42 protein-coding genes and 1 tRNA gene are annotated in these 57,671 nt (G+C 68.5%); 26 read left to right on the forward strand and 17 right to left on the reverse strand.

Annotated elements, in window-relative coordinates; all coding sequences use genetic code 11:
* The first annotated feature begins 280 nt into the window (after nucleotides 1-280).
* From S2M10_RS17680 to S2M10_RS17725, 10 genes are all read left to right on the forward strand, one after another.
* Complete coding sequence (locus tag S2M10_RS17680) at nucleotides 281-1,060, forward strand: helix-turn-helix domain-containing protein (protein ID WP_168847197.1); 780 nt, start codon at nucleotides 281-283, stop codon at nucleotides 1,058-1,060.
* A 378-nt stretch (nucleotides 1,061-1,438) separates the two neighbouring features.
* Nucleotides 1,439-3,046 (forward strand): ShlB/FhaC/HecB family hemolysin secretion/activation protein, encoded by a 1,608-nt coding sequence (locus tag S2M10_RS17685; RefSeq protein WP_168847198.1) that lies wholly within the window; start codon nucleotides 1,439-1,441, stop codon nucleotides 3,044-3,046.
* On the forward strand, nucleotides 3,046-4,791 hold the full coding sequence (locus S2M10_RS17690) for a DUF2341 domain-containing protein (RefSeq protein WP_168847199.1): 1,746 nt from the start codon (nucleotides 3,046-3,048) through the stop codon (nucleotides 4,789-4,791). Before S2M10_RS17685 ends, S2M10_RS17690 begins: the two co-directional genes overlap by 1 nt.
* A 13-nt stretch (nucleotides 4,792-4,804) precedes the next feature.
* The gene (locus S2M10_RS17695; RefSeq protein WP_168847200.1) at nucleotides 4,805-5,224 is read left to right on the forward strand and encodes a biopolymer transporter ExbD; all 420 of its coding nucleotides are present in this window, start codon (nucleotides 4,805-4,807) and stop codon (nucleotides 5,222-5,224) included.
* Nucleotides 5,224-5,937: a TonB-dependent receptor gene (locus S2M10_RS17700; RefSeq protein WP_168847201.1), complete on the forward strand. Its 714-nt coding sequence runs from the start codon at nucleotides 5,224-5,226 to the stop codon at nucleotides 5,935-5,937. Before S2M10_RS17695 ends, S2M10_RS17700 begins: the two co-directional genes overlap by 1 nt.
* A 49-nt stretch (nucleotides 5,938-5,986) precedes the next feature.
* A complete protein-coding gene (locus tag S2M10_RS17705; protein WP_168847202.1) occupies nucleotides 5,987-7,834 on the forward strand; it encodes a putative porin in 1,848 nt (615 codons plus the stop codon).
* A 4-nt stretch (nucleotides 7,835-7,838) separates the two neighbouring features.
* Complete coding sequence (locus S2M10_RS17710) at nucleotides 7,839-8,189, forward strand: hypothetical protein (RefSeq protein WP_168847203.1); 351 nt, start codon at nucleotides 7,839-7,841, stop codon at nucleotides 8,187-8,189.
* Nucleotides 8,190-8,250: 61 nt separating this feature from the next.
* Nucleotides 8,251-21,294, forward strand: a complete 13,044-nt coding sequence (locus S2M10_RS17715) for a filamentous haemagglutinin family protein (RefSeq protein WP_168847204.1) — start codon at nucleotides 8,251-8,253, stop codon at nucleotides 21,292-21,294.
* 116 nt (nucleotides 21,295-21,410) lie between these two features.
* On the forward strand, nucleotides 21,411-22,007 hold the full coding sequence (locus S2M10_RS17720) for an OmpH family outer membrane protein (RefSeq protein ID WP_168847205.1): 597 nt from the start codon (nucleotides 21,411-21,413) through the stop codon (nucleotides 22,005-22,007).
* 20 nt (nucleotides 22,008-22,027) lie between these two features.
* A complete protein-coding gene (locus tag S2M10_RS17725; protein WP_168847206.1) occupies nucleotides 22,028-22,471 on the forward strand; it encodes a hypothetical protein in 444 nt (147 codons plus the stop codon).
* A gap of 233 nt (nucleotides 22,472-22,704) precedes the next feature.
* Here S2M10_RS17725 and S2M10_RS17730 read toward each other — a convergent pair whose 3' ends face one another.
* Together S2M10_RS17730 and rtcR are read right to left on the reverse strand one after the other, a co-directional pair.
* The gene (locus tag S2M10_RS17730; protein ID WP_168847207.1) at nucleotides 22,705-24,642 is read right to left on the reverse strand and encodes an AAA family ATPase; all 1,938 of its coding nucleotides are present in this window, start codon (nucleotides 24,640-24,642) and stop codon (nucleotides 22,705-22,707) included.
* Nucleotides 24,643-24,930: 288 nt separating this feature from the next.
* Nucleotides 24,931-26,532: an RNA repair transcriptional activator RtcR gene (gene rtcR, locus S2M10_RS17735; RefSeq protein WP_168847208.1), complete on the reverse strand. Its 1,602-nt coding sequence runs from the start codon at nucleotides 26,530-26,532 to the stop codon at nucleotides 24,931-24,933.
* A 270-nt stretch (nucleotides 26,533-26,802) separates the two neighbouring features.
* Here rtcR and S2M10_RS17740 point away from each other — a divergent pair, with 270 nt between their 5' ends.
* From S2M10_RS17740 to rtcA, 4 genes are all read left to right on the forward strand, one after another.
* The gene (locus tag S2M10_RS17740) at nucleotides 26,803-28,350 is read left to right on the forward strand and encodes an RNA-binding protein (RefSeq protein WP_168847209.1); all 1,548 of its coding nucleotides are present in this window, start codon (nucleotides 26,803-26,805) and stop codon (nucleotides 28,348-28,350) included.
* A gap of 569 nt (nucleotides 28,351-28,919) precedes the next feature.
* Nucleotides 28,920-30,143 (forward strand): RtcB family protein, encoded by a 1,224-nt coding sequence (locus S2M10_RS17745; RefSeq protein ID WP_168847210.1) that lies wholly within the window; start codon nucleotides 28,920-28,922, stop codon nucleotides 30,141-30,143.
* A gap of 42 nt (nucleotides 30,144-30,185) precedes the next feature.
* Nucleotides 30,186-30,977 (forward strand): nucleotidyltransferase domain-containing protein, encoded by a 792-nt coding sequence (locus tag S2M10_RS17750; protein ID WP_168847211.1) that lies wholly within the window; start codon nucleotides 30,186-30,188, stop codon nucleotides 30,975-30,977.
* Nucleotides 30,974-31,990, forward strand: a complete 1,017-nt coding sequence (rtcA, locus tag S2M10_RS17755; RefSeq protein WP_168847212.1) for an RNA 3'-terminal phosphate cyclase — start codon at nucleotides 30,974-30,976, stop codon at nucleotides 31,988-31,990. The genes S2M10_RS17750 and rtcA overlap by 4 nt, the downstream gene beginning before the upstream one ends.
* Before the next feature lie 45 nt (nucleotides 31,991-32,035).
* Here the strand turns inward: rtcA and S2M10_RS17760 are convergent, their stop codons facing one another.
* The 6 genes from S2M10_RS17760 to S2M10_RS17785 all read right to left on the reverse strand — a co-directional run bounded on the left by S2M10_RS17760 (nucleotide 32,036) and on the right by S2M10_RS17785 (nucleotide 39,644).
* Nucleotides 32,036-33,208: a VWA domain-containing protein gene (locus S2M10_RS17760; RefSeq protein WP_168847213.1), complete on the reverse strand. Its 1,173-nt coding sequence runs from the start codon at nucleotides 33,206-33,208 to the stop codon at nucleotides 32,036-32,038.
* Entirely contained in the window at nucleotides 33,205-35,430 is a 2,226-nt protein-coding gene (locus S2M10_RS17765; RefSeq protein ID WP_168847214.1) for a DUF5682 family protein, read from the reverse strand. The genes S2M10_RS17760 and S2M10_RS17765 overlap by 4 nt, the downstream gene beginning before the upstream one ends.
* Nucleotides 35,431-35,434: 4 nt before the next feature.
* Entirely contained in the window at nucleotides 35,435-36,514 is a 1,080-nt protein-coding gene (locus S2M10_RS17770; protein WP_168847215.1) for an AAA family ATPase, read from the reverse strand.
* The gene (locus S2M10_RS17775) at nucleotides 36,511-37,920 is read right to left on the reverse strand and encodes a DUF5691 domain-containing protein (RefSeq protein ID WP_168847216.1); all 1,410 of its coding nucleotides are present in this window, start codon (nucleotides 37,918-37,920) and stop codon (nucleotides 36,511-36,513) included. Before S2M10_RS17775 ends, S2M10_RS17770 begins: the two co-directional genes overlap by 4 nt.
* Nucleotides 37,913-39,292 carry an SWIM zinc finger family protein gene (locus tag S2M10_RS17780; protein ID WP_168847217.1) on the reverse strand — a complete coding sequence of 460 codons (1,380 nt, stop codon included), beginning with the start codon at nucleotides 39,290-39,292 and terminating at the stop codon, nucleotides 37,913-37,915. The genes S2M10_RS17775 and S2M10_RS17780 overlap by 8 nt, the downstream gene beginning before the upstream one ends.
* 275 nt (nucleotides 39,293-39,567) lie before the next feature.
* A tRNA-Arg gene (locus tag S2M10_RS17785) sits at nucleotides 39,568-39,644 on the reverse strand.
* 62 nt (nucleotides 39,645-39,706) lie between these two features.
* Here S2M10_RS17785 and S2M10_RS17790 point away from each other — a divergent pair.
* Nucleotides 39,707-40,450, forward strand: a complete 744-nt coding sequence (locus S2M10_RS17790) for a queuosine precursor transporter (RefSeq protein WP_168847218.1) — start codon at nucleotides 39,707-39,709, stop codon at nucleotides 40,448-40,450.
* A gap of 110 nt (nucleotides 40,451-40,560) precedes the next feature.
* Nucleotides 40,561-41,340: a sulfite exporter TauE/SafE family protein gene (locus tag S2M10_RS17795; RefSeq protein WP_348770633.1), complete on the forward strand. Its 780-nt coding sequence runs from the start codon at nucleotides 40,561-40,563 to the stop codon at nucleotides 41,338-41,340.
* A gap of 56 nt (nucleotides 41,341-41,396) precedes the next feature.
* Here S2M10_RS17795 and purQ read toward each other — a convergent pair whose 3' ends face one another.
* The 4 genes from purQ to S2M10_RS17815 form a co-directional block, all read right to left on the reverse strand.
* Nucleotides 41,397-42,062: a phosphoribosylformylglycinamidine synthase subunit PurQ gene (gene purQ / locus S2M10_RS17800; RefSeq protein ID WP_168847220.1), complete on the reverse strand. Its 666-nt coding sequence runs from the start codon at nucleotides 42,060-42,062 to the stop codon at nucleotides 41,397-41,399.
* A complete protein-coding gene (purS, locus tag S2M10_RS17805) occupies nucleotides 42,059-42,289 on the reverse strand; it encodes a phosphoribosylformylglycinamidine synthase subunit PurS (protein ID WP_168847221.1) in 231 nt (76 codons plus the stop codon). The genes purQ and purS overlap by 4 nt, the downstream gene beginning before the upstream one ends.
* Before the next feature lie 200 nt (nucleotides 42,290-42,489).
* Nucleotides 42,490-43,269: a phosphoribosylaminoimidazolesuccinocarboxamide synthase gene (purC, locus tag S2M10_RS17810; RefSeq protein ID WP_168847222.1), complete on the reverse strand. Its 780-nt coding sequence runs from the start codon at nucleotides 43,267-43,269 to the stop codon at nucleotides 42,490-42,492.
* A gap of 142 nt (nucleotides 43,270-43,411) precedes the next feature.
* Nucleotides 43,412-44,242: a DUF4349 domain-containing protein gene (locus S2M10_RS17815; protein WP_168847223.1), complete on the reverse strand. Its 831-nt coding sequence runs from the start codon at nucleotides 44,240-44,242 to the stop codon at nucleotides 43,412-43,414.
* A 187-nt stretch (nucleotides 44,243-44,429) separates the two neighbouring features.
* Here S2M10_RS17815 and S2M10_RS22805 point away from each other — a divergent pair, with 187 nt between their 5' ends.
* The 4 genes from S2M10_RS22805 (at nucleotide 44,430) to S2M10_RS17830 (ending at nucleotide 49,529) form a co-directional block, all read left to right on the forward strand.
* Entirely contained in the window at nucleotides 44,430-44,918 is a 489-nt protein-coding gene (locus S2M10_RS22805) for a hypothetical protein (RefSeq protein WP_247650892.1), read from the forward strand.
* Nucleotides 44,855-45,424: a hypothetical protein gene (locus S2M10_RS22810; protein ID WP_247650893.1), complete on the forward strand. Its 570-nt coding sequence runs from the start codon at nucleotides 44,855-44,857 to the stop codon at nucleotides 45,422-45,424. Before S2M10_RS22805 ends, S2M10_RS22810 begins: the two co-directional genes overlap by 64 nt.
* An 84-nt stretch (nucleotides 45,425-45,508) precedes the next feature.
* A complete protein-coding gene (parC, locus tag S2M10_RS17825) occupies nucleotides 45,509-47,749 on the forward strand; it encodes a DNA topoisomerase IV subunit A (RefSeq protein ID WP_168847224.1) in 2,241 nt (746 codons plus the stop codon).
* 181 nt (nucleotides 47,750-47,930) lie between these two features.
* Entirely contained in the window at nucleotides 47,931-49,529 is a 1,599-nt protein-coding gene (locus S2M10_RS17830; protein ID WP_211091127.1) for a bifunctional diguanylate cyclase/phosphodiesterase, read from the forward strand.
* Here the strand turns inward: S2M10_RS17830 and S2M10_RS17835 are convergent.
* From S2M10_RS17835 to S2M10_RS17850, 4 genes are read right to left on the reverse strand one after another with little or no spacing between them, the layout of a single operon-like run.
* Nucleotides 49,469-50,716 (reverse strand): CCA tRNA nucleotidyltransferase, encoded by a 1,248-nt coding sequence (locus tag S2M10_RS17835; protein ID WP_168847226.1) that lies wholly within the window; start codon nucleotides 50,714-50,716, stop codon nucleotides 49,469-49,471. The two genes, S2M10_RS17830 and S2M10_RS17835, sit on opposite strands and share 61 nt — an antisense overlap.
* A complete protein-coding gene (locus S2M10_RS17840; RefSeq protein ID WP_168847227.1) occupies nucleotides 50,704-51,300 on the reverse strand; it encodes a CoA pyrophosphatase in 597 nt (198 codons plus the stop codon). The genes S2M10_RS17835 and S2M10_RS17840 overlap by 13 nt, the downstream gene beginning before the upstream one ends.
* Nucleotides 51,297-51,863 (reverse strand): DUF1285 domain-containing protein, encoded by a 567-nt coding sequence (locus tag S2M10_RS17845; RefSeq protein WP_168847228.1) that lies wholly within the window; start codon nucleotides 51,861-51,863, stop codon nucleotides 51,297-51,299. The genes S2M10_RS17840 and S2M10_RS17845 overlap by 4 nt, the downstream gene beginning before the upstream one ends.
* A 47-nt stretch (nucleotides 51,864-51,910) precedes the next feature.
* The gene (locus tag S2M10_RS17850; protein WP_348770634.1) at nucleotides 51,911-52,432 is read right to left on the reverse strand and encodes an N-acetyltransferase; all 522 of its coding nucleotides are present in this window, start codon (nucleotides 52,430-52,432) and stop codon (nucleotides 51,911-51,913) included.
* A 182-nt stretch (nucleotides 52,433-52,614) separates the two neighbouring features.
* On the opposite strand from S2M10_RS17850, the gene S2M10_RS17855 reads away from it, so the two are divergent.
* Nucleotides 52,615-52,986 (forward strand): dihydroneopterin aldolase, encoded by a 372-nt coding sequence (locus S2M10_RS17855; RefSeq protein ID WP_168847229.1) that lies wholly within the window; start codon nucleotides 52,615-52,617, stop codon nucleotides 52,984-52,986.
* A 22-nt stretch (nucleotides 52,987-53,008) separates the two neighbouring features.
* Here S2M10_RS17855 and S2M10_RS17860 read toward each other — a convergent pair whose 3' ends face one another.
* Complete coding sequence (locus tag S2M10_RS17860; RefSeq protein ID WP_247650894.1) at nucleotides 53,009-53,845, reverse strand: hypothetical protein; 837 nt, start codon at nucleotides 53,843-53,845, stop codon at nucleotides 53,009-53,011.
* A gap of 227 nt (nucleotides 53,846-54,072) precedes the next feature.
* Between S2M10_RS17860 and S2M10_RS17865 the strand changes: the two genes are divergently transcribed.
* The 5 genes from S2M10_RS17865 to S2M10_RS17885 all read left to right on the forward strand — a co-directional run bounded on the left by S2M10_RS17865 (nucleotide 54,073) and on the right by S2M10_RS17885 (nucleotide 57,450).
* On the forward strand, nucleotides 54,073-54,747 hold the full coding sequence (locus tag S2M10_RS17865) for an energy transducer TonB (RefSeq protein ID WP_168847230.1): 675 nt from the start codon (nucleotides 54,073-54,075) through the stop codon (nucleotides 54,745-54,747).
* Nucleotides 54,748-54,819: 72 nt separating this feature from the next.
* Complete coding sequence (locus tag S2M10_RS17870) at nucleotides 54,820-55,623, forward strand: MotA/TolQ/ExbB proton channel family protein (protein ID WP_168847231.1); 804 nt, start codon at nucleotides 54,820-54,822, stop codon at nucleotides 55,621-55,623.
* 83 nt (nucleotides 55,624-55,706) lie between these two features.
* Complete coding sequence (locus tag S2M10_RS17875; RefSeq protein WP_168847232.1) at nucleotides 55,707-56,186, forward strand: biopolymer transporter ExbD; 480 nt, start codon at nucleotides 55,707-55,709, stop codon at nucleotides 56,184-56,186.
* Nucleotides 56,187-56,212: 26 nt separating this feature from the next.
* Nucleotides 56,213-56,638 carry a biopolymer transporter ExbD gene (locus tag S2M10_RS17880; protein WP_168847233.1) on the forward strand — a complete coding sequence of 142 codons (426 nt, stop codon included), beginning with the start codon at nucleotides 56,213-56,215 and terminating at the stop codon, nucleotides 56,636-56,638.
* Between the two features lie 455 nt (nucleotides 56,639-57,093).
* Entirely contained in the window at nucleotides 57,094-57,450 is a 357-nt protein-coding gene (locus S2M10_RS17885) for a tetratricopeptide repeat protein (protein WP_168847234.1), read from the forward strand.
* Nucleotides 57,451-57,671 lie beyond the last annotated feature (221 nt).

Consider the following 57,671-nt stretch of genomic DNA (forward strand, 5'->3'; position numbering starts at 1 on the left):
TGCGCGCTCCGCCCCGCCTCGCCGCTGCGCAACGCGACGAACAGCGCCACGCCGAGCGCGACGTGAATCGCCAGCGATCCGGCGAAGCCATAGCAGCGCGAGGACAAGGAGGAGCGGGCGGCAAAGGTCATCGGTGGCATCGCGATGCACCAGCGAAATGAAACTTCCGCGTCAGCTCCGTGACGCAGGCGCCTGCGCCGTTTCGCGAAAAAGTTCCGGTCTGCGAAAATACCGTTTCGCGATTGCGCGCCGGATCCCTCTCGTAAGGCGGAGGGACGCAATGAACGATCAAGCACTGGGACGGATGCGGGGCGTCGCGCCCTGTGCGTTGACGATCGGGGACCTGATCCTGCGATCGCCCGAGGATGCCGGCGCGCTGCCCGCGCGGCAGCCGATGCTGCTCGTGCCGCTGAGCGGCGCGGCGGCGGGCACGCCGCTGCTCCATGTCGGCGCGCCCGCCACGCTGCCGCCCGCGACCGGCCTGATCGTCCAGTTCCGCACGCACCGCCTCAACGCCGAGGCGAGCCGCCTGCTCGGTGACGGGCGTCGGCTGGCGACCGTACTCGACCATGTCGTGCTCGCCGGCGACGATCGCCTGCTCGAGCGCGCGGTCGAGGATCTGCTGTTCGGCAGCGCCCGGCATTGCGCGCTGGAAGCCGGCTTCTACCGCGCACTGGCGCAACGAATCGTTGCGCGCCAGGATCGCGACAGCCTCGTGGTGCGCATGCGGGCGGTGAGCGAGGCGATCCGCCTCGTCCGCGCCGAGCACCGGCAGGCCTTCGACGTCGAACGGCTCGCATCGATGGTGGGGGTCACCGCGGACACGCTGCGCAAGGGCTTTCGCGCCTGCCTCGGCATGACGGTGGGCGCCTTCATCCAGTCCGTCCGCCTCGACTGGGCATTCGCCCGACTTTCCGACCTGCGCGAATGCCGCAGCATCGCCGAGCTGGCGGTCGCCGCGGGCTTCAGCGGCGGGCAGAATTTCTCGCGCCACTATGTCCGGCGTTTCGCCGAGACGCCGACCCAGACTCGTTTCCGGGCAGTACGCATGGCGAACTGATCCGGCAAGCTGCAGGGGATTGCCACGTTGTATGGCCCTTCGGCACCAAAAGGTGCCGGAGAGATTTGTCGTGCGTAATATAACCAAAGTCATGGCATCTTTGATGCTGCGTTGCGATTTTGCATCTATCAAATACCTGTCTCAGTTGCAAATATTCATTGTCACAAATTCGAAATGAGATCTGCAGAAATCCGGCAAAAGAGCTTTGGCTCTCTCATTTTGTACAATATCGCTATTGATGGAAGGCCGCCCGCACTGCCAAAGGCGCGGCGTCGAAGGAGCGCTGCGGCGCAACGAAACCTAGGCGTAGCAACCAGGCCGCAGAGAAGCGGCACGCCCGATCGCGGCAGGGGCCGTGGCGGGACGGGGGGATAGAGAATGGGGTCAGTACCGGGGGCTCGAACCGCTTCGAGCCTGTCGATCATCGCCGTGCTGCTGGGCTGCGCCGCGCCGCGTGCGGCGGCGCAGGACGCTGCCGTGCAGGACGCGGCGCCCGCGCAAGCCGCGGCGCGGTTCGACATCCTTGCCTTCAGGGTCAAGGGTAACACGCTGCTGTCGGCCGACGCGGTCGAGCGCGCGATCTACCCGTTCACCGGCCCCGGCAAGACCGAGGCCGATGTCGAGGAAGCACGCGCCGCGCTGCAAAAGGCGTTCGAGAACGCCGGCTATGTCGCGGTGGCGGTGACGATCCCCGAACAGGCGGTGGCCGGCGGGGTACTGCTGCTCGAGGTCCAGCCCCAGCCGATCGGCAAGGTGGAAGTGACGGGCGACACACGGCATGCCGACAAGGTGCGCGCGCAGGCGCCGTCGCTCACCCCCGGCCAGACGCCCAACCTGCCGCAGTTCCAGCGCGACGTGATCGCGATGAACGGCAAGTCGACCCGCCGCGTCACGCCCGAGTTGCGCGCCGGCGTCGCGCCCGGCACGCTCGACGTGGTGCTGACGGTGGACGAAAGCTCGCCTTTCCACGCCTCGGCCGAACTCAACAATTTCAGCTCGGCGGCGACCAGCGACCTGCGCGCCGCCGCGACGATCCGCTATGACGACATGTGGGGGCGGGGCGACAGCCTCTCGCTCTCCGCACAGACCGCGCCGAGGCGCAGCGACGATGCGCTGGTCTTCTCGGGGAACTACCTGCTGCGGCTGGGCACCGGCACCCAGTTGATGGTGTACGGCGTCCATTCGGACAGCGACATCGCGGTCGTCGGCGGCACCAGCGTGATCGGCAAGGGCGACGTCGTCGGCGTGCGGCTGATCCGCTCGCTCGGATCGGCCGAGGGCTTCTACCATTCGCTCACGCTGGGCTTCGACTGGAAGCATTTCCGCGAGGACGTAAAGCTCGGGTCGGACCGCGCGGCGACGCCGATCGAATATTATCCGGTGGTGGCGAGCTGGCGCGGTGACTGGCACGGCGACCATCACGATACCGACCTCACCTTCGGCACGACCTTCGGCTTTCGCGGGCTGGGCGACGGATGGGAACGGTTCGATGCCAAGCGCTACATGGCGCGGCCGAGCTTCCTCATCGCCAAGCTCGACGCGGGCCATACCCGCGACCTGTTCGGCGATTTCCAGCTCGCCGAACGGCTGACCGGCCAGTGGAGCGGCGACCCGCTGATCTCCAACGAGCAGTTCAGCCTGGGCGGCATGTCGTCGGTCCGCGGCTATTTCGAATCCGAGGCGCTGGGCGACTGGGGCGTGGCGAGCCAGACCGAGTTCCGCACGCCCAACCTGGCAAGCGTGATCGGCAAGCCGCTCGGCGAGCTGCGCTTCCGCGTCTTTTACGACGTCGGCATCGCCGGCATTCACAAAAGGCTGCCCGGCCAGTTCCGCTACTATCGCGCGATGAGCACCGGCATCGGGGCGAACATCCGCATCCTCAAGATCCTGGGCGGCGCCGTCGATGTCGGCACGCCGCTGATCACCACCTCCGAGAGCCGCTCGGGGGACATTTTCGCTCGCTTCCGCATCTGGGGGGAATTCTGATGATCCAATCGCCTCGTCTGAAGAGGGGCGTGGTCGCCGGCCTGGTCGCCGCGATCACACTCACCGCCGCCTCGCCCGCCGCCGCCTGGTGGCAGACCGACTTCACCTATCGCACCAAGCTTGCCCTCAACCTGCAGGCCGCGGGCGTCACCGGTGAGATCGCGCGCGCGCCAGTGCTGGTGCGGCTGCACCAGGGCAATTTCAACTTCGCCGATGCCAAGCCCGACGGCTCGGATCTGCGCTTCGTCGCGGGTGACGATCGCACGCCGTTGAAGTTCCATGTCGAGAAATGGGACGCCAAGGCGCAGCAGGCGCTGATCTGGGTCGACGTCCAGTCGCTCCAGCCCGGCCAGCCCGCGGCGATCTACGCCTATTACGGCAACAAGAACGGTGCGGCGGGACAGGACGTTGCGGGTAGCTACGGCCCCGACTATCGCGCCGTCTATCATTTCAGCGACATTGGCGCGCCGCAGGACGCGACCGCCAACGGCGCGCACGCCCAGAGTGCCCAGACCCGCAACGCCGCCGGCCTGATCGGCGCCGACCTGGTGCTCGACGGCACGACGCCGCTGACGCTGCCGGCCGGCGCATTCGCGGCCGGGCCGGTCTCGGTCAGCTTCTGGGTGAAGCCCGGCCGCGACGGCACGCTGTTCACGCTGCCCGGCGCGGTCAGCCTCGTCACCCAGGGCGGCGAGCTGGTGGTCGAGCAGGGTGCGGGCCGCTCGGCCGGGGCGGCGCTGCCGGCCGGCAGCTGGGCGCATGTCGCGCTGGTCAACGACGGCAAGAAGAGCCGCCTGTTCGTCAACGGCCAGCCGGCCGGCGAGGTCGACGGCGCGCTCGCGACCGCGGCCGGTCCGGCGCAGCTCGGCATCGGCTTCGCGGGCGAGATCGACGAACTGCGCGTCGCCGGCACCGCGCTGCCCCAGGCGGCGTTCCAGCTTGCCGCGGCCAGCGAAGGCCAGACCTCGAAGCTGGTGCTCGCCGAGACCGCCGAACAGGTCGAGACCGGCGGCGGCCATGGCTATCTCGGCATTCTGTTCGGCGCGCTGACGCTCGACGCCTGGATCGTCATCGGCCTGCTCGGCATCATGTTCGCGCTGGCGATGGGAACGCTCGTCTCCAAATATCTGCTGTTCAGCCGGATCGAGCGCGCCAACGACATCTTCCTTAACGCCTATCGCGGCCAGGCCCGCGGCGCCGGGGACCATGACGGGTTGCCGCGCATCGATCCGAGTGCCGGCGCCGATGCCTCGACGCTCGGCCGGCTGTACATACTTGGCCGGCGTGAACTGGCGGACCGGCTCAGGGAAGGCCGCGAGACCGACAGCCGCCATGCGATCCGCGCCCAGTCGATCGCGGCGATCCGTTCGGCGCTCGATGCCGAGCAGGTGCTGCTGGGCCAGAAGCTGCAGGAGCGGATGGGCCTGCTGACCAACGCGATCTCGGGCGGCCCCTTCATCGGGCTGGCGGGCACCGTGCTCGGCGTGATGATTACCTTCGCCAGCGTCGCGGCGGCGGGCGAGGTGAACATCAACGCGATCGCCCCCGGCATCGCGGCGGCGCTGCTCGCCACCGTGGCGGGCCTGATCGTCGCGATCCCGGCGATGTTCGGCTACAATGCGCTGCTGACGCGCTCGAAGAAGATCACCGCGCGCAACCAGATCTTCGCCGACGAACTGGAAAAGCGCATCGCGGAGACCTGGCAGGACAATCCCGCCCCCACCCACGCCGTCGCGGCGGAATAAGGGGGCGCAGGCGATGGCGATCCAGCTCGGCGACGAGGACAAGCCGTACAACGAAATCAACGTCACGCCGATGATCGACGTGATGCTAGTGCTCCTCATCATCTTCATCCTGCTCACCACCGCGGCGGTGCAGGGCATCAAGGTCGACCTGCCCAGCGCTTCGTCCGCGAAGCCGCTGGAGGCGCAGAAATCGCGGGTGATCGCGGTGGCCGACGACGGCACCGTCTCGATCGACGCGATCCCGGTGTCGATGAGCGAGCTCGAGGCGCAGCTGCGCGGCTCGATCGCCAGCACGCCGGACCTCGCGGTGATCCTGCGCGGCGACCGGGCGGTGCAGTATGACAAGGTGATGCAGGTGCTCGACCTGTGCTCCAAGGTCGGCGTGCCGAGCCTGGGCATGGCCTCGACCCGCCCGCCCGGCGGAGGCCAGTAATGTCGGCGCTCGCCCTGAACGGCGGCGGCGCCGGCGGGCCCGGGCGCGGTGGCCCCGCGATCACGCTCGGGCGGGTGCTGGCGGTCGGCGCGGTGGCGCTGGTCGGGTTCGTGCTCTGGTCGCTGATCAGCGCCCAGATCGTGACCAAGCGGCCCAACGAGATGAAGACGACGCAGGTCGTCCTCCCACCGCCGCCGCCCCCGCCGCCGCCCGAACCCAAGCCGCAGGAAAAGCCGCCCGAGCCGACCGACGCGCCGCCGATCGAGCAGCCGCAGGACACGCCGCCGCCGTCGACTCCGCAGCCGCAACAGGCATCGCAGCCGAGCCCCGGCGACAATGCGCTCACCGCGCGCGAAGGGGCGGGGCCGAGCAATTACGGCCTCGCCGCGGGCGACGGCAGCGGCGGCCGTATCGGCGGCCGTCCGGGCGGGGCCGGGGGCGACGGGTTCGTCGCCTATGCCAGCGTCGCCCGCGTCTGCGTACAGACCGCGCTCCAGGCGGATCGCGAGCTGTCGCGCGCCCGCTACACCGCGCAGCTCAGCGTGCGGATGGCGGAGGACGGCCGGATCGCCGCGGTGGTGCTGCCGGGCGGCGGCGACGCCAAGCGCGAGGCCCGCGTCCGCGACGTGCTGGTCGGCACCCAATGCGCGCAGAAGCCGCCCGCCGGGCTGCCCCTGATGCGCCTCTCGATCGCAACCCGGCCGGCGACCTGATCCCGGGACCGCCGCTCCCTTCTCGCGACCCCATTCCAAGGAAGAAACGATGCACGCCCTGTTCTCCTCCAAGCGCCGCCTGCACGCCGCGCTGCTCGCCTGCGCCGCCGGCGGCACGCTGCTCGCCTCGCCCGTCCTCGCGCAGGAGGCCGGCACCCGCCGCGTCGACGGCGAGAAGATCCTCGAGCTGCTCGTCAAGCGCGGCGTGATCAGCCGCGAAGACGCCGACGGCATCCTCGCCCAGGCCGAGGTGGTGACGCCCGCGCCGGCGCCGTTGCAGCAGGCCCAGGCGCCGATCCAGGGCGGCATCGCCGCCGACGGCTCGCAGGTGGTGCCCTATGTCCCCCAGGTGGTGCGCGACCAGATCACCGAGCAGGTCAAGCGCCAACTCGCCAGCCAGGCGCAGGCCGAAGGCTGGGCGAAGCCCGGCGAGACGCCCGAATGGACCCGCCGCGTATCGCTCTACGGCGATGTCCGCGCGCGGTTCGAGCGGCGCTTCTTCGACAAGGGCAATGCGGACTCGTTCCCCAACTATGCCGCGATCAACGAAGGCCAGCCGCAGAACATCAACGATCGCACCGCGGGCTATGTGCCGCCGGCCTTCCTCAACACGCTGGCGAACCGAAATCGCGGCCAGCTGCGCGCCCGGCTGGGCGTGAAGGCCAATATCGACAGCTGGATCTCTGCCAATGTCCGCCTCGCCACCGGCAATGATCGCAACCCGGTCTCGACCAACCAGACGCTCGGCGCGTTCGGCGGCGGCGGCTATCAGGTGTGGCTCGACCGCGCCTCGGTGCGGCTGACCCCGCTCAAGGACGTGAACGTCGATTTTGGTCGCTTCGGCAATCCGTTCTTCACCACCGACCTGATGTTCGACCTCGACATGGGCTTCGACGGCGTCGCGGTCTCGGCGCGCCAGCCGGTGACGCGCGGTGTCGCCTTCTTCGGCTCGGCCGGCGCCTTCCCGGTGTTCAATACCGATCTCAACTTCGGCTCGCGCAACGCGCCTACCGCCGATGTCGACGGGGCGAACAGCTATCCGGGCGTGCGTGGGCCGTACAAGAGCCAGGACAAATATCTGTTCGCGGCGCAGGCCGGTGCCGAGCTCGATCTCGGCGATCGCTGGAAGGTCCGCCTCGCCGGGGCCTATTTCCACTACGACAACGTCCAGGGCAAGCTGTCCGCCCCCTGCCAATATTACGAGCTGACCTGCTCGACCGACGCGACGCGGCCCGCCTTCCAGCAGCTGGGCAACACGCTGTTCCCGATCCGCGACGTGATTGCCAATCCGCTCGATCCGGTGGGCAGCCCCGAGAACCAGTATTTCGGGCTCGCCTCCAAGTTCCGCGTGCTCAACGTCCATGGCGCGGTCGACTACAACCCGTCGTCGCGCTTCGGCATGCGGCTCGAAGGCGATTTCGTGAAGAATCTGGGCTGGGATCGCAACCTGCTGCGCGGCACCTTCGACGCCACGACCGGCTGGACCGGCCGGGCGATCAACAATCTGGGCGCGGACACGCGGATCGCCGATCCGGCGAATGCCAATGGCACGATCCTGGTGCCGGGCGCCTATGAAGGCGGCAATATCGGCTGGCAAGCGCGCCTGACGGTGGGGTCGGCGCTGGGCCTCAACACCGATGGCGACGGCGCGATCGAGCGCGGCGGCTGGAACCTGATGCTCGCCTATCGCCACCTCGAAAGCGACGCGGTGATCGACGCCTTCGCCGACAGCGATTTCGGCCTGGGCGGCACCAACGCCAAGGGCTGGTACCTCAACGCCAATTACGCGATCGGTCGCAACACGATGTTCGGCGCCCGCTGGATCTCGTCGAACGAGATCGCCGGCCCGCCGCTCGCCGTCGACCGGCTGTTCGTCGACCTGCTGGCGCGGTTCTGAGCCGATGGCCCGCCCGCTGCGTCTCGTCCTCGTTTCCATCGCGCTGACCGGCGCGGCGGCGGGGCAGGCGCAGCAGGCGGGCGGCCGGATCGGCGGCACGCCGCCGCCGGCGCCGTGCGTGGTGGTCGACATCGCGGGCACGCGGGTCGGCCATCTCGATTGCGCCACTCAGGCGCTCGAAGCGGCGGCACGCGCGGCGCAGGCACGCGCGCGGCAGGCGATCGTCACGCCGGTGCTCGATGCCGGCTCGCCCGATGTCCGCACCGGCATCGCCAGCCAGAGCGCGACGCGCCAGCGGATGGGCAATGCCTTCGGCGTCTCGGTGCACGCGCAGCGCCCGGCGCGCCGACCATGATTTTGAAATGCAACGCATCCAGCGCGGCCGCTCGCGGCAGCCGCCTCCCGGAGAACCCCCGATGACCGTCAAGTTCCGTTCGCTTCGCAACACGCTGCTCCTCGGCGCTTCGCTGGGCTCGCTGGTCGTCGCGGGCTCCGCACAGGCGCAGAACCGGGCCGGCTTCGGCAATCGCGGCGGGACCGGCGATCCCACCGTCGCCGCGACCCAGGCCGCACAGGCCCAGGCGGCCCGCGCCGCCCAGGCGAGCAGCGCCAGCCAGCGGGCGATCCAGGCGCTCCGCCGCGCCGCCGAGGCGCGCACCGCGATGAGCGCGGCGCAACAGGCCGCGCGCGCCGCTGCGATGGCGGCGCAGAGCAATGTGCCGAACGGCATCGGCAAGGGCGGGCTGCAGGTCGCGACCGGCGTGGTGTTCGGTCCCGACGGCAAGCCGCTCGAAGGCGGGCTGTGGATCGGCGCCAACGGCCCGGTGCAGGCGAGCGGGCAGGGCGGCCGCACCAGCGTGACGGTCGAGCAGACCCAGGCGCAGGCAATCCTTACCTGGGACAGCTTCAACGTCGGCCGCGAGACCGATCTCCGCTTCAACCAGGCAGCCAGCGACTGGGTGGTGCTCAACCGCGTCACCGATGCCTCGGCCGACCCCAGCCGGATCCTCGGCACGATCAAGGCGCCGGGCGCGGTCTATGTGCTCAACCGCAACGGCGTGCTGTTCGGCGGCGCCAGCCAGATCAACGTGCGCAGCCTGATCGCGTCGAGCGCCAACATCGCCGATGCCGATTTCCTCGTCCGCGGCATCTATTCGCAGCAGGCGAGCGGCAACTATCTCGCCAGCTTCAAGGGCGCGGGCGGCGCGGTGACGGTGGAGGCGGGCGCGCAGATCGCCACCGATGCGCCGAGCTCGGTCACCTCGGGCGGCGGCTTCGTGCTGCTGATGGGCAGCAGCGTCAGCAACCAGGGCGCGATCTCCACCCCGCGCGGCCAGACGGTGCTCGCCGCGGGCGACGACTTCATCATCCGCCCGGGCTATGGCACCGGCGCCGGCACCACCGGCAGCGCCACTTCGACCACGCGCGGCAACGAAGTCCGCGGGCTGATCAATGCGGATTCGACCAGCGGCACCGTCGTCAATGCCGGCCAGATCGAGGCGACGCAGGGCGACATCACGCTCGCCGGCCGCACCATCCGCCAGGACGGCGTGCTGGTCTCCACCACCGGCGTCAACCAGCGCGGCACGATCCATATGCTCAATTCGGCGTCGGACACCAAGGGATCGGTCACTCTCGGCAAGAACAGCCTCACGCTGATCGCGCCCGAGCTCGACAGCAAGGACACTGCGCTCGATGGCCAGCGCGACACGCTGATCAAGCAGTCGAACCAGGGCGCGCCGCTCACCGGCGGCGGGTTCGACGATCGCGCGACGCTGGCCGACCGGCTCGACCAGAGCCGGGTCGAGATCGTCACCGGCGGCAACGTGCTGTTCGAGGGCGGATCGCAGACCATGGCGCAGGGCGGCCAGGTCGCGGTGCAGGCCGACAGCGGCCGCATCACCGTGGCGGACGGCGCCAGCATCGACGTGTCGGGCGTGATGGGGGTCGCGCTCGACATGGAGCGCAACTCGATCAAGGTGAACGTGCAGGGCAACGAGCTGCGCGACAGCCCGGCCAATCGCGAGAGCAGCGGGCTGAAGAGCCAGGACGTCTGGATCGACGTGCGCGATCTGGTGCTGCTGCCCTCGGGCACCGGCGGTTGTGAAGGCGATCGCTGGTACACGCCGGGCGGGCTGCTGGAAGTGGGCGGCTATCTCGCCAACATGAGCCACGGCATCGGCGAATGGGCGGCGGTGGGCGGCACCATCACGCTCTCGGCCAGGGAAGTCGTCGCGCAGAAGGGGGCGGTGTTCGACGTGTCCGGCGGCAGCATCGACTATCAGGCGGGCTGGGTGCGCTCGACGCGCATCCTCGGCGCCGACGGCAAGATGTACGACGTGCGCAACGCGCCGGCGAACCTGCGCTACGTCGCCGTCGGCAACGCCTTTGTGCGCGATCATGCGCGCTGGGGCGAGCAATATGCCCAGACCTTCACCAACCCGCTCTTCTCGCGCGGTACCGCCTCGCGCTGGGAAGAGGGGTATAGCGTCGGCCGCGATGCCGGTGCGCTAATCCTCTCCGCGCCGACGGTGGTGATGGAAGGCGACCTGCTGGCCGAGTTGCTGAACGGCGAGCACCAGATCAACGCTCGCGCCGCCGGCATCACCGACGGCTACAAGGTCGGCCAGCACACTCGCGCCCAGGCCGGATCGCTGGTGCTCGGCCGCTATAATGCGCTGACCGGCGACGGTGTGTTCGCCACCGACGTGAAGATCGGCGAGATCGCCGACATCACTGCCGGGCTCGCGACGGGCGATGCGCTGCCGGAGGCGCGCACCGGCACGGCCTGGTTCGACGCCGACCGGCTGAACGCGGCGGGGCTGGGCGGGATCAAGCTGGAGACCGCGGGCAGCATCGCGATCACCAGCGACCTCAAGCTCGCCGATGGCGGCGCGCTCGCGCTGACCGCGCCGACGATCGACCTCGCCGCCAGCATCACCGCGCACGGCGGTTCGGTGACGGCGACCAACTGGTTCACCGGCGGCTTCCGCCACGGCGTGCTCAAGACGCTGCTCGACGCCGACGGCGCATCGTCGATCACGCTGCGCGAGGGCGCGTCGCTCGACCTGCGCGGCCTGTGGGTCAATGCGGCGCTGAACCCGGCCGATCAGGGCAAGCTGTCGCTGATCGACGGCGGTAGCGTGTATCTCGCCTCGACGCACGACGTGACGCTGGAGCAGGGCAGCCATATCGACGTCTCTTCGGGCGCGGCGCTGCTGACGCTGGGCGAGACGCGCGGCGGCAAGGGCGGCAACGTGACGCTCATCGCCGATCTCGAAACCGGCGACACGCCTGCCGTCAACGGGCTGTTGACGCTGGACGGCACCATCGCCGCCTATGGCGTGAACGGCGGCGGCACGCTCAAGGTCGAATCAGGTACCGCGATCACGATCGGCGGCACGGGGCTGGCGACCGACGGCGTGCTGGCGGCGGGCGAGACGGCGCCGTTCGACGTCGTGCTGACCGAGGATCTGGCCGTGCGCGAAGGCGATGTGCTGCCGGTCGATTATGTCACGACCGTCACGATTGCGCTTCCCGGCAGCAAGGTGCCCGCGGTCGGCATCAGCAATGCGAACCAGGTTCCGATCAGCTTCAACTGGGTCGTTCCCGTGCTGGGCGCATCGTACAGCTTCTACGCCTTTGGGCTGGACGTGCCCGGGCTCGGCACGGTCGACGGCAATGTGGTGGTCGATGCCGCGGGGCGCGCCCAGTATCAGCTCGAGACCGGCGGCATCTACACCTTTATCGATCTGCCCTATATCTCGGCGGGCACCCGGCTGTCCTTCCGGGGCAGCGAGGCATGGGCCGGCTGGGAAGTCGATCCGCGCATCTTCCCCAACGGCGTTCAGGTTCCCGCCTATCGCAACGTCACCGCGGCGGGGCAGAAGTCGCCGGCCGATTTCACCCTCGCCAAGGGAACGATCCTGAAGGCGGGGGCGCAGGTCGCGCAGGACGTGGCGATCGCCGCCAATGCGCGGCTCGATACGGCGGTCTTCCAGTCCGGCTTCGCGGCCTATGACGTCAACGGCCGGACCGGGGTGGTCGTCGCGCCGGGCACGACGCTCGACGTCGCCGCCCCGGCGCTGCGCCTGACGGCGGCCGCGGCGACCACCGCCTCCGGTGCCGAGCCCGGCGCGGCGCTCGAGCGCTGGACCCCGCCGCTCTATCAGGAAGACCCGGTCGCCGGCGTCCTCACCCAGCGCGGCGGCGCCAGCCTGACCCTGCGCTCCTCGGCGTTGACTGCCGGCGCGCCGCAGGGCGCGGGCCTGAGCGGACCGGTGATCGTCGGCGAAGGCGCGACGATCACCGTCGATCCCGGCCAGACGATCGACCTGCTCGCCTATACCGTTCGCGTCGACGGGCGGCTGAACGCCTGGGGCGGCGCGATTCATCTCGAAACGGAGATTCCGTCGGCGACCCTGTATGAGGGCAGCGAGAATCCCGGGCTGCTCTGGGTCGGCGAAAAGGCCGTGCTCGATGTCGCGGCGCGCGCCGCGACCGCGACCGACGCGCGGGGCAATCGCTATGGCATCGTCGCCAAGGGCGGCACGATCAGCCTGGGCGGCGCGCTCGACTGGGACGAGGATGGCGATGCGGTCGCGCCCAACGCCTATGTGGTGGTGCGCAAGGGCGCGCTGCTCGATGCCTCGGGCACCAGCGCGATCCTCGACCAGCGCAACGGCGCGGGCACCCGCCCGGTAACCGTGGCGAGCGACGGCGGCACGATCCTGCTCAAATCGGCCAACAACCTCTATATCGACGGCACGCTGCGCGCGGCGGCCGGCGGCGCCGGGGCGGCGGGCGGCACGCTGGGCGTGGCGCTGGCCCCGCTCAACTACAAGACGAGCGTGCTGCCGAGCGTGCTCGCCCCGCGCGAGATCGTGCTGTCGGCAAGCCAGGGCGAAACGCTTCCGGCCGATCTCGATGCCAACGGCGTCGCGGGCGTGCTCGCCTCCGGCCAAGCCCGGCTGGGCGTCGACACGATCACCGCCGGCGGCTTCGATTCGCTGTCGTTGCTCGTCGACGGCGCACTCAGCTTCGACGGCGACGTCACGCTCGCGCTCGACCAGAGCATCCGCCTTTACGCCGGCGGCTTCGCGCTGGCGGACGGGGCGGCAACCGACAGCCAGGTGCGGCTGTCGGCCGCGCAGGTCCGCCTCGCCGGCACGACGCGCGTCGCCGCCGACGGCTATGTCGTGCCCAACACCGGCTGGGGCGACGGCAACCTTGCCGCGTTCAGCGAGGCGCGGTTCGCGGTGCAGGCCGATCTGATCGAGGTCCGCGATTCGGTGGGCTTCGGGGCGTCGAGCAACCAGAACATCGTGGGAGTGACCGCGCTGCAGCGGCGCGGCTTCGCCGATGTCGACCTGTCCAGCACCGGCGACATCCGCTTCCTGCGCGGCATCTGGCGCAAGGCCAGCGGTGCGGTGGTGCCGGAGGTCACCTATTTCGAGACGCTGGGCAACCTCACGCTCACCGCCGCGCAGATCTATCCGGCGACCGACGCCACGGCGGTGGTGACCGCGGGCTATCAAGGTCGCTTCGCCAATGATTTCCGCCCCGATACCGCGCTCACCATCCGCCGCAGCGGCAGCGGCGACGTGGCCATGCCCTATTCGGCCTTCGGCGGGCTGACGCTGAAGGGCGAGACGATCGACCAGGGCGGCATCCTCCGCGCCCCGTTCGGCAGCATCACCCTGGGCAACGCGGCGGCCACCAGCGGCACGCCGAACACCGGCACCAAGGCGGTCAACCTGCTCGCCGGCAGCATCACCTCGGTCAGCGGCGTTGGGCTGGTCATGCCCTATGGCGGCACGGTGGACGGCATCGTCTATGAATATGACGGCACCGAGCTGAACCTGGCGGCGACCGGCGCACCGATCGGCAGGATCCGCGGCACCGTTTTCCTGAACGGCGCGAGCGTCACCACCGAGAAGGGCTCGCTGATCGACCTTTCAGGCGGCGGCGAGCTGACCGGCGCGGGCTTCGTCAGCGGGCGCGGCGGATCGGTCGACATCCTGCGTACGCCGTTCGTCACCGCCAATCCCGGCTATGGCTTCAGCGATGGCGGCAACGCGGTCTATGCGATCGTGCCGACGAGCAGCGGCTATGCGCCGTCCACGGGCGATGTCGGCGCAGGGGCGCCGCTGGCCGGTCGCCAGATCACCATCCCCGCGGGCGTGCCGGGCCTGCCGGCGGGCACCTATATGCTGATGCCCTCCACCTATGCGCTGCTCCCCGGCGCGTACCGGGTGGAGATCGGCGCGGGCAACCAGACCGCGCTGGCCGGCGTCACCGATCTCGGCAACGGTTCCTACACCGTCGCCGGCACGCTGGGCATCGCCAACACCGAGGTGCGCGACGCGCTGCCCAGCAGCGTGATCGTCACCCCGGCCGCGGTGGTCCGCACCCATTCGGCCTATAACGAGACCAGCTACGACGCCTGGGCGCGCAGCGACGCGGCGCGGGCCAGCGTGCCGCGTGCGCTCTCGGTTGCCGACGCGGCCAGCCTGACGATCGGCCTCGGCAGGCCGTACATGGGCAGCGTCGATCGCGCGCTGTCGATCGGCGGCGCGATCCAGCAGGCGCCGCTCGCCAAGAGCGACGGCCTTGGCGCGGTGATCAGCGTCCAGGGCGTTGGCGAGATCCTCGATGCGGGCGGGACCGCGGCGACCGACCTTGTCGGCGTCTCGGTGTTCGACGAGGATCTCAACGCGCTGGGGGCCGCGCGGCTGCTGATCAATGCGGGCATGACCCGCAGCTATGGCCCGCTCGGCCGGTTCGTCACGATCAGTGGCAACGAGCTCGATCTGACAGTGCGCAGCGGCGTCCAGCTCACGGCGGGCGACGTGATCCTCGGCGGCGCGCGTCGGTACAGCGGCGGCAGCTATGTCGACACCAGCATCACGATCGAGGAAGGCGCGTCGATCATGGCGCGGGGCGGCGGCGCGCATGTCTATGACTCGAGCGACGGCTATATCTTCTCCACCGAAGGCGCGGTGGTCGTCTCGAACGGCAGCTTCAACTTGATCCTCGCCGAGGTGCCGGTCGGGGTGGGCAGTACCGGTCTCAACAACCGTATCGGCGCCTGCACCACGGACGCCTGCGCCGCGCCGACCCAGCTGATCGCGGGCGGTTCGCTGGCGCTGGCGACCAACCGTACCGTCACCATCGCCGACAACGTCGCCTATGGCGCCAAGGATCTGGTGCTCGGCGTCTCGTCGGTGAACCTGGGCGAGAATGGCGCGATCGCGGCAGCCGGCGCGGCGGGGCAGCTGCCCGAAGGCCTGGTGCTCAGCCAGTCGAAGCTCGCCGCGCTGCTCCAGGGCAACACCGCCACCGGCGCGCCCAAGGTGGAGACGCTGGTGCTCAACGCGCGCGACGCGGTGAACATCTATGGCGCGGTGGATCTCGACGCCTCGGGCGTGGAGCGGCTCGTGTTCGGCGCGCCGGCGATCTACGGCTATGGCGCGGCGGGCGATGTCGCGACGATCCGCGCGGGCGAATTCGTCTGGACGGGTGCCGAGCGGGCACCGGGCGCGCCGGTGGCGGCGGCGCTCGGCCATGGCACGCTGGACGTGCAGGCCAAGTCGATCCTGTTCGGCTATGGCCCGAACACCCAGCCGATCGGCACCGCCAAGGATGCGCGGCTCGCGCTCGGCTTCGGCGAGGTCCGCCTGACCGCGACCGACCGGATTACCGCCAGCCGCGACAGCAGCCTCGCCGTCTACGAGACGCGCGGCAGCTATGATGCGGGCACCGGCTGGAGCTATGGCGGCGGCAACCTCACCCTCACCGCACCGCTGCTCACCGGCGATGCGGGCGCCAAGTTCGCGCTGACCGCCGGCGGGGACGTCGCCGTGCTGGGCGGCGGGCAGGCGGCGCTGCCGGCGGTCACCGATCTGGGCGCGCAGCTTAGCATCACCGGCGGCGACGTGACGCTGGACAGCGCGGTGGTGCTGCCCTCGGGCCGGCTGACCGTCAACGCGGCGGGCGACCTGGCGCTGAGCGGTGCTGCCCGGATCGATCTTTCGGGCCGAGAAGTGACGCTGGTTGACGTCAAGCGCTACAGCTGGGGCGGCGACCTGCTGCTCGCCAGCACCGGCGGCGACGTGACGATGGCGGCGGGTGCGCTGGTCGACCTGTCCGCGCAGAACAATCGCGGCGGCACGATGACGGTCACCGCGCTGGGCGACCAGGCGGGCAGGGTCGAGCTGGCCGGCACGATCAAGGGCGGTGCCAGCGGCGAATATGATGCCGGCGGCACGATGGTTCCCTATGACGGCGCCGAGCTGACCGTGCGTGCGCAGACGCTGGCGGACTTTGCCGGCCTCAATGCGCGGCTCAATGCCGGTTCGGTGTTCGGCGCGCGGCGCTTCCAGCTCAAGCAGGGCGACCTGACCGTGGGCGACGGCGTCAAGGCGCGCGAGGTGGCGATCACGCTCGACGGCGGCAGCCTCACCGTCGCCGGCAAGATCGACGCGTCCGGCTTCCAGACCGGCACGATCCGCCTCGCCGCGTCGGGCGACCTGACGGTTACGGGCACGCTCGATGCGCACGGCACCGGGCTGCGCGTCGACAGCTATGGCAAGGTGATCGACAGCCCCAACCGCGCGATCGTCGAACTGACCAGCCGCGCCGGCACGCTGACGCTGGCGGACAGCGCCGCGATCGACCTGCGCGCGGGCACCGCCGCGACGAATGCCGACGGCGTCGCGCGCGGCACGCTCACTCTCAACGCGGCGCGGGCGGGGTCGGACGACGTCGCGATCAACATCCTCGGCACGCTCGACGTGCAGGGCGCCAAGTCGATCGCGGTCAACGCCTTCCGCACCTATGACGATGCCCCGCTCGCTGCGCTGCCGGACGTGTCGGGTCAGGTGCCGCAACTGATCACGCAAGGGTATCTCGACGCGATCGACGGCGACAGCCAGGCCTTTATCAACGCCGCGCTCGGCAATGCGTCGCTCACCGGCCGTCTCGCCGGGCTCGGCAGCTACCGGCTCCGCCCGGGGGTGGAGATCGTCAGCGCGACCGCGGACGGCGACCTGACGGTGGACGGCGATCTCGACCTGTCCGGCTATCGCTACGGCCCGGACGCGAACGGCGTGCGCGGCATGGGCGATCCCGGCGTGCTGGTGCTGCGCGCCGGCGGCAACCTCAACATCAACGGCAGCATCAACGACGGCTTCGCGCCGCCGGCGACCACGCCCGACGAGGATGGCTGGGAACTCACCGAGACGCGCGGGACCAACGGCGCGGGCGTGCTGGCGTTCGGCGGCGACGTGGTCGTGCCGATCGACGGCGTGGTGCTCGATACCGGCACCACCTACGGCGCCGGGGTAACGCTAAACTATGCGATCCCGGTGGGGGCGGCGACGCTGCCGGCGGGCACGGTGCTGCCGGTGGATGCGGAGCTGACCGCGCCGCTGGCCCTTTCGGCCGGCACCGTGGTCGACGCGCCGATCTACGCCGCCGACGGCAGTGTCGCCTATGCGGCGGGCACCGTGTTGCCGGACGGCATCACGCTCACCGCCGGCATGAAGCTGGGCAAGGGCACCGCGCTGCGCACCGCCGCGTCCTTTGCCCCGCTCACATGGCCGAACGGCGTCGCGCTGCCGGTGGAAATGGCGATCACCGGGCCGATCACGCTCGCGCGCGGTTCGCTGATCCCCTCCACCACCAAGCTCGAGCTGGTCGGCGACGCCGCCGTGCAGCTGCGGCCGGCGGACGCCAACGGCGTGCAGGGCCGCAACTGGGCAGTGGCGCCGATGCTGGGCGAGGGCGCGACCTCGTGGGACATGCAGCTCGTCGCCGGCGCCGATCTCGCCTCGGCGGACACCCGCGCGCTCAACCCGCTGTCGACGGGCGCGATCACCCTTGCCGACGCGCACGAGACGCTCAAAAAGGCGCCGGGCTCGCAGCTCAAGCTGCTGGGCCAGGCGGGCGTCGACTTCCTCAACGGACTATTCGGTCCGCCGATCAGCGGCAATGCGCAAGACCTGCTGGGGATGACCGAGGAGGAAGTGGTCGCGGCCTATGGCGGGTTCAGCTGGGATGATTTCGGCCTGCCCGGGTTCTGGGATCCGACGTCCGGCTATCTCAAGACCGGCCTGACCCAGCAGGGCGTCGACAATCTGATGATCGGCATTGGCGGCCTTCTGCCCACGGGCATCACCGATCCGCAGGTGCTGCTCGGCAAGAGCGAGGCGGAGATCATCGCGCTCTACGTCGAATATGGCGTCGGCACCTGGGACGATTTCGGGTTGCCGGGGTTCTGGGATGCGAACACCGGCAATGCCGGCCTGCCGGGCTCGCCCTCGGTCCGCACCGTGACCGGCCCCGGCTTCAGCGTGGTGCGCACCGGCACCGGCGATCTCTCGATGCTCGCGGCGGGCGACGTGCGGATGCACTCGCTCTACGGCGTGTACACCGCCGGCAAGGCGACCGCGGTCGATGCCGCCTATGATCTGCCGCGCGGCACGCTGAGCGACGGATCGGTGCTGGGGGCCACCGCGCTCGGCTATGACGCGGCGCTGGCCGGCTATCATGCCTGGTATCCCGATCAGGGCGGCAACCTGACGATCGCGGCGGGCGGCGACCTGATCGGCGACATCCGCCATACGACCTCCTTCTCGGTCACCGAAGACGGCCAGGTCCGCACGGAGCAGCAGCTTTCGACCAACCTGCTCGGCAACTGGCTGTGGCGCCAGGGATCGGGCAGCGCGGCCACCGACGAGACGATCGCAACGAGCTGGTGGATCAATTTCGGTTCCTATTCCCGCACGTTCGACGACCAGAACGCGGCGACCGCGGAATGGACGACGGTCACCGGCTTCACCGGCTTCGGCACGCTGGGCGGCGGCAACGTCACCATCCGCGTCGGCGGCGATGCCGGCAAGACCGCGGCGCGCGGCGCCCAGTCGACCAGCCTCGATCCCTATGACCGCAGCCAGGCGCTGGTCGTCGCGGTCGGCTCGACCGGCCGTGTCGGCAGCGACGGCACGCTGACGCTCACCGGCGGCGGCGATCTCGACCTGCGGATCGGCGGCGCGCTCAACCCCTTTGGCGAGGCGAGCGAGCGCGCCGCCAAGTCGGGGCTGGGCGGCAGCATCGTCAACGTGCGCGGCGCCACCCGGATCGACGCGGCCTCGATCGGCCAGATCCGCACCGCCTATCCCTCCAACGCCGCCGCCAACCCGCTCGACCCGCGCGGCGCCGATCCGTTCGAGACGACGGGCGCCACTGCGCTCTCGGGCATCACGCTGATCCCGGGCGACGGCACCGTCACCGTCCAGACGCTGGGCGACATGGTGATCGCCGGCGCCGGCGACCCGACCCGCACCTACCAGATCAACCGCTCCGGCTTCCTTTGGGACGGCACCGCCTATAGCGGCGGCGGCAACAGCTGGTTCTCGCTGTGGACCGATCACAGCGCGATCAGCCTGCTCTCCGCCGGCGGCAACATGGCACCGAGCACGACCGGCCGGTCGCTCAGCCTGGGCAGCGAATATCTGTACAGCGACATCGCCGACACCTGGCCGGCACAGCTGCGCATCGCGGCACTGGGCGGCAACATCTATTACGGCGCCGCCGCGCGGTCGCTGGAGAACAACCAGCGCTACACCAGCGATACGCTGGCGCCCTCGGCAAGCGGCGCGCTGGAAGTGCTGGCGGCGGGATCGATCTATGCCGGGCGCGTGCCGCTGGGCGCCACCGCGGTCGCCCGGCACGGCCTGGTCCTGTCGTCGACCGGCACCGCGCTGCCGACGCCGTTCGACCCGGCCTTTGTCGGCAGCGATGCCGCCACCGGCCGCGAGCTGACCAACCTTTCGAAGGACGGCGCCGCCTATAGCTTCGACATTCTGGACGGCTGGAACACCAGCTATTCGCTGTTCGCCTTCGGCCCGAACAGCGCCGACACCGCCGCAGGGCGGGATCCGGCGGCCGATCCGATCCGCATCTATGCGGTGACGGGCGACATCATCGGGCTCGGCACCGGCCAGACCTATCGGCCGACCGGCGGCCCCTCGGCCAGCCGCACCGTGCCCGCCTGGTACAGCGCCGGCGCGCCGGTGCGGATGATCGCGGGGCGCGACATCGTGTCGAGCGGATCGTTCGCGGATGCCGGCACGAGCAGCCTCACCGACGGCGAACATCGCAACCTGATCGTCCACAGCAACGCGACCGACGTGTCGCTGATCTCGGCGGGGCGCGACATTCTCTATTCGAACTTCGACGTGGCGGGCCCCGGCACGCTGGAGGTCTCGGCCGGGCGGAACATCTTCCAGGAGGACAAGGGGTCGTTCACCTCGCTCGGCGCGCTGGCGACGGGCGATGCCCGGCCCGGCGCGTCGATCGCGGTGATGGCGGGCATGGCCAATGGCGTCGACTGGCAGGCGGTGCGCGACCATTATCTCGATCCCGCCAGGCTGGCCAACCCGGCCTATCCGCTGGTCCATCCGGAAAACAGCGGCAAGGTCGCCAAGACCTATGACAAGGAACTGATCGCCTGGTTGGGCGAGCGCTATGGCTTCAAGGGCGATGCCGGCCAAGCGCTGGCGGCGTTCGACGCGCTCGCGCCGGAGCAGCAGCGCATCTTCCTGCGCGAGGTCTATTTCGCCGAGACCCGCGCGGGCGGCCGCGAATATAACGACGCGGACGGCCCGCGCTTCGGCAGCTATCTGCGCGGCCGCACGATGATCGCCACCTTGTTCCCCGACAAGGACAAGGACGGCAAGGACATCACCCGCAGCGGCGACATCATCCTGTTCGACGGATCGGGCATCCGCACCAATTTCGGCGGCAACATCGAGATGCTGGCGCCGGGCGGGCAGATCGTCGTCGGCGTGCAGGGCAAGGTGCCGCCGGCCACCGCGGGCATCGTGACGCAAGGGCAGGGCGACATCCGCATCTTCAGCGAAAAGTCGCTGCTGCTCGGCCTGTCGCGGATCATGACCACCTTCGGCGGCGACATCTTCGCCTGGTCCGAACAGGGCGACATCAACGCCGGCCGCGGCGCCAAGACGACGATCGTCTACACGCCCCCCAAGCGCACCTATGATGCGTACGGCAACGTCACCCTTTCCCCCGACGCGCCATCCACCGGCGCGGGCATCGCAACGCTCAACCCGATCCCGGAAGTGGCGCCCGGCGATGTCGATCTGATCGCGCCGCTCGGCACGATCGACGCTGGCGAGGCGGGCATCCGCGTCTCGGGCAACATCAACCTCGCCGCGCTGCAGGTGCTCAACGCCGCCAACATCCAGGTGAAGGGCGCCGCCGCCGGCATCCCGCAGGCGGTGGTGGTCAATACAGGCGCGCTGGCCGCGGCCTCCTCGGCGACCAGCGCGGTCACCGCCGAGGCGAGCCGGGTCGCCCAACGCAGCCGGCCGCCGGTGCGCACCGAGGTGCCGATGATCGTCACCGTCACCTTTGTCGGCTTCGGCGAGCCATGATCGGCAATGGCTTGCCCGGGCTTCCTCGCAATGCACCGCCGTCGCAGGGCTTTCACAGAATCATGCTGTGGCGGGCGCCGGATTTTCCATTCCCCAATTTTTGCAGGACGAACCTCATGTTGCATCGTGCGCTCATCCTTCTCCTCCCCGGCCTGATCGCCGCATCGCCTGCGGCCGCGCAGACCGCCGCCGCGCCGGCACCTGCCGCCGGCCAGCCGCTGGGCGGGCCCGTCGTTCCGGGCGTGTGCCTTCTCTCGCGCGAGGCGATCTTCGCCAATGCCGCGGTCGGCAAGGCCGCCTCTGCCCGGCTGACCGAACTCGCGCGCGCAGCCCAGGGCGAAGTCGATACCGAGCGCGCGCCGATCGAAGCGGAACTCAAGGCGCTCGAAGGCCAGCCCGACAACGCGCAGACCCGCACCCGGCGCGAGGCCGCCGCCAAGCGCTGGCAGGCGCTGCAGGAAAGGGCCGCGCTCGCCAGCCGCGAGATCGAGGCGACCCGCGCCAAGGCGCTCGCCCGCATCGCCGGCGACGCGCAGCCGCTGATCGCGCAGGTCTATACCGCGCGGAAGTGCGGCCTGCTGTTCGATCGCGGCACCGCGCTCGGCGGCAATTTCGCCAACGACCTGACCGCCGACGTCGTCAAGGCGCTGGACGCCAAGGTGCAGACCATCAGCTTCGAACGCGAGCGCCTCGCCGCGCCGGCCAAGCCGTGATCGGGAGGCGGCGGAGAGCGTTGACCGCGTGCGCGGCCGCGCTGGCCGTCGCCGTATCGGGTCCGGGCCGCGCGCAGCAGGTCCCCGCGGCCGCCGCGCCGGCAGCGTGGCTACGCTATGCCGAACAGGCGACCGCGACGCTCTCGCGCCGGCTGCAGGCGAACGATCCCGCGACGGCTCGCCTGCGCACGGCGCTGGCCCGGACGAACGAAGGCGCTGCCGTGGACTCGCTCTCGCTGTTCGTGTGGGTCGATCGCCCGGGCCGGGTCACCCGCATCGCCGCGCCCGGGGTGACCGATCCTGCAGTGGTGCAGGATCTGCAGGCCGCGTTGGTCGGGCAGCCGCTGGCAGGACGGCCCCCGCGAGATCTGCGCGTGCCGCTCCACCTTCGCATTCAGATCAAACCGGAGATTGCCGGCGTGCCAAGGGCGCGCGACAGCGCCCGAAACGGTGCATTGGGGTGAGTCGTGGGTTGGATGTTTGGTCCCGGGATTTGATGGCGCTGGGCACTTAGATCGTTGGGAAATTCTGATCGCGATGGATCAAAGGGCGGGGCAGGGCCCTGTAATGCGCCGCACTTCATAACAGCCGATCGGCCCGGCCGCTACGAGAGACTTTCTTGCGCGCGCTTTGCCGGGGCTACCAAGAAGGGAGCCATTGGCCCGGTGCGGCGACGCCCGCACCGGGCCAATGGAGATCAGAAGCCGACTGCCGCCCGTTCGGGCTTCCACGCCGTTTCCGCCGCCAATCGCGCGACGATCTCCTGCGCCGACACGTCCGTTGCCTGGCGGAGCTGGCGCGCCACGGTTGCGAAGTCGCCGGGAGTGATCGTGCGCAGTTCCGCGAGGGTCGATGGCGCCGGTTTGCCGAAAAAGCGCTCGAACGCCAACGCTGCGCGTGCCCGTCCGAGCGGCGCCAGGCCGATCTTGAACACGAAGCGCCGCATCGCCGCCGGATCGAGCCGATGGGCATGGTTGGTCGCCGCGATCACCGGCAGCGGGTGCCGATCGAGCCAGGTGAGCATCTCGTTCACCTGGCCCGCCTCCCAGCTTTGCGTCGCGGTGGTGCGATCGAATAACAGCGAGTCCGCCTCGTCGAACAACAGCACCTGGCCCCGCTCGTGCGCCTCGGAAAAGGCGTCCGCAATGGCGGCTTCCGTCCCGCCGACCCAGCGGGACAGCAGGTCGGACGCGCGCTTCACCACCAGCGGCCGGTCCATCGCCCGGGCGAGGTGATGGGCAAGCGCGGTCTTGCCGGTGCCGGGCGGGCCGGTCAGCAGCAGCGAGACGTCGGCCGCGCCGGCTGCCAGCTGCGCGACCAGCGGCGCCAGCGGCGGATCGCTTTCGAACAGGTCGAGGTCGAGCCCTTCGCCGATCGCTGGCGGCAGTTCGGCGCCCCGCAGCGCCCGCACCAGCGACGCCGCGGGGCGGGCACCGCCATCGGCTTCGCCAGCCAGCCGTGCCGCCCGCGCCGCGACCCGCAGCACGCTGGCCGCTTCCGGTGCGCGATCGAGCAGCGCCGCCACCAGCGGATGGGCGTCCACGCCTTCCTCGGCGGCGATCCGGGCCTGGATGCGGCGGGCGGCGCGGGGACCTGGCAGATCCAGCTTCAGCACGAAGCTCATCCGCCGCAGAATCGCCGAATCGATGTTGCCGATCGCGTTGGTCGTCCACAACACCGGCGCCGCATTGCTCTCCAGCAGCCGGTTGATGAACACCTTGCTTCCCTGACGCCCCTGAAACCAGTCGCCGGGCGAAGGCTTGGCGTCGCCGATCAGGTCCTCCATCTCGTCGAACAGCAGCACCGCGCCGCCGGTGCGCCCGATCATCCGCTGCGCGAGCTGGAGGGCGCTCACCCGCTCGTGCCGATTGGGTTCGCTGCCGTCGTCGTCCGCCTCGCCCACGGCGTGCAACGCCAGGCCCGCAGCGGCGGCGAGCGTGCGTGCCAGCTCGGTCTTGCCGGTGCCGGGCGGCCCGTGGATCAGGATGTTGACGCCCGCCGTGCCGGATTGCGCGGCCCCCCGCAGCAGGCGCGCCAGGAAGCCTGCATCTGCGACATGCGCAAAGTCGTCGAGCGCCAGCCGCGCCGGCTGGTGCGGGCCGATGATCGCGGCGATCACCGACTCGCGATCGGCCGACGCGCTATCGAGCAGTCGCTCGAGCGGCCAGCGGATATCGACTTCCACCACGCCCTGCCGCGTTGCGTAGAAGCCGGCGAGCCCCAGCCGCAGCGCAGCGCTGCGCCGCACGGCCCGATCGGCGTCCTCCACCGGGGCACCGGCAAGCTCGCCCAGCAGCGCCGGCAGGTCGCGCCCCTGCTCGCTCCATAGGCGAGCGAGTGCGGAGACCCGCGGCAGCCGGTCGACTGCCACCAGCAGTGCAATGAAGGCGGAATCGAAGGCGTCGAGCGCCAGCGCTTCCGCAAGCACCTGGGTGACAGCGAGTATGTGCGGCACCGGCGCGCTATCCTCTCGCTGCGCCAGCGCCTCGCGCGCCGCATCCCAGCTGTGCGTTTTGCCAAGCCCAAGCCAGGCGGCATGTTCTTCGGCCCAGTTCTGCAGGGCGCGGCCGAAGCGCTCAGCGCCGATCGCCCCGATCCGGAGCGCCATGCTCCGGACGATCGTCCATTCGTCCATAGTGTCTTCCGTTCGCACCGAAGGCGCACGCGCTCGCCATGCGAGCCGCACGAGTCCGGCTTTGTCCGTTGAGATTTTGGGGCTACGGGGCGGCGGATCCGCATCGCCACGCAGCATCGCCTCGGTTCGGAAGGCGTGTTACGGCAGCGAACGGATCATACCGGCCGCGCCCATGCAAGGCAGACGGTCCAGCAATCCAGTTACTCCTGATGCCGCAGGCAAAGTACCTGCGCGGCGCGCGCCATAGCGTAGTCATGTCGCGCGCGCAACCAGCGCGATCGGATGGGGCTAAGGTCGCGGTCCGCGCGCCGTAACAGCAGGCCAATCCAGTTCGAACCGGGCCAGGTATTTCCGCAGCCGATCCGCGTCATTGGCAGACGTTCGCCGAGCAAGCGACGCGGCGAACAATGTGCGCCCCGCCTCCGAGAGTGAGCGGCTTCGGCGACATATTTGCACGACTGCGGCGAGTTGCACCCGATCGAAGGAATCAAGCTCCGCCAGGCGCGTTGGATCCAGCAGATCCGCCAGGCCATCGCCCTCGTCCCGCTGGCCCGACCACAAGCGCTTCAGCCGGCCGACTTCCGCATCCACGCAGTCGGTGTCGATGCGTCCTTTCGGGCTGAGCGTCGCCATTCGCGTGACGCTTGCGGCAAGATCGCGGAAGTTACCGGGCCAGCGTGCGTCCGGGCTCGCCGCGAAGGCGAGATAGCGCTGGCGGGCTTCCTTGTTGAAGCTGACCCGGTCTCCCTCGCGCTGGGCGTAGCGATCGAGTTCATAGTCGATATTGGGCTCGATGTCCTCGCGGCGTTCGGCGAGGCCGGGCAGCTGGAAGGTCCACAGGTTGAGCCGGGCATAGAGATCGTCGCGGAAGCCGCCGGCTGCCACCGCGTGCCCTAGGTCGCGGTTGGTGCCGGCGATCAGCTGGAAGTCGGACGCGGCCTCCTTGTCCGAGCCCACGGGGAGGAACCGCTTGTCTTCGATGGCGCGCAAGATCATCGCTTGCTCGTCGGAGCCGAGTTCGCCGATCTCGTCAAGGAACAGCATGCCCTTGTCGGCGGCGCGCAGCAGCCCCGGCCGATCGGCAACGGCCCCGGTGAACGCGCCCTTGCGATGCCCGAATAGCGCCGACATCGCCCCGTCGCCCTTCAGCGTCGCGCAGTTCACTTCGACGAACGAGCCGGCGATCTGGTGCTTGAGGCGCTTCAGCTCGTAGATACGGCGGGCGAGTTGGCTCTTGCCGGCGCCGGTGGGGCCGGTGAGCAGGATCGGCGCCTTGGAGCGCAGCGCCACGCGCTCGATCTCGTCGATCATCCGGTTGAACGCGGGGTTGCGCGTCTCGATGCCCGATTTGAGGAAGGAGGTGCCCTCCTGCGCGGCGACGGCGAAGCGCGTCGCGATGCTGTCGTAGCGCGAAAGATCGAGGTCGATCGTGTTCCAGGTGCCGGCGGGGTTCAGCGTGCCGCGCTCCGGCTGGGTCTGGAGCAGGCGGCCGGGCAGGTAGCGTGCCTCGGTCAGCAGGAAGAGACATATCTGCGCGACGTGCGTGCCGGTGGTGATGTGGACCAGATAGTCCTCGGCTTCGGGATCGAACGGCTCGGCGCGGGCGAAGTCGAGCAGCTTGCCGTACACTTCCTCGAAATTCCACGGATCGCGGAAGTCGAGCACGCGCAGGTCCACCCGCGTCTCGGGTGAAACCGAGACCACGTCCTCCGCCACATACTCCGCCAGCCGGCGATGCTGCGAGCCGTGGATCAGGAGGAGCCGGTCGACGCGCAGATCCTCGTGCATGGCGAGGCCGACGGTGGGGCGCCATTTGTTCCAGCGCGAGGGGCCGAACTTGCTCGCGTCCAGGGTGGAGCCGAGGAAGCCGATCACTGTGACGGGTTTCATATCTATCCTATAGGATAAAAGTCGATCCTTTACGATCGGCTTCTCGGCTGGGCGAAACAGGGCGGCCGCGCTCAGGGCTCGGGAAGGGTATCGAAATATCTATACAACACAATGCGATGAAAGAAATTTGGCGGAACACTCCGCAGCTTGGCACGGCCTCTGCATAATCTCCCGCATTGGATCGGGCGCTTCCTGGATCCGATGGCGCGGAAGAGCGGGGCGGCCGGAATGGGCCGGCCGCCCCCGGATCCGCAGAAGGGATCGAAGGCAATGGCAAACAAGGGACTGTTCGCTTCGGCGATCGCGAAGCTGCTTCCGGCGGCCGATACGCGCAATCACGAAGCGGCCCCGGCCTATGCCTATGGGCCGCAGGCGAAGCTCGCCCAGCTGGCCGCCACCGGCACGCTCAGCGAGACCTTCTATGCGACCGCCGAGGCGCAGCTTTCGGACGTGATCGCCGCCGCCCAGGCGTGCGATCCGGGCTTCGTTGCCAAGGCGGCGGTCTATGCCCGCCGCTCGGGCGCGATGAAGGACATGCCGGCGTTGCTCGCGGCCTATCTCACCGTGGCCGATCCGGACCTGGCAGTGCGCGTCTTCGGCCGCGTGATCGACACCGGCCGGATGCTGCGCAGCTATGTCCAGATCCTGCGCTCCGGCCAGGTCGGGCGTACGTCGCTCGGCACGCGGCCGAAGCGGCTGGTGCAGGGCTGGCTGGAACGCGCCTCGATCCGCGACCTGATGGCCGCGGCGACGGGCCGCGATCCCAGCCTGGCGGACATCGTCAAGATGGTGCACCCCAAGCCGGCCGATGCCGAACGGCGCGCCTTTTACGGCTGGCTGATCGGCAAGCCCTATGATGTCGGCGCGCTGCCGGCGGAGATCGCCGCGTTCGAGGCGTGGAAGGCGGATCGTTCGCGGCCGCTGCCGCCGGTGCCGTTCGAATGGCTGACCGCCTTCGAGCTGTCGGCCGAGCAGTGGGCGGCGCTTGCTGGCACGATGGGCTGGCAGGCGCTTCGGATGAACCTCAACACGCTGGCGCGCAAGGGCGCGTTCGACGTGGAAGGGGTGACGGGGCGCGTGGCCGAACGGTTGCGCGATCCAGCTGCGATCGCCCGGGCCAAGCCGATGCCGTACCAGCTCCAGATGGCGCTGGCGGCAGCGGACGAGGCGGTGCCGCTGACCGTGCAGGCCGCGCTGGAGGATGCGCTCGAGCAATCGCTGGCACGCGTGCCGGCGGTGGCGGGGCGGGTGGTCGTCTGCCCCGACGTGTCGGGGTCGATGGCCTCGCCGGCGACGGGGGTCCGCAAGGGCGCGTCGTCCAAGGTACGGTGCATCGACGTCGCGGCGCTGGTCGCGGCGGCGATGCTGCGGACCAACCGCGACGCCCGGGTGCTGCCGTTCGAACAGGGCGTGGTGAAGCTCAAGCTCGACCCCAAGGCGCGCGTCGCGGCGAATGCCGCGAAGCTCGCCGCGGTGGGCGGCGGCGGCACCAATGTCTCGGCACCGCTCGCCCTGCTGAACATGCTCGGCGAGAAGGTCGATCTGGTCGTGATCGTCTCGGACAACGAGTCCTGGGTCGATGCGACGCGCGGCGGCGCCACGGCGACGCTGCGCGAATGGGATCGGCTGAAGCGGCGTTGCCCGGCGGCCAAGCTCGTCTGCGTCGACATCGCGCCGTACGGCACGACGCAGGCGCAGAGCCGGACGGACATCCTCAACATCGGGGGCTTCTCCGATGCGGTGTTCGACGGGATCGCACGCTTCGCCGCCGGCGAGACGCGCGACTGGGTAGGCATCGTCGAGGCAGTGGAGGTATAACGAACAGGGTCGTGGCGAATGCTGGCGGGACTACATGTCACCAAGGAGGCCCGACGAGTAAAGCGCCCGCGCAAGCGGGAGATGCGGGTTCGAATCCCGCCGCCGACACGTAGCTTAAGGGCCGCGTCTCGCCGCTCTCGTCGCCACGACCCGATACCCAACGACACGGCGAATGCCGGGAAGGACTACATTATCACTGCGGGTGTCGCGGGTTCGAATCCCGCCTGTGCCGAAAGGCGCAGTAGCTCAGCGGTTAGAGCACCGGCCCTTCGGGGCAGTCTTTCCCAATCCTCGTCGCCGTGACCAGAAACAGGCTGGCAAATGCCGGCGGGACTACATCGGTACAGGAGGTTCGAATCCTCCCCGGAGCAATCCGGAAGTCTCGCCAACCCTCGTTGCCAGCACCGACCACGAACAGCCGGCGAATGCCGGCGGGACTACAGGACAGAGCGCCCGCAGCTTGTGCGGGAGGTCGGCGGTCCGACTCCGCCTCCGGGAAACCGGATAGCTCAGGGAAATGTCTCGCCACGTTTCGTCGCCGGCACCAGAAGAAACGCAAGGAGGTCAATATGACCATGACCTATGACTATCAGCATGTCGAAGGCGGCGTACCGATCAAGATGTGGACCCGCGGCGTGCCGGTGGAAGACGGCGCGCGCGCCCAGCTCACCCGCGCGGCGCAGATGCCGTTCGTGTTCCGCCATGTCGCGGCGATGCCCGACGTGCATGTCGGCATCGGCGCGACCGTCGGATCGGTGATCCCGACCAAGGGCGCGGTGATCCCGGCGGCGGTGGGCGTCGACATCGGCTGCGGCATGATGGCCGCGCGCACCTCGTTGATGGCCAGCGACCTGCCCGACAATCTGGAGGGCATCCGTGCGGCGATCGAGCAGGCGGTGCCGCACGGCCGGTCTGTCGGCCGCGGGCAGCGCGATCATGGCTCCTGGGGCGCACCGCCCCCGGCGATCGTCGAGGCCTGGGCGACGCTCGCCGCCCGCTTCGCTCGCATCACCGACAAATATCCGCGGCTGAAGAACACCAACAACCTCAGCCATCTGGGGACGCTCGGCACGGGCAACCATTTCATCGAGCTGTGCCTGGATCAGGACCAGCGGGTGTGGGTGATGCTGCATTCGGGCTCGCGCGGCGTCGGCAATGCGATCGGCACCTTCTTCATCGAGCTGGCGAAGCAGGACATGCGCAAGTGGCACATCAACCTGCCCGATCAGGACCTCGCCTATTTTCCGGAAGGGACCGACCATTTCGACGATTATGTCGAGGCGGTCGGCTGGGCGCAGGACTATGCCGCGCTCAACCGGCGGATGATGATGACCAACGTCATCGCCGCCTTGCGCGGGCAGATCGCCAAGCCGTTCGACGCCGAGCTGGAAGCGGTGAACTGCCACCACAATTATGTGACGCGCGAGAACCATTTCGGCGAGAATGTGCTGGTCACCCGCAAGGGGGCGGTGCGCGCGGCCAAGGGCGTGCTGGGGATCATCCCGGGATCGATGGGCGCCAAGTCGTTCATCGTGCGCGGGCTGGGCAACCCGGAGTCGTTCGACAGCTGCAGCCACGGCGCGGGGCGCGTGATGTCGCGCACCGCAGCCAAGAAGCTGGTGACGCTCGACGAGCATATCGCCGACACGGCGGGCGTCGCCTGCCGCAAGGACGAGGGCGTGATCGACGAGACGCCCAAGGCCTATAAACCGATCGAAGCCGTGATGGCCGCCCAGGCCGATCTGGTGGAGATCGTCCATACGCTGAAACAGGTGGTGTGCGTGAAGGGGTAGCCCTTCACGCGCATCCCGCGCCTGAAAATACGGATACGGATCATGACCTTCCAAGGGGCGATCGCCCCCGATATCCGCTGCGAAATAGAGTTGCGACTTGCTGCCATCGAAGCGGGCGAAGGCGTGCGCGTGCTGCTCGCGATCGAGTCCGGCTCGCGCGCCTGGGGATTCCCGTCGCCGGACAGCGACTATGACGTGCGCTTCCTCTATTTGCGGCCGCGCGACTGGTACCTTTCGCTGGTGCCCGGGCGCGACGTGATCGAGCAGCCGATCGTTGACGAGATCGACCTGAATGGCTGGGACATCCGCAAGGCGCTCGGGCTGCTGCTCAAGTCGAACGCCACGGTGAGCGAGTGGATCGAATCGCCGATCCGCTACCGGCCCGACGATCCCTTCGTTGCCCCGCTCGCCGCGCTGGCCGACGATCTGCTGAATCCACGCGCGCTCGCCCATCATTATGCGAGCGCCGGGCGTCAGGCGGCGGAGCGCTGGCTGGACGGCGACGATGCGGTGGCGGTGAAGAAGTATTTCTACGCGCTGCGTCCGGCGCTCACCATCCGGGCGCTACGGGTGCACCCGACTGCGCGCCCGCCGATGAACCTGCAGGCGCTGATGGCCGTCAGCGATCTACCGGCCGTGCTGGCCGAGCAGATCGCCGGGCTGGTCGAGGCCAAGGCGCGCACCAACGAGCGGGCGAACGGCATTCGCCTCCCCGAACTCGATGCGCTGATCCGCAGCGAACTGGATCGGGCGGGGGAACTGCCGGTCCGCACGCTGCGTGACGATTTTGTCGGCCGTGCCAACGCACTCTTTCTGGAAATGGCAAATACATGATCATCATCGACGGATCGGAAGGTGAGGGCGGCGGGCAGGTGGTGCGCAATGCGTGCGCGCTGTCGCTCGTCACCGGCCAGCCTTTCCGCATCATCAACGCGCGCGGCAAGCGCGAGAAGCCGGGGCTGATGCGCCAGCACGTCACCGCGATCGAGGCCGCGTGCGCGATCGGCGGGGCGACCTGTGAGGGCGTGGCGGTGGGTGCGGCCGCGTTCAGCTTCACGCCCGGTAAGGTCGTGCCGGGCGAGTATCGTTTTGCGGTGGGCACCGCCGGCAGCACGGGGCTCGTGCTCCAGACGCTGCTGATGCCGTTGCTGCTGGCGGCTGGCCCGTCGCGGCTCGTCCTCGAAGGCGGTACGCACAACATGCTGGCGCCGCCGTTCGAGTTCGTGGCCAAGGCATTCGCGCCCGTACTGCGGCGGATGGGCGCGCAGATCGACCTGCGGCTGGTCCGCCACGGCTTCTATCCGAGCGGCGGCGGGCGGATCGAAGTGGATATCGTGCCGGGTGCGCTGACGCCGATCGACTGCGTCGATCGTGGCGCGCTCCAGTCGGTATCCGCGACCGCGCTGTTCGCGGGGCTGCCGTTCAACATCGCGGAGCGCGAGATCGCGACGGCGCGGAAGCTGCTGCCGGAATGGCCGGAAGACGCGTTCGCCCTGCGCCAGCTTCCCGACGAGCAGGGACCCGGCAACGTGCTGCTGCTGGAGGCGGAGTTCGAGCAGGCGACCGAGATCGTCAGCGGCTTCGGGCGGCTCGGGGTGTCGGCGGAATCGCTCGCCAAGACGGCGGCGCATCGCATGGCTGGGTTCCTTGCGTCGGAAGCGTTCGCCGGGCCGTATCTGGCGGACCAGCTGCTGCTGCCCTTCGCGCTGGTCGGTGGCGGGAGCTTCACTACGGTGAAGCCCAGCCAGCATGCGCTGACCGCCTGCGACATCATCGAACGCTTTACCGGGGAGCGCTGGAGCTTCGCGCAATTGCCGAACGGGTGCCATCGGGCCGCCTGTCGCTAGCCACCCGCCCGATCGCAACGGCCCCGCTGTGCGATCGGGCGAACCTCATGCGTCCGAACGGACCAGCTTGATATCGCGGTCGGCAGCCCAGCCATGCACGTCCTCGCGGCGAAGGGCGGTGGCCATCAGCTCGGGAAACTGGTCGGGCGTGCAGGCGAACACAGGAATGCCCAGCGCCGCTACCCGTGCCGCAAGGTTGGGATCGTAGGAGGGGCGGCCCGTGTCGGTGAGCGCGAGCAGCACCACGACGTTGACGCCCGCCAGCACCAGTCGCGCCAGCCGGTCGACCAGCGCCTCGGCATCGCCGCCCTCGTAGAGATCGGTGATCAGCACCAGATGCGCCTTTGCGGGCCGCTCGATCCTGTCTTCGCAATAGGCGACCGCGCGGTTGATGTCGGTGCCGCCGCCGAGCTGGACGCCGAACAACACCTCCACCGGATCCGCCAGTTCCTCGGTCAGGTCGACGATGGCGGTGTCGAAGCAGACGAGCTTGGTCGCGACCACCGGCAGCGACGCCAGTACCGCCGCGAAGATCGAGGCATAAACCACCGAACTCGCCATCGATCCCGACTGGTCCACGCACAGGATTACTTCGTCCAGGTCGACGACGCGCCGCTGCTGGCGGACGAAGCCGATCAGCCGCTCCGGCACCACCGTGCGATACTCGGGCTGATACTGGCTGAGATTGGCGCGGATGGTGCGCGGCCAGTCGATATCGGCGAAGCGCGGTCGGTTGGTCCGCCGCGAGCGATCGAGCGCGCCGCGGATCGCGTCTGCCGTGCGGGCCTCCAGCCGGGCCATCAGCGCGGCGACCACCTTCGCGATCACGGCCCGCGCAGTCTCCTTGGTCGTTTCCGGCATCACCCCGCGCAAGGCGACCAGATCGGCGACCAGATTCACATCGGCCTCGACCGTCGCGAGGAACTCCGGCTCGAGCAGCATCTGACGCAGGCCCTTGCGATCGAACGCATCCTTCTGGATCACCTGGACTACGGGCGCAGGGAAGAATTCGCGGATGTCGCCAAGCCATTTGGCGACGCGCGGCGCCGATCCGCCGAGCCCGCCCCGGCCTTTCTTGTCCCCCTCGCCGTTGCCGTAGAGGGCAGACAGCGCGTCCGACATCCGGCGATCGCTGTCGGAAAGCAGGGACACCGCCTCCTCGTTCTCTTCGACGCCCAGCGCCAGCGTCCAGCGGCGTCCGCGTTCGTCCTCGCTCATTGCGGCGCTCCCGTCATCAGCGCGAGCACGCGCGCCTCATGCGCCGGCCAGATCGCGGCGGCGCCCGGCAGCAGCCGATAGCCGCGCGCATGCGTGCCGGATCGGCCAAGCGCCGCATCCATCAGCCGGCGGCGCTCATTGCGGTCCAACGCGGCGAACACGCGCCGGAACAGCGGCAGGTTGGCCACGAACGACTCCTCTTCCAGCCCGGTAAACCACGCATCGACTGCCTCGCGCAGCGCCGTGTCGTGAATGAGCCGTTGCCCCGCACCTTCGAGAAAGCCCTCGAAGAAGCCGGCCGCCTCGGCAACTGGCGTCCCCGGCGACAGCATCCGGGCGAGCAGCGCGGCGGCCTCGTCGGCGGTAAGCGGTTCGGCCTCGTAGAGCAGGCGGGCGGCGGCACCCGCGACGAGCCGCGTCGCCTGGTCGTCGTCGGACAGTTTGCGCAGCGCGTCGTGCCAGGTCGCGACAATGTCGGGCGCGAGCTGGGCCAGCTGTATCGCGCCTTCCGCCGCCAGAATCGCGCCGCGCATCGTCCCCGCAGCGTCGGCATCCAGATTGCGCGCGGCATAGGGCAAGGCGAGCGCCGCCTGCACCACGATTCGCGGCATCAGTCCGGCGAGATGCTCGACCGTCCCGCTACGCGCCTCGCCGTACCGGAGGACGTCGGCCATCGGCGGCAACGCGGCGAGCAGTGCCTGGCAGTCGCTGGTGAGGGCGGCCCGCCGCTCGAGCAGCGCGATGCCCGCCTCGGTGGCGTGGGGCAGGTCGGCGATCATTGCACTGCGCACCAGTGCCGCCAGCGCGCCGAGATCGGTTTCGGCCCGCATCGCTTCGCCGAGCCGCGCGCCCGCCGCGTCGGCGATCGTCGCGCCATGGACGAGGTTCTCGACCAGGCGCACGGCGAACTCAGGCTCCCAGGCCAGCATCCAATTCTCGCGGAAGGTGCCACGGCTGCGGCCGGCATCGGCCAGGCGGCCCCAGGGCACATCGAGCGCGCTCAGCCGGTGGAGCAGGGTCGAGCGCGCCAGCCCGCTGTCGCTGCGCAGGTCGAGCGTCAGCGGGCGTTCCAGTGCTTCCGGCTTCAACCGCGTCGCCTTTTGCTGGCGCTGCAGGTCTTCCAGCAACGGGGCAAGCGGCGTGCCCGCGGGGATCACGCCAACGGTCGATCCGATCAGCAGTTCGGCGGCGATGTCGTCCCAGATCGCACGCTCACCATTGCACAGGCAGGCGATCGCCGCCTCGCGCAGTTCCTCGAAGCCTGGATGCGGCCGGTCGCGCATTGCGGCGAGCGCATGTCCCAGCCGCTGCGCTTCGATCACCGAGGCGGTGGAGACGAAATGGCCGCGTTCGCGCATCACCCGCGCAATTCGGGCGAGCCAGATCGTATCGCGGTCGCCGACATGGCGCGTATCCCACAGATGCGCGCACCAGCCGGGCGCCACCACGCCGGCGCCATAGCCGCTCGAGCGTGCGAGCCGAGGCGCGGTCCAGGGTGCCCAGGTAGCTTTCATCTTCGTCCTGGGTCGTGCCTTGAGCACTTCGCGATCTGCGGAGAGGCTGGTCTTGGCGGCGAGCGCGGGGACGTGCCAGGCGCCGCACACCACCGCGACCGGGCCGTCGCTTTGCTTTGCGGCGCGCGCAATCTCGATTCGCATATGCGCTTCGCGGGCAGCTTCGCGTGGCGAGAGTGGGCCAACTTCGCTGCGCAGCGCGGTCATCGCATCGGCGACCGCGGCAAACACCGGCGTCGAGGCGGGGTTCTCCTCGATGACGTCGGTCCACCAGGATTCGCCATCGGCATAGCCTGCCGCGGTCGCGAGCATGCCGATGGGGTCGCGGCCGATCGGATCGTCCTCGGCAGTGGTTGCCGCATCCTCCTCGATCCCGCCGCCCCGTTCCCCCAGCCGGTCGGCAGCCGGCAAGTCGATGAAGCGGAGCGCGGCGCCATGCGCCACCGCCCAGCGCGCCGCCTGATATTCGGGCGAATACTCGGCGAAGGGTAAGAAGCTGGCGTTGGCGGGGTCGTCTTCGGCATAGGTCAGCAGCGCCACCGGCGTCGCCATCGCCGGATCGGCGAGCATCGGCAGCAGGTGCGAGGCGTCGGCCGGCCCCTCGATCAGCACCGTGCCGGGCTGGAGCGCGTCAAGTGCCTCCACCAGCCGGCGCGCGGAACCGGGGCCGTGGTGGCGGATGCCGAACAGCGAGACTTCCGCCGCCATCGCGTCAGATCAGCGCGGTGAGTGCGGCGTAATAGCCTTCAAACCCGCGCCGCTTCTTGAGCACGGTCTCGAGATATTCGCCGAGCACTGCCCTGTCCTGCACCGGATCCTTGACCACCGCGCCAATCATGTTGGCGGCCAGCGTCTCGGCGGTGAGGCGCCCATCGTTGAAGAAGGTCGCCTGGCTCATCCCGCCGACAATCACGCCGATCGCCTCGGCCGCGGAAAGCCCGCCCGAGGGGGACTTGAGCGCGACCTTGCCGTCCTCGGTCGACCCCGATCGCAGTTCGCGGAAGATCGCAACCACGCGCGCCACTTCCGCGGCGACGTTCTTCGGTGCGGGCAGGTCGAGGCTCTGCGCCATCTCGCCGACGCGCTTGACGATGATCGCCACTTCCTCGTCGGCGCTGTCGGGCAGCGGCAGCACGACCACATTGAACCGCCGTTTGAGCGCCGAGCTGAGCTCGTTGACGCCCTTGTCGCGGTTGTTGGCGGTGGCGATGATGTTGAACCCGCGCTGGGCATAGACCGCCGTGTTGAGCTCGGGAACGGGCATCATCTTTTCGGAGAGGACGGTGATCAGCGTGTCCTGTACGTCCGATCCCATGCGGGTCAGCTCCTCCAGGCGGCAGAGCTTGCCGGTCTCCATTGCGCGCATCAGCGGGGTGGGCACCAGCGCCTCCCGGCTTGGCCCATGCGCGAGCAGTTGCGCATAGTTCCAGCCGTAGCGGACCTGGTTTTCGTCGGTGCCAGCGGTGCACTGGATCATGATCGTCGAATCGCCGGTGATCGCAGCGGCGAGATGTTCGGAGACCCAGGACTTGGCGGTGCCCGGCACCCCGAGCAGTAACAGCGCGCGATCGGTGGCGAGCGTCGCCACCGCCGTCTCGATCAGCCGCCGGTCGCCGACATATTTGGGGGTGATCGGGGTGCCGTCTGCCGCGGTGCCGCCCATCAGATAAGTGACCACCCGCTTCGGTGAGAGCGCCCAGCCGGGCGGGCGCCGGTCGGCATCGCCGGCCGCCAGCGCAGCAAGCTCGCCGGCATAGATCTCCTCGGCGGGCAGGCGCAGCTTCTCGCTCATTCGGTCGGTCTCCTGTCTTCGAGCGCGGCATTGAGCCGCAGCATGTCGAGCCGCGGATCGGAGGCAATCAGCCCCACCTCCGCGAGGTGTTCGAGCGCCTGCCGCGCTGCCGCGCGCGAGGCGAGCAGGCCCAGCGCCAGCAACTCGCTTGCCTGATCGGCGTGCCTGGCGTCCTCCGGCGTGAGTGCGCGGAGCAGCGCCGCTCCTGCGGGCGTGCGGATCGCATCGTCAATCCCGCCATCGCCGCCGGCGATCGCCAGCACCATCGCGAAACTGGCGCCCTTTGCGCGCATCAGCCGGGTTGACGCCTGCCGGCGCTCCGATGGGGAGAGGCGCGGCAGAAGCTGGGCCAGCGTATGGGGATCGATCGATGCGGCGGTGGTCAGCGCCTCCGCCAACGCGCTAACGACCGCATCGGCCGCAGAGCGCGTCGCCATCGCGGCGAGCAGCTGATCCGCGAGTGCGTCGCTTCCCCAGGGCCAGGCTGCGACAAGGTCGGCCGAAGGTAGGCCGAGTGCCCGCGCGAACGCATCGAAGGATACGGCATCGAGCAGCGCGGCGCGGCGGTTCCGCTGGGCCGCCGTCTTCATCTCTTGCGGCACGATCGCGCGGGTGCGCCGCAACAGGCCCTTGGTCTGGACCGGGAAGAACGCTGCCAGCTCTGCAGCATGCTCGTCGTCGACACTCTCGCCATGGCCCAGCCGTGCCGTCAGTGCTGCGGCGAGCGCCTTCACGCGGGGGGCACGGTCGCCCGCCAGCGTTTCGAGGAACGGCTGGTCGGCGTCGGACAGCCCGATGGCGAGCGCTTCGAGCAACCGCAGGCGATGGTCTGGCGCCTCGCCGGCGATCTTCTCGGCGAGCAGCGCTCTGGCCTGCGCGGGATCCTGCCGGCGCAGCGCGGTGAAGGCGGCGTGGCGCGCTGCGGGGCCAAACTGGTCCCAGCTTTCGGCGCTCAGCATATCCGATGCGGACGATGGCGATCCCGATGCGGCCGCCCAATCCTGCCATGCCGCATACACCGCCGGCACGTCCTCGCCGGGCCGGGGCATCCAATCGCCCGGATGGAGCGTCCAGCCGCGCGCATCGAGAAACTCGAGCAGGGTGCGCCGCGCCGACAGCTCGCGCAACTGCGGGAGCAGGCGCCGGATGCGCGGCCGCAGCGCATCGGGAAGCGGCGGCTGGGCAAGCATGGGGATGTCGCCCAGCGGACGCACCTCGCCTGCGGGCTCCGCGATCGCCAGCGCGCCTAGCAACTGCCCGGACAGCGCCAGCAGCCGCAATTCGGCTTCTCCAGCCTCGGCGCCCAGCTCATCGCGCCACGGGCCGGGTGCGGCTGCAACCGCGCTGCCGCCCATGGTCCAGCGCGTGAGGACCGGTCCCAACGCATCGAGAATCGCGTCAGCCATGGCCGATGCGACCCCAGGGCGACTGCGTCGCGAGCAGCTCCAGCCGGCTGCCCGACCAGAGCGCGACGGTGCGTGTCAACTCGGTACCGGCGACCAGGCCTTCGGCTTCGCCCGCCAGCGGCAGCAGCGCTGTGCCCTGGCTCGGCTGCCACCATGGTGCGCCCGCACGATCGAAGCCGATACGTCCGGGTGGAAGCAGGATCGGCCGTTCGGCGGTCCAGGGCTCGGCGAGCAGCGGCGCGGTCAAGGCATTTTCCAACGGCGCGCTTGCCGGGGGCCAGTCGAGCGGCGGTCCGTCGACCAGCGCCGCTTCGCGCTGGAGCAGCAATGCCCGCAGCGGCGATCGCGCGGGATAGAAGAGCAACTCGCCGACGAACTGTTCGCCCGGAGTGAACACCGATGCGCGCCGTCCCGCGCTGGCGGGGAAGAAATCGAGCAGCATCGCGAAGCGCGGGCCTTCGGTCAGGTTGAGCAGCCAGGTCGTCTGCGAGACTAGCCCGTCTCGGCGGGTACGGATCTGCTCCGCGAGCACTTCCCAGGCAGCCGCTACGCGCGGCGCGGCGGAATCTGCGAGCAGCGTCTCCCGGCTCTCGGCCAAGGCGACGGCACGGCGGAGTTCGGGATCGCGCGGGGCGGCGCGGAAGGCGCGGGCGAGCAGCACCAGCCGTGCCAGCTCTACCGTCGCACCGCGCAACCGTTCGCCGATCGGCAGCGCGAGCAATCGTGCCGGCAGTTCGTCCACATGGCCTGCCAATGCGGCAGCCTTACCATCGACCAATCGCGCCCCGATCCGCCGACAGCGCGCGGTCACATCGTCGACGAAACCGGCGAGCCCGAGGCGGAGCTGGTCGCGCACCCAGTGCTCGAGCGCCTCCAGCGCGTCGAGGATCGTGCGCTCAGTATCTTCGGCACGCCTGGCGCTGGCCGCCTCCCGCCGCGCTGCCGCCTTGGCGTCGTGGACCGGCTCGGGTTCGGCGATCCGGGCGGCGTGCAGATCCTTGTCGGACGCGGGCGTGGCCGGCTTGGGCATGCTGCCGGTCGACCGCCGGCGGCCCAGCCATTCGGTCACCCATTCCGGCGTCTCGGCGGCGGGGAAGGGGAGAAGCGCCTCCGCATTGAGCCAGAACAGCGCGAGGACATGCTTGCACGGGAATTTGCGCGAGGGGCAGGTGCATTTGCTCCCCATGTCCCGCAGGTCCGCCATTACCCGATAGGGATTGGCGCCCGACCCGGCGCACTCGCCCCAAATCAACGCATCATCGTGACTGGCGCCCACGCCAGACCATTTCCCGGGCTTCGCGAGACCCGCCGCAGCCTTGAGCGATGCCTGGTCGGTGGCAAGCTGTTCCACCACCTTCAAATCGATCGCCACGCAGCCCCCGAACCGTTGCTCCGGGATCGATGATAGGGAGTGGGTGTGAAAGCTCAACTCGCTTTGCGGGTTCCTTCGCGCTCTTTGGATGCCCTTTCAACCGGGCAGCGATCAGTGCAGGTTGCTGGCCGCTTCCGGGTCTTTGCGCTTTTCAGGCGGTTTTCGGCTTATCGGACTTGCCTGCGGTCAAGCGGCCCATCTTACGCCATGCCAGTGCCCATCGGTATTCCAGCAGGCAAATTTAGAAGCGGCTGAAAATCGGCGTTCTTTAGCAATGGCGCGCCCGGCTGGATTCGAACCAGCGGCCCCAAGCTTAGAAGGCTCGTGCTCTATCCGACTGAGCTACGGGCGCGCGCGAGAGTGCCTTTAAGCGCAGATTGCGCGCGGGGCAAACGCCTCGCATAGTGCGGCGCAATGAAGACGCCGTCCGAACCCACTCACGTCACCGCCCGCAACCTTGCCGGCGGGCAGTTTCGCTATTTCGACTTCGTCATGGCCGCTTTCGTGGCGATTCTCCTGCTGTCCAACGTGATCGGCGCGGGCAAGGTGGCGCAGATCTGGCTGCCGGGCGTGGGATACTGGCCGTTCGGAGCTGGCATCCTGTTCTTCCCGATCTCCTACATCATCGGCGACGTGCTGACCGAGGTCTATGGCTATGCCCGCGCCCGCCGGGTCATTTGGGCGGGAACGGCGGCAGTGCTGTTCATGGCTTTCATGTCGTGGGTGGTGGTGGCGCTGCCGCCCGCGCCCGACTGGAAGAACCAGGCGGCGTATGAAGTGATCTTCGGGCAGGTACCGCGGATCGTGCTCGCCTCGGTCTGTGCCTTTTGGGCGGGCGAGTTCGTCAATTCCTATGTCCTCGCCCGGATGAAGCTTTGGACGGGCGGACGCATGCTGTGGACCCGTACCGTTGGATCTACCGTGGCGGGCCAGGCAGTGGACAGTCTGATCTTCTATCCGCTCGCCTTCTGGGGTGCCGCGGGGTGGACCAACGCGCTTGTTCTCAAAGTGCTATGCACCCAGTGGGTACTCAAGGTGAGCTGGGAAGTGTTGCTGACGCCGCTTACCTATATCGTCGTCGGCTTCCTCAAGCGGGCCGAAGGCGTGGACGTGTTTGATGAAGGCACGGACTTCACGCCTTTCGCCACGGGCGTCTGATTCACCATCGCCAGCAAGGACGGAAGGCCGCGACGGGTTGAAATCAAATCTTTCTGGCGCACAGGGCAAATCCCGGCATGCTGGTGGGAAATGGCTTCCCAAGGATTCCTGTGCTCGCGATCAATCCGCTCTATTCCATTGCCGGGGTGCTTGTCGGCCTGTTGGTCGGCATGACCGGTGTCGGCGGCGGCTCGCTGATGACGCCGCTGCTCGTCCTCGTTTTCGGCTTTCATCCGGCAACCGCCGTCGGCACCGACCTGCTCTACGCCTCCGCCACCAAGACGGTGGGGGCGGGGGTGCACGGCCTGCACGGCACCATCGACTGGAAGGTCGTGCGGCGGCTCGCCTATGGCAGCGTGCCGGCGACCATCCTGACGCTGTTGTTCCTGTCCAGCGCCCAGGAGCATGCCAAGAACAGCGGCGGGCTGATCACAGTGACGCTTGGCATCGCGCTGGTGGTGACTGCCATCGCCACCTTCTTCCGGGGGCGGCTGGTCAGCTTCCTGGCGCCGAAGTTCGAACGGCTGGGCGAAGCGCGGATCGGGTATGTCACCATCGCGCTGGGCGCGGTGCTGGGCCTGCTCGTGTCGCTGACCTCGGTGGGCGCGGGCGCGCTGGGGATGACCGCGTTGCTGATGCTCTATCCACACCAGGCGGTGAACCGGCTGGTCGGCTCGGACATCGCCCATGCGGTGCCGCTGACCCTGCTCGCGGGGTTGGGCCACTGGATGCTGGGATCGGTGAACGGCGCGCTGCTCTTGTCCCTGCTTGCCGGATCTATCCCTGGCATCATCCTGGGCAGCCTGCTGGCGACGCGCACCTCGGACAAGGTGCTGGTGCCGATTCTTGCGGCGACGCTCGCCGTGGTGGGACTGAAAATGCTGTTCTGAAACGAAAAGGGCCGCGGTCCGAGGACGGCGGCCCGGTGTTTCGGAGGCGCGCGTAATCAGGCGACCGCGGCGAGCAGTCCTTCGAACAGGCGGCGGCCGTCGCTGCCACCATGCGCGGCTTCGATCTTGCGCTCCGGATGCGGCATCATCCCGAGCACGTTGCCGGCGGCGTTCATCACGCCGGCGATGTTCCGCGCCGAACCGTTGATGTTCTCGCCATAGCGGAATGCGACGCGGCCTTCGCCTTCCAGGCGATCCAGCGTCTCGGCATCGGCGAAATAATTGCCGTCATGGTGCGCGACGGGGATCGAGAGCGTTTCGCCCGCCTGATAGGCACTGGTGAAGATCGACTGGCTGTTGTCGACCACCAGCGGCACGTCGCGGCACACGAAATCGAGGCCGGCATTGCGCATCAGCGCGCCCGGCAGCAGCCCGGTCTCCGTCAGGACCTGGAAGCCGTTGCAGATGCCGATCACCGGCGTGCCGCGGTTGGCGGCTTGCACCACCGCCTGCACCACCGGCGAGCGCGCGGCGATGGCGCCGCAGCGGAGATAATCGCCATAGGAGAAGCCGCCGGGCAGGGCGATCAGGCCCAGGCCCTCGGGCAGCTCGCTGTCGCCATGCCACACCATGTGCGGCTTGGTGCCGGTCACGCTCTCCAGCGCGACCGCGATGTCGCGATCGCAGTTGGAGCCGGGGAAAACGATGACCGCAGTCTTCACAGCTTTTCGACCCGGTAGTTCTCGATCACCGTGTTGGCGAGCAGCTTGCGGCACATCTCGTCGATCGCGGTGTCGCTCGTCGAATCGGCGACCTCCAGTTCGAAGATCTTGCCGGCGCGGACATCCTCGACGCCCTCGAAACCGAGGCCGACGAGCGCGTTCTGAATGGCCTTGCCCTGCGGATCGAGCACGCCGTTCTTCAAGGTGACGATGATGCGGAGTTTCATGCGCGGCGCTATGGCCTGCGAGGGGCGAAGTCGCAATCGGAAATCGAGGGGGGAGGGGTAAAGATCCTCCCCTGCAAGTGGAGGTGGCGCGAAGCGCCGGAGGGGTGAAAGCGGCGAAGGGGCGCCCCGCTACCAGCGGGGACACCCCTCCGTCATGCCTGCGGCATGCCACCTCCCCTTCCAGGGGAGGATCTAGAAGCTTATTTCCCCCGCTTCTTGCGGTGCGTCTCGAGGTCGAGCACGTCGGAGCCGTCCCCTTCCGGGAACAGGCCCAGGCGACGGGCGACTTCCTGATACGCCTCGACCTCGCCGCCCAGATCGCGCCGGAAGCGGTCCTTGTCGAGCTTCTCGCCCGAGGCGATGTCCCACAGGCGGCAGCCATCGGGGCTGATCTCGTCGGCGAGGATGATCCGGGGATATTCGTTTTCCCAGATCCGGCCGAACTCGAGCTTGAAGTCGACCAGGCGGATGCCGATCCCGGCGAACAGGCCCGAGAGGAAGTCGTTCACCCGGATGGCCATGTCGGCCATGTCGTGCAGTTCTTCCTGGCCGGCCCAGCCGAAGGCGAGGATATGCTCGTCGGTGACCATCGGGTCGCCGAGCGCATCGTCCTTGTAATAATATTCGACGATCGTGCGGGGCAGCGGCGTGCCCTCTTCGATGCCGAGCTTCTTCGCCAGCGAGCCGGCGACGACGTTGCGCACCACGACCTCGATCGGCACGATCTCGACCTGGCGGATCAGCTGCTCGCGCATGTTGAGACGGCGGATGAAGTGGGTCGGGATGCCGATCCCGCCGAGCAGGGTGAAGACATGCTCGCTGATGCGGTTGTTGAGCACGCCCTTGCCGTTGATCGTGCCCTTTTTCTGGGCGTTGAAGGCGGTGGCGTCGTCCTTGAAATACTGGATCAGCGTGCCCGGCTCCGGACCCTCATAGAGAATCTTAGCCTTGCCTTCGTAGATTTGCCGGCGGCGTGCCATGTCGGCCTAGTCCCTTGGAAATGCGTTGCCCCGGCTCCACGGGATTTCTCCGCGTGACCGCCGGGGCTCTGGAAGGCCTCGCGCTATACCGCAAGGGGGGCGGGGGTGCAATGCGGTGCCGCTGCCCATCGCGGTACAGCGGTCAGGTGACGGGTCTCGAGCGACGGAGCAACGTCGCCACCCCCACGCCGGCACCGAAGACCGCCGCCCAAGGCAGCAGGTAGATTGCCAGCGACAGCAGAAGCTGCATGCCCCAGACGAACGCCGCGGCCGAGCCTTGCGCCGCCTCGCCGAGCGCGGCGCCCACGCTTGCGCCGGAGGCGGGGGCGGCGAGTGCCTGGTAGCGGATCTCTACGTCTGCCATCGCGACGCGGCCTCGCAATTCGCGCTGCCAGCTGCGCGCCTTGTCGAGTTCTTCCTGCGCCTCGGCCACCTGGCGTTCGGCAGCAACCAGGTCGGCGACCGACCCCTTCCGGGTCCGCAGCGTTTCGGTCAGCCGCCCAACGAGCAGTTCACGCTGACGGATGCGCGCGGCGGTGTCGCTCAGGTCCTTCGACACGTCCTCGCCGGCGACCTCGGTATTGGCCACGCGACCGCCTGCCGCTGCGGCCTGCCGTGCTGCTTCGCCGGTGAAATAGCCGGCATCGGCCGCCGCGACGCGGAGCTTCAGCAGGGCACCGCCGGTGCGGCCTTCGGCGTCGTTGCGGGTTAGGGTGACCAGCTGACAGCGCGCCGGGCCCAGCTGCTCACACAGCGCGCGATGCCCTTCCTGGACCTCGGCCAGACGCGCCTCGGGCAGCAGGAAGCTGAGCGCATAGCGATAGCTGAGCTGGGGAAGGGCGACCTTGAGCGAATCGGCGGCCGCTTTCGACGGGGCCTCGGCTTCCGTCCTCTGCCCGCCGGCCACGTCGTACGAATTGTCGGAACACGCGGCCAGCAGCGCGGCAAAGCCAAGCACGAGAAATTTGCGCATCGAAATCCCCTTTGATCGTGACCGGCAAATCCCATCACTCAAGTAGGACAAAGTCAAGCCACATTCCTGCCTCAATTAGGGCGAAAATGTGGCGGGCTTTCACCCGGCAAAATTTGCCGAGCCTGCGCCGCCGGGCGCGGCGGCGTCCTAAAATGGGAGGAACCAAGAGGCAGGACGGAAGGTCAGCATGACGCGTTTCGGCAAGGCAATGCTGGTCGGGCTGGATCATACGCCCGAGGCCGGCATCAAGCCGTACATGGCACAAGTGGCCGAAGGCATTCGCCGCGATAGCCGGCTGGGGCGGTTGCGCCACATGGCCTTCTACAACTATGCCTATAACTACATCTTCTGGCTGCGCACCAAGTCCAACGATCCCGTGCGGCTGCGCAAGCTTGGCGGCATCGAACGGTTGCTGCGCGCGCCGCTGGCGCGGATCGGCCGCACCCCGCGTGCGGCCGAGTTCCACGAGATCGACTTCCACTTCGCCGAGAAGATGCTCGATCCGGCGCTGGTCGACCGAATGGCGGCATCGATGTTCGCGGCGCAAACCTTCACTGATCCTTATCTGCCCGGGTTCGAGCATCGCGGGGCTCCCGAGGCGACCGACTCTACATGGATGCGCAGCGACTCTTCGAGGATCCGGCCTTCCTGGAGATCTGCAGCAACCCCGAACTGATCGCCTTTTGCCGCGAAACGCTGGGGCCGCGTGCCGCGCTCAGCTGGGCCTGGGCATGGATCTCGCAGCCGACAGGCTTCGCCTATCAGAACCAGAATTGGCACCGGGACTGCGCCGAGCCGCTCAACTTCATCCGCGTGTTCGTGCCGCTCTCGCCGATCGAGACGCGCGAGGACGGGCCACTGGAGATGATCCCCAAGACTTCCGGCTTGCGCGAATTCTACGAGGTGCGGCGCTTCGCCGATGGCGAACTCGAGCCGCTGAAGCAGGCGATGGGCGCGGGCGTGGTGCTGGCGGAGAAGGGCGACGTCTATTTCGTCAATACCTTCGCGCTCCATCGCGGCACGCCGCCCTCGCACCGCCGCGGTATGCTGTCGCTGCTCGTGTCGATCGGGCCGTCGCACCGCACCCCCTCGATCCGCAAGCTCAAGCTGCGCGAGGTGCCCGAGCATCTGCGGCCGCTGATCAGGAAGAACCGCAGCTTCTTCCGCCATCTGGTGGGCTGATCCCGAAACAATTCGCGGCATGGTGAGGATCATAAGGGGAACGCCCTTGGCGTTTCCCCTTCGTGCCTGCTATCCAGGATAGCGATGAGCCTCGATACCGACGTTTCCGAACCTTCCGGCGCCTCCGATGTGCCCTTCGACAGTGCGTTGTCCGAGCGCTACCTCGTCTATGCGCTATCGACGATCACGGCGCGGTCGCTGCCCGATGTGCGCGACGGGCTGAAGCCGGTGCACCGCCGGTTGCTCTGGGCGATGCGGTTGCTGCGGCTCGATCCGGCGAGCGGGTACAAGAAGTGCGCGCGCGTCGTCGGCGACGTGATCGGTAAATACCATCCGCATGGCGATGCCTCGGTCTATGACGCGATGGTTCGCTTGGCGCAGACCTTTGCGCTGCGCTATCCGCTGGTCGACGGGCAGGGTAATTTCGGCAATATCGACGGCGATAACGCGGCGGCCTATCGCTACACCGAGGCCCGGCTGACCCAGGTCGCGATCGACCTGATGGACGGGCTTGACGAGAATGCCGTCGATTTCCGCCCGACCTATAATGGCGAGGACGAGGAGCCGGAGCTCTTCCCCGGCCTGTTCCCCAACCTGCTCGCCAATGGCGCAGCGGGCATCGCGGTGGGCATGGCGACGAGCATCCCGCCGCACAACGCCGCCGAGCTGATGCAGGCCGCCGTCGCGCTGATCGACAATCCCGCGGCGAACGTGCTGGACTTCGTGAAGGGCCCGGACTTCCCGACCGGCGGCATCGCGGTCGACAGCCCGGCCGCGATCGCCGAGGCCTATGCCACCGGCCGGGGCAGCTTCCGCGTGCGCGCCAGGATCGAGAAGGTGACCGAGAAGGGCGGCGGCTGGCACCTGATCGTGTCCGAGATCCCGTACGGCGTGCAGAAGGGCAAGCTGATCGAGGGCATCGCCGCACTGGTCAACGACAAGAAGCTGCCGATCCTCGGCGACGTGCGCGACGAATCGGCGGAGGACATCCGCATCGTCCTCGAGCCGCGCAGCCGCACGGTCGACGCCGACACGCTGATGGACAGCCTCTATCGCCTGTCCGATCTCGAAGTGCGCGTGCCGCTCAACCTCAACGTGCTCGACAAGAACCGCACGCCGCGGGTGATGAGCCTGGGCGAGGCGCTGGCCGGCTGGCTGGAGCACCAGTTCGTGGTGCTGCAGCGCAAGTCGCAGCACCGGCTGGAGAAGATCGCCGACCGGCTGGAGCTGCTGCGCGGCTATATCACCGCCTATCTCAACCTCGACCGGGTGATCGAGATCATCCGCACCGAGGATGAGCCCAAGCCGATCATGATGGCCGAGTTCGAGCTGACCGACCGCCAGGCCGAGGCGATCCTCAACATGCGCCTTCGCTCCCTGCGCAAGCTGGAGGAGATGGAACTCCGCCGCGAGCAGGAGAAGCTGGAGAAGGAACAGGCCGAGCTGGAGACGTTGCTCGGCTCGGAAGCCCGGCAGCGCACCTGGATGAAGCGCGTGCTGGGCAAGATGATCACGCGCTATGGCCTGGAGACGCCGCTGGGCGCCCGTCGCACCGCGATCGTCGAGATGGCGCCTGCACGCGAAATCCCGCTGGAGGCGATGATCGAGCGCGAGCCGATCACCGTCATCCTCTCGCAGCGCGGCTGGATCCGCGCGATGAAGGGGCATGTCGAGGATCTCGGCGGGGAGGCGCTGAAGTTCAAGGAAGGCGACGGCCCCTTCCTGGCCTTCCACGCCCAGACCACCGACAAGCTGTTGCTCGCCGCCGACAATGGCCGTTTCTACACGCTGGGGGCGGACAAGTTGCCCGGTGGTCGCGGCTTCGGCGAGCCGGTGCGACTGCTGATCGACCTCGAAGCCGAGCGGCAAATCGTCACGCTGCTCCCCGCCAGCGCCGCGCCCAAGCTGCTGGTCGCGGCGAGCGACGGGCGCGGTTTCCTCGTGAGAAGCGAGGAAGTGATTGCCGAGACCCGCAAGGGCAAGCAGGTGGTAACGCCGCGGCCCGGCGCGCACCTCAAGCTGGTCCGCCCGATCGGGCCCGAGGACGATTTCGTCGCGGCGATCGGCGACAATCGCAAGATGCTGGTCTTCCCGCTCTCCGAAGTGGCGGAGATGACTCGCGGGCAGGGGGTGCAGCTGCAGCGCTATCGCGACGGTGGCCTGTCCGACGTGATCACCTTCAAATTCGCCGACGGGCTGCGCTGGCGGATGGGCGGCGAGCAGGCGCGATACCGCTCCGAGCCTGACATGATGCCATGGCGTGCCGCACGCGGCGCTGCCGGGCGGATGCCGCCCACCGGCTTCCCCCGCGATAATAAATTTTGATCGTCAAAACCGTGTGATGCCTGCCCGCCCTTCAGAGCGCCTTAACTAGTTTGCGGCTACACCGAGGGGGATGGCGTTTCGTAGGGTCCGGGCTTTGAGTGTGCGTACGGTGGAACCCGCTCCACGGACGGACGACCTGTCGTTGCCGCTGCCCCCCGGCACCGACGGGCTGCTCGAGCTGATGCCGATCCCGGCGGCGGTGCTGGAGATCCAGGACGGTCGCTACGTCTTCGCCGCGGTCAACGCGCAATTCCGGGTCGCCGGGCTTGGCTGCACCGCGCAGGAATCGCCGGTGGTCCAGCTGCTCGGCGCGCGCATCGGCCAGTTCCTCGCCTCGGAAAGCGAGCGGGAGGAAATTGCCTGGCGGTTTGGCGGCGAGGTCGACAGCCGGCACTTCCGCGTCGTGCTCGCGCGCCGCGCGGCGGCAGAACCGCGTTGCCTGATCACGCTGGTCGACCAGACGTCGGAACTGCGGACCGAGCAGAGCCTGCGCCGCGAAATGGCGACGGACAGTCTGACCGGCCTGCCGAACCGCGGCGGTTTCTCGGACGAACTGGAAACATGCATCGGCGAGGGGCATGCCGCCGGTCATGCGGTGCTGGTGATCAATCTCGATCGCTTCAGCCGCGTCAACTCGTGCATGGGTGCGTTGGCGGGGGACGAACTGCTCATCTCGGTCGCGCGCCGCATCAAGGGCGCGCTGCGCGGACGCGATATGCTGGCGCGGATCGGCGGCGATGAATTCGGCGTGCTGATGGCACTGGACGACGGTGCCGACGATGCCGTGCAGGTAGCGAAGCGCGTGCATGCAGCCTTCACCAACCCGTTCCGCCTTTCCAACTTCGAGATCCGCATTGATTGCTCGATCGGCATCGCGCTCGGCCAGGACATTGACGGGGATCCCGAGGATCTGGTGCGCAATGCCCAGCTGGCGGTGCGGCGGGCGAAGAAGAGCGGCCACACCGAATTCTACCATACCCGCGCCTTCGATCTGGCGCGCGAGCAGTTCGCGATCGAGACGGAACTGCGCCGCGCCATCGAGAATGGCTGCATGACGTTGAACTTCCAGCCGATCTGCGATTTGGGTACCGGCCGCATCACCTCGTTCGAGGCGCTGGCTCGCTGGACCAACGACGAGGGTGTGTCGATCTCGCCCAACGCCTTCATCCCCGTGGCCGAAGAATCGGGCCTGATCGTGCCGCTGGGCCGCTGGGCGATGGAAGAGGCTGCGCGCACGCTCGCGGCGTGGGACGCGCGCGCCGGCGGCAATAGCGGCGTGAAGATCGCGGTGAACCTGTCGGCGATCCAGCTGCAGCGCGATCAGATCGGCGCGATGGTGAAGACCGCGCTCGATCGCCACAACATGCCGGGCTCGCGCTTCACGCTGGAGCTGACCGAGAGCGCGATCGTCAGCGATCCCGATCGTATCGCCCAGACCATGTCGGCGCTCAAGGACCTTGGCACCACGCTGGCGATGGACGATTTCGGCACCGGCTATTCGAACCTCGCCTATCTGCAGAAGCTGCCGATCGACGTGCTCAAGATCGACCGGAGCTTCGTAACCGGCATGCTCGCCGATCGCGACAAGGTGGCAATCATCCGCGCGATCCTAAGCCTGGCCTATGCGCTGGGCATGCAGACCACCGCCGAGGGCATCGAAACGCCTGAGCTCGCCCAGACTCTCGGCGCGCTAGGCTGCACCTACGGCCAGGGCTATCATTATTCCCGGCCGGTCCCCGGCGATGCCGCCTTCGCGCTGATCGAGGCGTTCAAGGCCTGAGCCACGACGGCGTCGGCGATCGTGTCGACCCGCGCGCCATCGGGGAAGCGCTCTGCGATCCACTGTTCCTCGACGGCACGCAGCGCGCGCGCGACGTCCGGCCCCTTGGCAAGGCCGCGTTCAACCAGGGCGCCGCCGCTCATCGGCAGGCGCGGGATCTCCCAGCCTGCGAGCTGGGACCAGCCCTGCACCGCTTCCTCGTCGCTCGCGGCTGCCAGCAACAGGCGGTCTTCCGCTGCCTCGCGGCCAATCCGATAGGCGAGCGCCCGAGCATTGTCGGTTCCGCCGTCGCCGAGGGCAAGTATCAGGCGTTTGCGCTGCGCGTTGGAGAGCTTCAGGCGGGCGCCGATGCTGTCGCCCAGTGTCGCATCGCGGGGCAGGAGGGCTGCGAGGCGACGCACCGGATCAGGCGTCGCACCGAGCCGCGCTTCCCGCGTGGCGAGCGCGGCCAGCCTATCGGCCGTCGCGATCTCCGGCACCACAGGCGCCAGGATTCCGCGCGCCAGCATCAGCGCCACCACGCCCACCGCATCGCGCGCCACCAGCAGCTTGAGCAACTCGTCGCGGATTCGCTCGCGGCTGAGCGCCATCAGGTCGCGGGCGCGGGCCGTGCAGGCGTCCAGCCCGGCGGCATCGGGCGTATCGCCGAAGCGGGCGAGGAAGCGAAAGAAGCGGAGGATGCGCAGGTGATCCTCAGCGATGCGTTGCAGCGGATCGCCGATGAAGCGGACGCGCCGCGCCGCCAGATCCTCCAGCCCACCGAAATAGTCGTACAGGGCTCCGGTCTCGGGATCGGCATAGAGGGCGTTGATCGTGAAATCGCGCCGTGCGGCATCCTCGCGCCAGTCGTCGGTGAACGCGACGGTAGCGTGGCGGCCGTCGGTAGAGACGTCACGGCGCAACGTCGTCACCTCCACCGGGCCGCTTTCGAGCACGGCGGTGATGGTACCGTGCTGAAGGCCCGTGGGCACGGCGCGAATGGCGGCGGCGCGCAGGCGCGCAAGCACTTCCTCCGGTGTCAGCGAGGTGGCGAGATCGAGATCCGCGACGGGGATGTCGAGCAGCGCGTCGCGCACCGCACCGCCGACGAACCTCGAAAGGCCTTCGGCGGCGCCCAGCACGCGGGTCAGCGCGTCAAGGCCCGGGCGGTGGCGCCAGTCGGTTTCCGGCAATATCAGCGGGGCCATGCCATCCGCCGCGAGAGGTTGACCAGCATCGCCGCGGTGGCGCCCCAGATCCGATAGTCGTTCCACATGATCTCATAATATTGGCGCTCAAGTCCTTGATAGAGCGCGTGCTTCTTCTGATGGTTGGCTTCGTCCAGCAGGAAGGCGAGCGGCACCTCGAACACTTCGGCGACCTCCGCTTCTGATGGGACGAGGGGCAGGTCGGGCGGGACGACGCCGATCACCGGGGTGACCTGGTAGCCGGTCACCGTGCGGTACTCCTCCACCATGCCGACCACGTCGACAAGCCGCCGGGGCAGGGCGATCTCCTCCTCGGCTTCGCGCAGGGCGGCGTCGACGGGATCTCTGTCCTCGGGGTCGATGCGGCCGCCGGGAAACGCGATCTGCCCGGCATGGCGGCGTAGATGGGCGTTGCGGCGGGTGAGCAGCACACCCGGCGTGTCGCGGTCGGTCACCGCAAGCAACACGGCCGCCGCACTCGGCACCTGCGCCGGGTCGTAGACGGCATGGTCGCCCGGCAGCAACGTGGTCGCCTGGGCCGGCCGGCTGGCCAGTGCGCGGCGGAGTTGCTCGGCAAGCCTCATGCAGCGGGCTCGAGCGGGAAGAACATGCCCTGGCTCCACACGCCGGGTGGGGAGTCCGATTGCGCGAGGGCAAGCTGGGCGAGCTCATAATAGACGTTGCGCGCAATCAGCGCGTCGAGCCCGCCGCGCACCGCAACATAGGGATGGGGGCCATCGTCCCGCGGCTCGATGCGCAGCGGGTGGTCCGGGCCTGCCACCACCACGTCGCCGGTATTCAGCCGGAAGGCGAGCCGCATGGCCTCGCCTTCGCCTTCGACCTTCAGCTCTACCGCGACAAAGGGCGCGTCCTCGACGGCGATGTCGAGCTTCTCCACCGGCGTGACCAGCACGAACCTGCCATCCGATTCGCGGCGCAGGATGGTGGAGAACAGCCGCACCATCGCGGGCCGCCCGATCGGGCTTCCCTGATGAATCCACGTGCCGTCGCGAGCGATGCGCATCTCGCTGTCGCCGCAGTGCGCGGGGTTCCAGCTCTCGACGGGGGGCAGCCGATGTTCCTCGGCCAGCCGGGCGATCTCGGCGAGCGATAGGCTGGCGAAATCGGGGGGCGGGGTGTTCGGCATGGCCTTCCCATTAGCGCGCCGGGCGGCATTGTCGAACCCCCGGCGGGTCAGGCGACCTTGCGGAGCCGCGGAACGAGCATCCCCGAACAGCTCGGCACGGCACCGCCGCGTGCGAGCAGGCGGCGCGGCTCGAACGGACCTGGCAGGCGCCAGCGGGCGGTGCGACTCGCGTCAAAGCCGAAGAAGCGACCATAATATTCAGGGTCGCCGATCAGCATAAGCCCCTCGGAGCCCGGCAGGGCGCTGACGTCTGCCGCGTCGAGGGTTTCCTGCATCAGGCGGCGGCCGATCCCGCCCTGCTGCAGCCCCGGCTCCACCGCGACGGGGCCGACCATCACGAGCGGCACCATCGGGCCCGAATCGCTGGCCAGCGCCACCGGCCAGCTCTGGATCGTGCCGGCGAGCTTGCCATCTTCGGTCAACGCGGCAAAACTGAACGGGCGAATCGGCTGGGTGCCCTGCCGGATGCGATAGGCGGTGCGCAGATGCCGCCCAGGCCCGAAGGCGCGATCGAGCAGCGCCTCGACGGCGTGCGGATCGACCGCATCGAGGGCAACCATCTGAACCACCGCGAATCCTTCCCCGCCTCGGCCCCATGCCGAAAGGCGCGCGCCTTAGCGTGGCTGGAGCGGAGCGCAAGCGCGGATTTCGACAATGGACATGCAGAATCTGCATGGTTGTCCCCGGGCTTTCGCGCGCGGTGCGATCTGCTATGGCGCGCGCCTGTTTCGCTCCAGGAAAGGCCGCTCGATTGCCCGACTCATTGCAGCTTCAGGTCATGGACCTCGAGGTGGAAGTGCTCACCGGAGTATATTCGGAGGAGACTCATCTGCCGCAGCCGCTGCGCATCTCCGTCATTGCCGATCTCGATCTGCCCGAGCGATTCCTGCCGGAGACACCGCTCAGCGCCTCAAAAAGCTATATCGATCTGAAGCATGCCGCGACCGACGCGCTGCCCAAGGACGTGCATTTTACGCTGATCGAGGCAGTGGCGGACCATATTTGCGAGACGCTGTTCGTCTCGGACGCGCGAGTCCGCCGGGTCGAGGTGCGGATCGTGAAGCTGGCCATCGCAGAGGCCGACGAGTCGATCGGAATCACGCTCGTCCGCCACCGGCGCTGAGCACCGGCGGCGGAAGTTCCCGCTAGGCGCAGGGGCCCAGGTCGCGTAGCACCAGTTGGTAGTCTTGGCGCGCGGCCTCGGCATTGTCGGAAGTCTCGGCATTCACCGCACTGTCCGGCAATGTCTTGGGCAGGCCGCAGGCGAGGCGATACCAGGCCAGCGTGTCGCGCTTCGGCGCTCCGGCGTTGGGATCGACGATATCGCCGAGCGAGACCCCCCAGTGCGGCCTTTCGCCGGGCCGTCGGAGGATCTGCAGCGAAATCGGCGCGCCGTTGGCGGTCTTGAGGAAAACCTGGGTCTCGCCCTCACCCGGCAGCGCGCCGGGCACGTGGAAGGCGTTGCCGATGCCGGTGATCGCCGGCGGGGCATCGCTTGCCAGCACTTCCCGGATGATGCCGCGGGTCCGCGCATCCAGTTCGGGTGTCCATAGATACTGGCTGTCGATACCGGTCAGCTGCACCTCGCCGGGCCTGTTGGCCACGGCACGCGCGAACAGCAACACGCGCTGCTTCTTCAATTTGGGCACCTTGCCGCGGGAATCGAGGGGCACGTCCGCCAGGTAGGAAATCCGGGTCGGCAGCGCGCTGCTACCGCGAATCAGTGCCAGGACATCGGCCGTGACGTAGAGGCGGGCGCGTCCCGCCGCGAGATCGGGAGCCGCATTTTCCTTGATCCGGATCACGTCGCCGATACGGGCGTCGATCACCAGCGGTGCGCCGACAATTGCCGTCGCCACGGTGGCATAACTGGGTAAGCCACTTTGCGGTTCTTGGCGGATTTGCGCGGTTTGTGGAGCGGGTTGCGCAAGCGCCGGCAATGCCGCAGCGCAACAAAACAGCAGAGGTAGGGCATGTTTCATGCCCGTGCCGGTACCGGATTGTGCCGATCTTATACAGAAATAATTCTGCCACGGGCGCATTGTACGACCAATTCGTCCGACAAAGAGTTTGCGTCGTCGGAAGGCCCACGATACAGACTCGGTGCTCTCGCCATCAGGGGCGCAGTGTGACCCGAGGCGAGCGGACTTGTGCGCGGCTGCCAGCCGGCCAGGGTCGCAAGCAGGATTAGAGGGAGTGACGTTGCCGAATGGCTTACGCTGACCGGAATGTAAGTGGCAGTCGTGTGGTAGCGATCGTAATCGTCGCTATCATCGTGGCTGGCATGGGTTATGCCTTCGTCACAGGTCTGGCATACCAATATATCAAGAAGAAGGCGGAAGAGCTGAAGACCTTCGAGGTCGAAGAGCCGCCGCCCCCGCCGGAGGAAATTCCGCCGCCGCCGCCGCCGCCGGACACGCCGGTGCCGCCGCCCCCGACCCAGGTCGTGGTGCCGCCGGCCATCGTGCAGTCGGTGTCGCCTGCGCCGCCGGTAGCCACCACCAACATCATCCCGCCGCCGCCGCCGATCACGCCGCCAGCGCCTCCCGCGCCGCCGGCACCGCCGGCACCGCCGGCACCGCCGCGGATCGCAAAGGCTCTCAAGCCGCGGTCGTCGCCGGGCTCCTGGGTGACCAACGACGATTATCCGTCGGAGTCCCAGCGCGCGGGTGAAGAAGGGGTCACCGGCTTCCGTCTCGACGTCGACGCGTCGGGCCGGGTGGTGTCGTGCACCGTGACGTCGTCGAGCGGCTCCAGCCGCCTGGACACCACGGCCTGCAACCTGCTCAAGCGGCGTGCACGCTTCGATCCGGCTGAGGACGCAAGCGGCAACAAGATTCCGGCTGCGTACAGCAACCGGTTCAGGTGGCAGATCCAGAAGTAATTCTCCGGTTTCCGGTCCGCCCGGCGCGGACCGGCTTGCGCAAGAAGCAATCTTTTAGAGGAAAGACCCAAAATGCTCACGACCATTCTCGCTGCCGGTGCCGCCGCAGCTAAGGGCGGCGAAAGCCCCTACGGCCTCCAGCAGGCGCTGAAGGAAGGCGGCCTGATCTCGCAGTCGGTGTTCACCATCCTGGTGCTCATGCTCTTCGTGTCGCTCTACATCCTCTTCACCAAGCTGTTCGAGCAGCAGAAGATCATCAACCAGGCGAAGCGCGTGCGCGCCACGTTCTGGAGCTCGGCCAACCTCCGCGAGGGCGCTGCCAAGCTCGAGAAGAACTCGGCCTATCGCCAGATCGTCGACGATGGCCTGGAAGCGCAGGAGCAGTACAAGCTGCTGACCGATCCCGTCGAAGCGCATGACTGGCTGCACGGCTCGCTGGCTCGCTCGGAAGGTTCGATTAACTCGGCGCTGAGCGGCGGTCTCGCCTTCCTCGCGACCGTCGGCGCGACCTCGCCGTTCATCGGTCTGTTCGGTACCGTGATCGGCATCTACCGCGCGCTCATCAAGATCGGTTCGGCCGGTCAGGCTTCGATCGACGCCGTCGCCGGCCCGGTCGGTGAAGCGCTCATCATGACCGCACTCGGCCTCGTCGTCGCCGTGCCGGCCGTGCTCGCCTTCAACTTCCTGCAGCGCCGCAACAAGGCGATCGCCGAGAACCTGAATGCGTTCTCGAACGACGTCCTCGGCTACCTGGCCTCGGACGGCCGCGTGAAGCCGGCGACCGCCGCTGCCGCGAAGAAGCCGGCCGCTGTCGCTGCTGCGAAGCCGGCGACCACGACCGCTGGCCAGACCGGCGGCACCCCGACCCGCCCGTAAGACCAAGGTCGCAGGGCTGCGCACGTGGTGCAGCCCTGCCGCCGGATCACGATCCGGCGCACAAGAGGATAGGATAACGCCCAATGGCGATTAGCACAGGCAGCGGCGGCGACGACGCACCGATGTCGGACATCAATACCACGCCCCTCGTGGACGTGATGCTGGTGCTCCTGATCATCTTCCTCATCGCCGTTCCCGTTGTGGTCCAGACGATCGACCTCGCGTTGCCGAAGGTGCAGTTCGAGCCGACCACGACCAAGCCGGAGAATGTTTCGCTTTCGGTCAGGGGTAGCTCGGACGGTTGTGAGATCTACTGGGGTCTGACCCGAGTGAACCACACCGAACTGCTCGACCGCGCGGTTGCCAAGCTGAAGGCTGAGATCGATCGTCAGGGTGGCCCGAATGCCGCTGGTCTCGAACTTCCCGAGGTTCACATCCGCGGCGACGTCAACACGCCCTATCGCTGCATCGGCGGCACCATCTACACGATGCAGATGGCGGGTTTCGTGAAGGTCGGCTTCATCTCGGAACCGGAGCCCGGTTCGGGCAACGCCCGGCTCTGAACGGCCTCGCTTAAGGAGTTACGACAATGGCAATGAGCGCAGGCCGTGATGACGGCGAGCCGATGATGGACATGAACACGACGCCGCTGATCGACGTCATGCTCGTGCTCCTCATCATGTTCATCATCACCATTCCGGTCCAGACGCATGCGGTGAAGGTCGACCTGCCGCAGCCGAGCAGCAACAACGCGCCGCCCGTGGAGCCGGACAAGAACAAGGTCTATATCGACGCGCAAGGCCAGGTCTTCTGGAACAGCATGCCGATCAACGACGTGATGCTCCGCCAGTATCTGGATGCATCGCTGCAGCGCTCGCCGGAGCCCGAGCTGCACTTCCAGCCGGATCCGCAGGCGAAGTATGATGTGGTCGATCGCGTGCTGGCGATCATCAAGCGCGCGAACGTCACGAAGCTCGGCTTCGTCGGCAACGAGCAGTACCGCAACGATTTCTGATCCGCAGTGCGGTCAGAGTATTTTGGGAAGGCGGCCCCTCGGGGCCGCCTTTTTTTGTGCCGTTCGCCAAAGCGTCCGCTGGTCATGTGGCGCGACCGCGCGGGCGCCCCGGCTCTTCCCTGATCGATGCCCTGACTGGGGTTGACGCCGCGTGACCGCAATGTGGCCCGTAAAAGCTTGGGCGCTTGAGGCGGGGGGCGGCATCAGCGATCGGGATGCACAGCCGGGCGGCGTACCCAGGATCGTCGAGCGCAGCCGCCATGCGACCGAGCCGCATTCGCCAATCGCCGACACGTCTCGAGGGGCTGCTGCTGCGGGCACGCGTCAGGGCAGATCCGAGGGGGGACGCCTAGGCGAAAATCCAGGGTTGCAGCGCTGTCGTCAACATGTCACTTATCCGTCATCCAGATGTCATAAAAGTGAAACTCTGGTGTAATGGCGAGAAGGAGAGCAGCATGTCGATCAAACTTGTAGCAACGGCCGCGATGTCGGTTCTGGGTCTTGTCACGCCGGCGATGGCGCAGGATTCGAGCCTCGCGGCCCGGGAAATCATGATCGGTTCCTATTCCACGGCTGAGCAGAAGCTCCGTACCCAGATGCGGTTCGACCAGCGCCCAGAAGTGCAGCTGAACCTCGCCGCCGTCTATTATGCGACCGGCCGTACCGAGGAGGCGCGCTCGCTGTACGAGCAAGTGCTCCAGAAGGACGACGTTCTGATGACGGTCACGACCGATCGCACATCGGGTTCGCATGCGATTGCCCAAGCGGGGCTTCGGTATCTGAGCCAGCGGCAGCATCTCGCGTCGCGCTGAGGCCTGACAAGGGCGGACCGTCCGTCGGTCCGCTTCGAGTCCAGCAGCAAACGAAAAAGCGCGCCTGGCCATGCCGGCGCGCTTTTCCTTTTTCATGCGGTGTGCCCAGGCGCCGACCAGGCGGCGGTTCTGGCACGGGAGACGCCCCGCATGTCGATCCCGAGCTACAAACGTCAGCGCCGTGGTGCACGGACCGTAGGGCCGCGCTCGAGCGTTCGTCG

It is taken from the genome of Sphingomonas sp. S2M10 (genome assembly GCF_012650175.1).
Taxonomy (GTDB): domain Bacteria; phylum Pseudomonadota; class Alphaproteobacteria; order Sphingomonadales; family Sphingomonadaceae; genus Sphingomonas.

Excerpts from the sequence above, each read along its gene's own strand:
- S2M10_RS17680 (WP_168847197.1), top strand. The coding sequence starts at position 281 with ATGAACGATCAAGCACTGGGACGGATGCGGGGCGTCGCGCCCTGTGCG.
- S2M10_RS17685 (WP_168847198.1), top strand. The coding sequence starts at position 1,439 with ATGGGGTCAGTACCGGGGGCTCGAACCGCTTCGAGCCTGTCGATCATC.
- S2M10_RS17690 (WP_168847199.1), top strand. The coding sequence starts at position 3,046 with ATGATCCAATCGCCTCGTCTGAAGAGGGGCGTGGTCGCCGGCCTGGTC.
- S2M10_RS17695 (WP_168847200.1), top strand. The coding sequence starts at position 4,805 with ATGGCGATCCAGCTCGGCGACGAGGACAAGCCGTACAACGAAATCAAC.
- S2M10_RS17700 (WP_168847201.1), top strand. The coding sequence starts at position 5,224 with ATGTCGGCGCTCGCCCTGAACGGCGGCGGCGCCGGCGGGCCCGGGCGC.
- S2M10_RS17705 (WP_168847202.1), top strand. The coding sequence starts at position 5,987 with ATGCACGCCCTGTTCTCCTCCAAGCGCCGCCTGCACGCCGCGCTGCTC.
- S2M10_RS17710 (WP_168847203.1), top strand. The coding sequence starts at position 7,839 with ATGGCCCGCCCGCTGCGTCTCGTCCTCGTTTCCATCGCGCTGACCGGC.
- S2M10_RS17715 (WP_168847204.1), top strand. The coding sequence starts at position 8,251 with ATGACCGTCAAGTTCCGTTCGCTTCGCAACACGCTGCTCCTCGGCGCT.
- S2M10_RS17720 (WP_168847205.1), top strand. The coding sequence starts at position 21,411 with ATGTTGCATCGTGCGCTCATCCTTCTCCTCCCCGGCCTGATCGCCGCA.
- S2M10_RS17730 (WP_168847207.1), bottom strand. The coding sequence starts at position 24,642 with ATGGACGAATGGACGATCGTCCGGAGCATGGCGCTCCGGATCGGGGCG.
- rtcR (WP_168847208.1), bottom strand. The coding sequence starts at position 26,532 with ATGAAACCCGTCACAGTGATCGGCTTCCTCGGCTCCACCCTGGACGCG.
- S2M10_RS17740 (WP_168847209.1), top strand. The coding sequence starts at position 26,803 with ATGGCAAACAAGGGACTGTTCGCTTCGGCGATCGCGAAGCTGCTTCCG.
- S2M10_RS17745 (WP_168847210.1), top strand. The coding sequence starts at position 28,920 with ATGACCATGACCTATGACTATCAGCATGTCGAAGGCGGCGTACCGATC.
- S2M10_RS17750 (WP_168847211.1), top strand. The coding sequence starts at position 30,186 with ATGACCTTCCAAGGGGCGATCGCCCCCGATATCCGCTGCGAAATAGAG.
- rtcA (WP_168847212.1), top strand. The coding sequence starts at position 30,974 with ATGATCATCATCGACGGATCGGAAGGTGAGGGCGGCGGGCAGGTGGTG.
- S2M10_RS17760 (WP_168847213.1), bottom strand. The coding sequence starts at position 33,208 with ATGAGCGAGGACGAACGCGGACGCCGCTGGACGCTGGCGCTGGGCGTC.
- S2M10_RS17765 (WP_168847214.1), bottom strand. The coding sequence starts at position 35,430 with ATGGCGGCGGAAGTCTCGCTGTTCGGCATCCGCCACCACGGCCCCGGT.
- S2M10_RS17770 (WP_168847215.1), bottom strand. The coding sequence starts at position 36,514 with ATGAGCGAGAAGCTGCGCCTGCCCGCCGAGGAGATCTATGCCGGCGAG.
- S2M10_RS17775 (WP_168847216.1), bottom strand. The coding sequence starts at position 37,920 with ATGGCTGACGCGATTCTCGATGCGTTGGGACCGGTCCTCACGCGCTGG.
- S2M10_RS17790 (WP_168847218.1), top strand. The coding sequence starts at position 39,707 with ATGAAGACGCCGTCCGAACCCACTCACGTCACCGCCCGCAACCTTGCC.
- purS (WP_168847221.1), bottom strand. The coding sequence starts at position 42,289 with ATGAAACTCCGCATCATCGTCACCTTGAAGAACGGCGTGCTCGATCCG.
- purC (WP_168847222.1), bottom strand. The coding sequence starts at position 43,269 with ATGGCACGCCGCCGGCAAATCTACGAAGGCAAGGCTAAGATTCTCTAT.
- S2M10_RS17815 (WP_168847223.1), bottom strand. The coding sequence starts at position 44,242 with ATGCGCAAATTTCTCGTGCTTGGCTTTGCCGCGCTGCTGGCCGCGTGT.
- S2M10_RS22805 (WP_247650892.1), top strand. The coding sequence starts at position 44,430 with ATGACGCGTTTCGGCAAGGCAATGCTGGTCGGGCTGGATCATACGCCC.
- S2M10_RS22810 (WP_247650893.1), top strand. The coding sequence starts at position 44,855 with ATGGATGCGCAGCGACTCTTCGAGGATCCGGCCTTCCTGGAGATCTGC.
- parC (WP_168847224.1), top strand. The coding sequence starts at position 45,509 with ATGAGCCTCGATACCGACGTTTCCGAACCTTCCGGCGCCTCCGATGTG.
- S2M10_RS17830 (WP_211091127.1), top strand. The coding sequence starts at position 47,931 with ATGCCGATCCCGGCGGCGGTGCTGGAGATCCAGGACGGTCGCTACGTC.
- S2M10_RS17835 (WP_168847226.1), bottom strand. The coding sequence starts at position 50,716 with ATGGCCCCGCTGATATTGCCGGAAACCGACTGGCGCCACCGCCCGGGC.
- S2M10_RS17840 (WP_168847227.1), bottom strand. The coding sequence starts at position 51,300 with ATGAGGCTTGCCGAGCAACTCCGCCGCGCACTGGCCAGCCGGCCGGCC.
- S2M10_RS17845 (WP_168847228.1), bottom strand. The coding sequence starts at position 51,863 with ATGCCGAACACCCCGCCCCCCGATTTCGCCAGCCTATCGCTCGCCGAG.
- S2M10_RS17860 (WP_247650894.1), bottom strand. The coding sequence starts at position 53,845 with ATGAAACATGCCCTACCTCTGCTGTTTTGTTGCGCTGCGGCATTGCCG.
- S2M10_RS17865 (WP_168847230.1), top strand. The coding sequence starts at position 54,073 with ATGGCTTACGCTGACCGGAATGTAAGTGGCAGTCGTGTGGTAGCGATC.
- S2M10_RS17870 (WP_168847231.1), top strand. The coding sequence starts at position 54,820 with ATGCTCACGACCATTCTCGCTGCCGGTGCCGCCGCAGCTAAGGGCGGC.
- S2M10_RS17875 (WP_168847232.1), top strand. The coding sequence starts at position 55,707 with ATGGCGATTAGCACAGGCAGCGGCGGCGACGACGCACCGATGTCGGAC.
- S2M10_RS17880 (WP_168847233.1), top strand. The coding sequence starts at position 56,213 with ATGGCAATGAGCGCAGGCCGTGATGACGGCGAGCCGATGATGGACATG.
- S2M10_RS17885 (WP_168847234.1), top strand. The coding sequence starts at position 57,094 with ATGTCGATCAAACTTGTAGCAACGGCCGCGATGTCGGTTCTGGGTCTT.